Here is a 57671-nt window from a genome sequence, read left to right on the forward strand (position 1 = left end):
CGCCGCGCACCGCTTCACGAACCTCGCGACCGAGCACCTGGGCATCCCGGTGCACTTCCTCAAGGTCGACGCGGCCGGCATCCTGACCAAGGCGTACGAGAACGACGACGTGTCGTTCCCCCAGGACGCGTTGGGACACGTCGAGGGGCAGCGCGTGTGTCGCAAGTGGAGCGCACGGCAGGTGTTCGAGCGTGACGACCGCTACGGGATCTACCACCAGTACACGGACAAGCCGAATGGGACGTACTGGTGCACCTCGGCGGTGCAGTCCGACGCCGCTGCCGACTACTCGGTCTCCGTCGGCACCCGGTACGAGCACACCAAGTGGTTCCGCGGCCGCGACACGCAGACGCGCCGGTTCTCGAGCTGCCCCGACCCCACGTGCTGCCGAGCACCGGCGCCCGACCTTGCCCAGCGGTGGGACAGCACGACGTTCCCGGCGGCGCGCATCAACTCGTCGCTGCTCGCGGCGGCGCCGTCGGAGTCCGCGACGGGCATCGACCGGACGGCGGTCTACGAGTTCCTCGAGCGGCACACCAGCGCCAGCTCCTGACTGGTCGCCGGACGCCACGCGGACGGTCAGCCGCCCGCGACCACCGCCTGGTCACGGCCGCCCTGCTTCGCCTCGTAGAGCGCGGCATCTGCATCAGCGAACAGCTCGTCCAGCGTCTGGTCGGCACTGGGCACGGCGATGCCGAAGCTCACGGTCGGCAACGGGAAGTCTTGGCGCTCGCCGGTCGAGGCGTACGCTGCGGCGATCTCCTCCGCGCGCGCCGCCGCGGCCGCGGCGTCCGCGACGAGGATCACCGCGCCGAACTCCTCGCCCCCGAGCCGTCCGGCGAACTCCCGCCGGCCAGTGGCGTCGCGCAGCGTCCGCGCGAACTGCACGATCGCGCGGTCGCCCGCAGCGTGGCCATAGCCGTCGTTCACCGCCTTGAAGTGGTCGAGATCGGCGATGACCAGCGCCGGTGCGGGTCCGCCGCGCAGCGCGTGCCGCTCGATCGCCTCCTGCGCGCGGTGCCAGAACTCGCGGCGCCCCAACAAACCTGTGAGGTCATCGGTGATCGCACGCTGGCGTAGCCGCACCGTCTGCTGCTCCCAGCCGAGCGCCGAGGCGCTGAACGTCACCGCGACGAGGCTGAGCAGCATCACCACTGCGGTCACACCCGGCCCGCCGAGCGCGAGGAAGAGCGAGCCCTCGGGCCCGACCGCGACGTACAGGACGAAGCGGAGGACGTACTGGACCGCGAGGATGGACGCGGCGAGCGCGCTCACGAGGGTCGCGACCTGAGACTCCACCGTTCGCGGCCGGTCCTCGCCCCACCCCGAGCGCCACGCGGACCACATCTCCCGCGCCGCCAGCACGAACATCGCCCCCATGTAGGCGAACTCGACGCCGTCACCCGCCCAGACCGAGCTCGCCGGGCGCTCGAGCGCCGCCGCAGCGACGACGAAGATCGCACCCACTGGCATGAGCCACCGCGGCACCGCGAGGCCACGGACCGATCGAGCGGCGAACCACACCGCCGTCGCGCCTACAGCGGATGCGGCGCCCGACAGCGGGTTGGCGACGACCTGAGCGTCCGTGCCGTTGAGGAGCAGGAGCGAGCTGCCCGATGCGGTCGCCACGAGCGCGATCGTCCACCAGCCCGAGAACGCCGAGCGGGTGGGCCGATACACCGCGAGGTAGAACAGCACCAGCACCAGGAGCGACACGCCTCCGAGCACCACACGTAGGGTCGGGACGTCGAGCATGCCGCCACGCTAGTGGTCGAGAGCCTTCGCGCCACAGTGCAACGTGACAGGACTCACAGGTTTGCCGCGTCCCGGCGGGCGGGCGAGCCTGTCCGTAGAGTGGTCGCATGGCCAACAAGACCCGTCCGACGCCGCAGTCGGTGGAGGACTTCCTCGCCAGCGTGATGCCCGAGCGCCGTCGCGAGGAGGGCCTGCGACTGCATGCCCTCATGTCGGAGGTGACAGGCGACGAGGGCGTCATGTGGGGCCCCACCATGGTCGGCTACGGCAGCTACCACTACCGCTACGCCTCGGGCCGCGAGGGAGACATGCTCCGCGTCGGCTTCTCGCCGCGCAAGGCGCAGCTGTCTCTCTACGGGCTCAACGAGGACCCCGGCCAGAAGGCGCTCCTCGAGCGCCTTGGGCCGCACACGACCGGCGTGAGCTGCGTCTACGTGAAGCGGCTCGACGACATCGACGAGGAGGTCCTGCGCGACCTCGTGGACCTCGGTTACCAGCACGGGGACTTCGACGCGAACGCCTAGGCTGGGCGCATGATCGCGCTCCAGTGCTCCGTGGACCTGCCCCGCGACTACCCGATGCCCCGCGTCCTCGAGCGGATCGCCGCGGACGGCGTCGCCCACGACGCAGCGCCTGGGCTGCTGTGGTTCGCGCACGCCGTGCGCCAGGCGGGCGCCGACGGGGCGACGGTCCACCGCTACCTGATGCTGTCGGTCTGGTCCAACACTTCCCGCCTCGGGGCCTACCTGTGGGACTCCGGGGGCTTCGAGCGCGTGCGAGCGCAGTACGGCCACGTGGACGTCGCGCTGTGGCCCGTCGCGGGCCTCCAGGTCGACCGCGACGCGCTCGCCGACGCGGATCACCTCGAGGTGACCACGTCGCCGGCGCGCCCGGACTCGGCGCTGTCCACGATCGCCGAGGACGCCAGCGCGGCCAGCGCGAAGGCGATGCGCAGCCGAGATGTGAGCGCCTCGCTGCGCTGCGTCGACGCCGCTTCGGGCGCGACGTTCGGCGCGGATCTGCGGCGGGGCCTGCCGCGCGGGGACGGCGGCAGCGTCTACGCGCTCGCGCACCTCGCGGTGCCGCCCGCCCCGACCTCCTGAGCCGGTCCAGTCGCGGCCGGGTCGCGGCGAGACTCCGCCGTCACCCACCCTCCACGTCGTCGCAGCCTGGGCATGCGACCCCTCACCTCCGCCCGACGGCCTCGCGCTGAGGACCGGCCGATGCGCGCCGAATCTCGCGTACTCGCCACACCTTCGTGCGTGACCGCAGGCTTCTCCGCCGTCCCTGACGTACGGAACGGGCCTCCGTCCGTGGGAATCGCTCACACCGCAGGCCGCCAGCCCGCGTGAGGGCCGCGCGGCGGGTCAGCGGCGCTTGCGCTTCTCCCGCACGCGCACCGAGATCTGGATGGGCGTGCCCTCGAACCCGAAGTTCTCGCGCAGCCGGCGCTCGATGAAGCGGCGGTAGGTGGGGTCGAGGAAGCCGCTCGAGAAGATCACGAACCGCGGGGGCCGGGCCGAGGCCTGCGTCGCGAACAGGATCTTGGGCTGCTTGCCGGAGCGCACCGGGTGCGGGTGCTCGGCGACCAGCTCGCCCAGGAAGGAGTTGAGGCGGCCGGTGGAGATGCGCTGGTCCCAGCTGCCGAGCGCGAGGTCGATGGCGGGCACGAGCCGGTTGGTGTGCCACCCCGTACGCGCCGACAGGTTCACGCGCGGCGCCCACGACAGCTGCACGAGGTCCTTCTCGATCGAGCGATCGAGCAGGAACCGCTCGTCCTCGCCGACGAGGTCCCACTTGTTGAACACCAGCACGAGCGCGCGGCCCGCCTCGATGACCTGCGAGATGACGCGGGTGTCCTGGTCCGTGAGCGGTCCCGAGGCGTCGAGGAGCACGAGGGCCACCTCGGCGCGCTCGATCGCGGCTCCTGTGCGCAGCGACGCGTAGAAGTCGGCGCCCTTGGTCATGTGGACCCGGCGCCGGATGCCCGCGGTGTCCACGAGCGTCCACGACCGTCCGGCGATCTCGACCTTCTCATCCACGGGATCCCGCGTGGTTCCCGCCGTCTCGTCGACGACGACGCGGCGCTCGCCCGCGAGCTGGTTGAGCAGCGAGCTCTTGCCGACGTTCGGACGGCCGACGAGCGCGATGCGGCGCGGGGCATCCGGGTCGACCTCCACCTCGGGAAGCTCGGTGGGCAGGATCGCGATGGCAGCGTCGAGCAGGTCTCCCGTGCCGCGTCCGTGCAGGGCGCTCACCGGGTAGGGCTCCCCCAGTCCGAGGTTCCACAGCGCCGCGGCCTCGAGCTCGCCCTGCGGTCCGTCGACCTTGTTGGCGGCGAGCACGACCGGCTTGCCCGACCGACGCAGGAGCTTGACGACCTTCTCGTCAGACGCGGTGGCGCCGACCGTGGCGTCGACCACGAAGAGGATCGCGTCGGCCATGTCGATCGCTACCTCGGCCTGCTGGGCGACCGAGAGGTCAAGGCCCTGGACCTTGGCCTCCCAGCCTCCGGTGTCCATCAGCATGAAGTCCACGCCCGCCCATTCGGCGGGGTACGACACGCGGTCACGGGTCACGCCGGGCGTGTCCTCGACGACCGCGAGGCGCTTGCCGATGATGCGGTTGACGAGCGTCGATTTGCCGACGTTGGGGCGGCCGACGACCGCGAGGGTCGGCAGCGCGCTCTCGGTCTCGACGGGCACCTCACCGGCGAGCGCGGCGAGGTCCTCGGCGGTGAGGTCGTACTCCTCGAGCCCAGCGCGCAGCGCGGCCTCGCGCACCTCGTCGAGGCTCTCCTCGGGGTCCGACGGAACCGCCACCGGTGCCGGGACGTCGTCCACGCCGCGGTACTCCTGGTCGTCGCTCATGCGGTTGCCTCCTCTGGGGTCGCTCGCCCGCCGTCGTCGACGGGGAGCTCAAGATCTGTCGTGGCCAGTGTGGCGTCGACCTGGCTGCGCAGCGCGGCCGCCACCGCCTCAGCCGCCCACTCCTGGCGTGCGCGGCCCCGGAGGTCCGCGGGCGGCTCCAACGTCACGGGTTCGCCGAAGTCGACGAGGATCCTGCGGCGCGGCGCGGGCCACACTCCCACCGGCTCACCGCTGTGGCGCGTCCCGACCATCGTGGTCGGCACGATGGGCGCGCCCGTCTGGAGCGCGAGCCAGGCGGCGCCCCCGTGGACCGCGTCGGCGCGACCGGCTCCCCTGGTGCCTTCGGGGAACATGCCCACGACGTCACCGCGCTTGAGGACGGCGCGGCCCTGCTGCAGTGCCACGCGTCCCGAACCGTCGACCTCAATCTGGCCCGCAGCGCGCAGGATGGGACCGAGCACGCCGCGGAACATGTGGTCGCCGATGAGGAAGTGCGAGCCACGCGGGATGATGCCGTGGAGCACAGGACCATCGATGAAGCCGACGTGGTTCGCGACCACCAGCGCCGCACCGTGGCGCGGGAGCCGGTCGCGGCCGCGCACCTCGGTCGCCCACAGCACGCGGGCGAGGAAGCGGCCCACCCATCGGGACCATCGCGGCCCCCATCGGCTGGGCGCGTCGGGAGGGGTCACAGCTGGGCCTCGTGCGCGAGGGAGATCACGGCCCGCACCGCCTCGTCGATCGTCAGGTCGGTGGTGTCGAGGGTGTGGACGCCGTCCGCCGCCTCGTGGAAGCTCACCACGGTCGCGTCCTTGCGGTCGCGCCCGAGCACGGCCTCGCGCACGGTCGCGACGTCCGCGCCCTCGCCGGCGCGGCGCGCCACCCGCACCTCGTCGTCGGCCGTCATGAGGACCCTCACGTCGGCCTCGGGCGCGATCACCGTGGTGATGTCGCGGCCCTCGGCGACGATGCCGCGGCCCTCGGACAGACCGCCAGAGACCTCGCGTCGGATCACCTCACGCTGCATCTCCTGGAGGATCGGGCGCGCCTCGAGGTTGGTCGCGACCTTCGACACGGTGAGCGCCACGGTGTCGGTGCGGATCTGCGCGGACACGTCCTCGCCGTCGAGCAGCACGCGGGGCGCGCGCGCGTCGAGGATCAGCTCCACGTTCATGGTCGCGACCATCGCCGCGACGTCGGAGGTGCTGGTGAGGTCCACGCCGTCGCGCAGGCACGCGAGCGTCGCCACCCGGTAGGTCGCTCCCGTGTCGAAGTAGGCGAGGCCGAGCCGCGTGGCGACCTCACGGGACACGGTGGACTTGCCCGTTCCAGCCGGCCCGTCGATGGCGATGACGATTCCGCTCATGGTGCTGCGATCTCCCAGTCGTTGTCGGCGAGCGCTCGCGCGAGCTCCTGCGCGCGTGCTGGCAGCACGTGCAGCGTCGTGAGTCCCACCAGTTGGCGGGGCGAGTGCTCGATGGTGATGTCCTCGACGTTGACGCCAACGGTCGCGGCATCCGTGAGCAGACGCAGCAGCTGTCCTGGCGTGTCGGGCACGATGACGGTCACGGGCGTCCACTCGCGCTGCGCGCCGCCGTGCTTGCCCGGGATCCTGCCGACCTCGACCCGGCCGCGCTCGATGAGGTCGGTCACGGCCTCACCCACGTCGTCGGCGTCCCTGATGTCTTCGAGGTCGGCGATGATGTGGTCGATCGTCGCGATGAGGGCGGGCCGGTTGAGGCGGGCGATGTCCGCCCACATGCGCGGGTCGGATCCGGCGATGCGCGTGACGTCGCGCAGGCCCTGGCCCGCGAGGGCCACGTCATCGGCGTGCAGGGGCCCGAGCGCGGCGGCGACCGCGGAGGCCGCCACCTGGGGCGCGTGCGACACGCGTGCCACGGCGGCGTCGTGGGCCGGTGCCTCCATCTCGACCACGTCGCACTGGAGGGCGTGGGCGAGCGCGCGCACGCGCTCGACGGCGTCTCGGCCGGCGCCGTTGGCGCAGATCACCCACGGCCGGGCCTTGAACAGGTCGCCCTGCGCGGCGAGCCCGCCGGACATCTCCCTGCCGGCCATCGGGTGCGAGCCGACGTAGCGGTCGCCGTGGCCGGTCGCGTCCGCGGCGGCGGCGATGGGCGCCTTGACGCTCGCGACGTCCGTCACGACGGCGGAGGGCCAGCGGTCGAGCGCCTGTGCGACCACGGCCGCCGTCGCCGAGGGTGGCACGGCGACGATCACGAGCTCGGGGTCGAGCGCATCGGCACTCGGAGAGAGCGCACCGCCGCCGCCGATGGCGTGCGCGAGGGCCTCTGCCTCGGCGTCCGCGTCCTCGATGGTGACGTCCCAGCCCTCGGTCGACAGGCCGATGCCGATGCTCGCTCCGATCAGCCCCGCGCCGATGACGTGAGTGCGGGAGGACGGCGCGGTCATTGCGCGAGGTCGCGCCGCAGCGCGACGGCGTCGTGAAGGTACACGTGGGTGACGTCGGCGCGCTCGCGCGCGGTCTCGACGTGGGCGAGCACCCGCACCACGAGCGGCAGCGCGCCGGGCACGGCCATCTCCTGGGCGCACATGAGGGGCACCGCGCCAAAGCCCAGCTCGCGGGCGGCCGCGGCAGGGAAGTCGCTGACGATGTCGGGCGTGCAGGTGAAGATCACCGAGATGACGTCGTCGGGCTCGAGAGCGTTGGCGCTCATCAGCGACTCGACGAGCTCCTGGGTCCGGCCGTGCAGGTGGTCCCTGTCGTCGACGTCGAGCGTGGTGGCACCGCGGATGGCTCGGACTGGCATGCCCACCATCGTATCGGTGGCATGGCCGGCCTAGAGTCCCGCGACCTCCATGAGCGCCCCGACCTCTTCACGGTTGAGGCGGCGCACCTCCCCGGGCTGCAGCGTGCCCAGCCCGATGGGGCCAAAGTCGGTGCGGACCAGGTCGACCACGGGGTGACCCACCTTGTCGAGCATGCGGCGCACGATGCGGTTGCGGCCCTCGTGGAGCTCGACGCGCACGAGCGAGTGCCCCTTCGACACGTCGAGGATCGCGCAGTCGCTCACGCGCACCGGCCCGTCCTCGAGCTCGACGCCCGCGCGCAGCCGCGTGCACAGCGACTTCGCGACCTGGCCCTCGACCTTGGCCACGTACACCTTGGGCACCCCGTGCGTGGGGTGCGCCAGCCTGTTGGCGAGCTCGCCGTCGTTGGTGAGCAGCAGCACCCCGGTGGTCTCGGCGTCGAGCCTGCCGACGTGGAAGAGCCTCTCGGAGTACTCCGTGACGAACTGGTCGAGCGCCGGTCGGCCCTGCGGATCTGACATCGTCGACACGACGCCGCGCGGCTTGTTGAGGACGACCGTCACCGTACGGTCGTCGACGACGATGCGCTTGCCGCCCACCTCGATGCGGACCTCGTCGGGGTTGACGCGCACGCCGAGCTGGGTGACGACCTCACCGTCGACCTTCACCAGGCCGCGCTCGATCAGCACCTCGCACTTGCGGCGCGACCCGACCCCGGCGGCTGCGAGCACCTTCTGCAGGCGCACGCCTTCCGGGCGGTGGACCTCGAGCTCACCCATCAGCGTCCCTCCCCGTCGACGTCGGCGAGGTCCGGCAGGTACGGCGCGAGCTCGGGCAGGTCGTCGAGCGTCGCGAGCCCCATCCGCTCGAGGAACTCGGTGGTCGTGCCGTACTGGAGCGCGCCGCCGATCTCGCCCACCTCCGTGACGAGGCCACGCGCGCTCAGGGTCTTCATCACCGAGTCGACGTTGACGCCGCGCACCTGCGAGACCTGGCCACGCGTCACGGGCTGCCGGTAGGCCACGACCGCGAGGGTCTCGAGCGCCGCCTGGGACAGGCGCGCGGACTGACCCTCGACCACGAAGGCCCCCACCGCATCGGCGTACAGGCGCGACGAGTACACGCGCCACCTGCCGTCGACCTCGCGCAGCTCGAATCCGCGCGGCGCGTCCGGGTCGGCGTACTCGTCGCGCAGGGCGACGAGCGCCGCGGTCACCGTGTCGATCGTGGCGTCGATCGCGGCAGCGATGTCCGCCGCCGCAACGGGCTCGTCGACCACCATGAGGATCGCCTCGGTGGCTCCCCTGGTGTGCACGTCAGTCATTCTCACCGCTCTCCTGTGGCACGCTCGGCTGCGACTGCTCCGGAGGTGCGGCCGCCTCGTCGAACTCTGCCGAGACCTCGATCTCCGCGTCGTCGCCGCCCGTCCACCGGATGGTCAGCTCGCCGAGCGAGCGCATCTGGTCGAAGGCGATCACGGCCTCCTTGAACAATTCAAGCAGGGCCAGGAAGCGCGCGACCACCACGTTGACATGATCGGCGTCCGCGATGAGGGACCTGAAGGTCACCACCTTGTCGCGTTGCAGGCGCGACGACACCACCACGGCCTGCTCGCGCACGCTCACCGCCGGCGCGTGGAGGTGGGCGATGCTGACGCCCGTGTCGGTGGCCTTCGGCTGCAGGGCGTGCGCCGCGAGCCGCGCGAGCTGGTCCGGCGTCACCGACCACACGAGCTCCGGCAGCAGCATCGCGAAGTGGGACTCGAGCGGCACGTCGCGCGGAACCCTCCGCGGCGCCTCGAGCAACTGCTCGAACGTGCCCGCCACCTGCTTGAAGGCCCGGTACTGCAGCAGTCGCGCGAACAGCAGGTCGCGCGCCTCCAGGAGCTCGAGGTCCTCGGCGTCCTCGACCTGCCCCTGCGGCAACAGCCGCGCGGTCTTGAGGTCGAGCAGCGTCGCTGCGACCACGAGGAACTCGCTCGCCTGGGAGAGGTCCCAGTCCGTCTCGTGCGCGGCGATGGTCGCCAGGAACTCGTCGGTCACACGGGCGATCGCCACCTCCGTGATCTCCAGCTCGTGCTTGGAGATGAGCGACAGCAGCAGGTCGAAGGGGCCCTCGAAGTTGTCGAGGTGGACCTCGAAGCCGCGCCGCTCGGCGGGAGCGGTCTCGGGGACGGCGGCCACCGCGCTCAGGCCGCGACGCCGCGCGCGACCAGCTCGCGCGCGAGCGAGCGGTACTGCTCGGCGCCGGCGTGGCGCGGGGCGAAGGTCGTGATCGGCTCCGCCGCGACGGTCGCGTCGGGGAACTTCACGGTGCGATGGATCATCGACTCGGTCACCCGGTCGCCGAACTTCTGCTGGACGCGCTCGACGACCTCCTGCGCGTGCAGGGTGCGCCCGTCGTACATGGTGGGGATGATCGCGTCGATCGTCAGGCGGGGGTTGAGCCGGTCCTGGACCTTGTCGATGGTCTCGACCAGGAGCGCCACGCCGCGCATCGCGAAGTACTCGCACGCGAGCGGGATGATGACGCCGTGCGCCGCCACCAGCGCGTTCACCGTGAGCAGGCCGAGCGACGGCTGGCAGTCGATGAGGATGACGTCGTAGTCGTCCGCGACGGACCGCAGGCCGCGCGCGAGGGTCGACTCGCGGGCGACCTCGCCCACGAGCTGGACCTCGGCGGCGGACAGGTCGATGTTCGCGGGGATGAGGTCGAGGCCGTCGATCCCCGTCGAGTGGATGACGTCGGAGGCCTTCACACCCGAGCGCATCAGCAGGTCGTAGATGGTCGTGTCGAGCTCGTTGGCGTTGACGCCGAGGCCGGCCGATGCCGCTCCCTGCGGGTCGAAGTCGACCACCAGCACGCGGCGCCCGTACTCCGCCAGCGCGGCCGCGAGGTTCACCGTCGTGGTGGTCTTGCCGACCCCACCCTTCTGGTTGCACAGCGCGATCACGCGCGCCGGGCCGTGACCGCTGAGGGGTGACGGGACGGGGAACTCACTCACGCGCCCACAGTACCGTGAGCCAGGGGCGATGCTCAGCGGGCACGCGGGTGCGCCGCGACGTACACCTCGCGCAGCGCGTCCTGGGTCACGGCGGTGTAGATCTGCGTCGTGGTGACCGAGGCGTGGCCCAGCAGCTCCTGCACCACACGCACGTCCGCACCGCCCGCGAGCAGGTGGGTCGCGAACGAGTGACGGAGCGTGTGCGGCGACACATCCGGGACCTGTGCGCGGTCTGCCGCCGACTTGAGGATCGCCCACGCGCTCTGGCGCGACAGGCGCCCTCCCCTGGTGTTGAGGAACAGCGCGGGTGTCCCCCGCCCGCCCTGGGCCAACGCGGACCGAGCGCGCACGAGGTAGGCGTCGAGCGCATCGGCCGCATACCCGCCGATGGGCACCACCCGCTCCTTGCGCCCCTTGCCGCGCAGCAGCACGGCGGCCTCACCCGGCACCAGCGTGACGTCGTCGACGTCGAGGCCAGTCGCCTCGGAGATGCGCGCACCGGAGGCGTACACCAGCTCGAGGAGGGCGCGGTCGCGCAGGCCCGCCTCGCCCTCGCGGGACGCCTCGGCAAGGATGCGGGCGACGTCGTCGGTCGAGATCGCCTTGGGCAGTCGCTTGGGTATCGCGCGCGGCTTGACCTCGAGCGACACGTCGTCGCCCGTCCAGCCCTCCGCCACGGCGAAGCGGTGCCAGCCGCGCACGGCCACGACGGTCCGTGAAGCCGATGCGGGCGCGAGCGGCCGCCCGCCGTCGGCCCCCGTGCCGATCGCTTGGGAGAAGTCGGCGACGTCCGCGCGCGTCACCTCCGCGAGCCCCGCACGTCCGCGGGAGTCGAGGAACGCGCTGTAGCGGCTCAGGTCCCGTCGGTACGCGGCGACGGTGTGGACGCTGAGGCCCTTCTCGACGGTCACGTGCGCGAGGTACGCGTCCCGCTCGTGCGCGAGCATGTCAGCCGGCGAACACCGTGAGCGCGTCGGGGAGGAACGGGTCGACGAGGATCGCCGCGAACACGATCGTCAGGTAGGTGATCGAGTCCCTGAACAGCCGCATCTCGCGCAGCTTGTCCTCGCCGCGCTCGGAGCGCCGGTACAGCCGCACGCACCCGGCGGTGAACCATGCGCCGGCGCCCGCGGCCACCGCCGCGTACACCCACGTCATCCCGGCGACGGGCACGAGGATCAGCGTGACCGCGACCATCGCGACGGCGTAGGCGATCATCTCGAGCGCCACCTTGTGGGTCGAGGCGACCACCGGCAGCATCGGGACCTCGGCGTGCGCGTAGTCGCGCTTGAAGCGCATCGACAGCGGCCAGTAGTGCGGCGGGGTCCAGAAGAAGATGATGAGGAACAGCAGGACCGGGGTCCACGACAGGGACTGCGTCACCGCCGCCCAGCCGATCAGCACCGGCATGCAGCCGGCTGCCCCGCCCCACACGATGTTCTGCGACGTGCGGCGCTTGAGGATGAGCGTGTAGCCCACGACGTAGCCCAGGATCGCGGCCACCGACAGCACGGCGGCCAGCGGCGAGCCGACGACCCACACGAACCACGCGGTCGACACCACGCCGAGCGTCCACGCGAAGATCAGCGCCCCGCGCTCGCTCACCGCGCCCGTGACGAGCGGCCGGTTGCGCGTGCGCTTCATCACCGCGTCGATGTCGCGGTCGATGTACATGTTGAAGGCGTTCGCGGAGCCAGCGGACAGGGCGCCACCCACGAGCGTCGTGAGCAGCAACGTCCACGAGGGCCACCCGTCGGCCGCGAGGACCATGGTGGGGATCGTCGTCACCAGCAGCAGCTCGATGATCCGAGGCTTGGTGAGCGCGACGTACGCCTTGACCGACCGGGTCGCCTCGAGCCACCTGGGGACCGCCGGAGCGGTCACCTCCTGAGGCGCAGGGAGGGTCTGGGACATGGGCCCATCCTACCTGGGGGTGCGACCCGCCCGATGCGCGACCACGCGGGTCTCGCCGTGCCCAGATGAACGCCCGATGTCGCCGCTCTCACGCCTGGCGCGAGGACCCCGTGAGTTCCCGGCACCGGTGCCCGAGCCGCGCTCGTCCCCGGTAGGCTGACGAGGAATCACCACACGACACATGGGGAGAAATCTGTGACCGTCAACTGGACTGACGCGGATCGCCGCGCCATCGACACCCTCCGCGTCCTCGCCGCCGACGCCGTCGAGAAGGTGGGCAACGGGCACCCGGGAACGGCGATCTCGCTCGCCCCCGCCGCGTACCTGCTGTTCCAGAACGTGATGCGCCACGACCCCTCGGACTCCCACTGGCTCGGGCGTGACCGGTTCGTGCTGTCGGCCGGGCACTCGTCGCTGACGCTGTACCTGCAGCTGTTCGCGTCGGGCTACCAGCTGGGCCTCGACGACCTCAAGGCGCTGCGCACCGAGGGCTCCCTCACCCCCGGCCACCCCGAGTACGGGCACACCGACGGCGTCGAGATCACCACGGGGCCCCTCGGCACCGGCGTGGCCTCCGCCGTGGGCATGGCGATGGCGGCCCGCAAGGAGCGCGGCCTGCTCGACCCCGACGCCGCTGCCGGCGAGTCGCCGTTCGACCACCACGTCTACGTCATCGCCGGCGACGGTTGCCTCCAGGAGGGCGTGTCCTCCGAGGCCTCGAGCCTCGCGGGCACCCAGGAGCTCGGCAACCTCATCCTCATCTGGGACGACAACCGCATCTCCATCGAGCACGAGACCGACATCTCGTTCACCGAGGACGTCGAGGCCCGATACGCGGCCTATGGCTGGCACACCCAGCACGTGTCGTGGATCACCGAGGGCGGCTACGAGGAGAACCCCGACGCGCTGCTCGAGGCGATCGAGGCCGCCAAGGCAGAGACCGGCAGGCCGTCGCTGATCCGCCTGTCGACCATCATCGGCTGGCCGTCGCCCACCAAGCAGAACACGGGCGGCGTGCACGGCTCGGCGCTCGGCGCCGACGAGGTCGCCGGCCTCAAGTCGGTGCTCGGCTTCGACCCGGCCGAGTCGTTCGTCGTGGAGCCCGAGATCCTCGCGCACATGCAGCAGGTGAAGGACCGCGGCCAGGCGGCCCACTCCGAGTGGAACGCGCAGTTCTCGCGCTGGGAGGCGGAGAACCCCGAGCGCGCCGAGCTGCTGTCGCGCCTCGTGGGCCGCGAGCTCCCCGAGGGCTGGGACGAGGCCCTGCCCTCGTTCGAGGTCGGCACCAAGGTCGCGACCCGCGCGGCATCGGGCAAGGTCCTCGGAGCTCTCGCGCCGGTCCTGCCCGAGCTGTGGGGCGGCTCGGCCGACCTCGCCGGCTCGAACAACACCACCATGGCCGGCGAGCCGTCCTTCATCCCGCCGCGTCGGTCCACCCACTCGTGGCCCGACGCCCAGTGGTACGGCCGCACGCTGCACTTCGGCATCCGCGAGTTCGGCATGGGCGCGATCATGAACGGCATCACGCTGCACGGCCTGACCCGCGTCTACGGCGGCACGTTCCTCGTGTTCTCGGACTACATGCGCGCCTCCGTGCGCCTCGCCGCGCTCATGCAGATCCCCACCACCTTCGTGTGGACCCACGACTCGGTGGGCCTGGGCGAGGACGGACCCACGCACCAGCCGATCGAGCACCTCGCGACGCTGCGCGCGATCCCGGGCCTCGACGTGGTGCGCCCCGCGGACGCGAACGAGACCGCGGCGGCATGGAAGGCGATCCTCGAGACGACGGACCGCCCGTCCGCGCTGATCCTCTCCCGCCAGGGCCTGCCCGTGCTCGAGGGCACGTCGGCCGAGGGCGTCCTGCGCGGCGCCTACGTGATCGCCGGCGCTGACGAGGACGCCGACGTGCTCCTGCTCGCCACCGGCTCGGAGGTGTCCATCGCGCTCGAGGCTCGCGAGACGCTCGCCGCCGACGGCGTGAAGGCGCGCGTCGTGTCGATGCCGTCGCGCGAGCGCTTCGCTCGCCAGGACGCCGACTACCGCGAGTCGGTCATCCCGGCCGCCCTCAAGGCGCGCGTCTCGATCGAGGCCGGCTCCGCGCTCGGCTGGCGCGAGGTCGTTGGCGACGCTGGCCGCTCGGTGTCCATCGACCACTTCGGCGAGTCCGCCGACGGTGCGCTCCTGCTGCGCAAGTACGGCTTCACCGCCGAGAACGTCGCGGCCGTCGCCCGCGAGTCGATCGCCGCGGCGCAGTGACCACTCAGCCGTGACCGCCACCGCATGACTATCGACCACTGACTCCGGTGGGGGCGCGCCCCGCGTGCCCCCACCACCATCACGCCGCTACCGAACCTCGGAGGCCCCGCCCGTGAACAACCCGTTGCGCGATCCCCGGGATCGCCGGCTCCCCCGCATCGCCGGATCGTGCGGCCTGGTCATGTTCGGCGTGACCGGTGACCTCGCGCGCAAGAAGCTCATGCCGGCGGTGTACGACCTGGCCAACCGCGGCCTCCTGCCCCCGGCGTTCGCGCTCACGGGCTTCGCTCGTCGCGACTGGGACCGCGAGGACTTCGAGGGCGTCGTCTACGAGTCCGTGAAGAAGCACGCGCGCACGCCGTTCCGCGAGGAGACCTGGAAGCAGCTCGCCGAGGGCATCCGCTTCGTGCAGGGCACCTTCGACGACGCCGACGCCTTCCGTCGCCTGCGGGAGACCGTGGAGGAGCTCGACGAGCGCCGCGGCACCGGCGGCAACCATGCGTTCTACCTGTCGATCCCGCCGTCGGCGTTCCCTCAGGTGCTCACGCAGCTGCGGGACTCGGGTCTGTCGGACCAGCGCGACGGCGCGTGGCGTCGCGTCGTCATCGAGAAGCCGTTCGGGCACGACCTCGAGTCGGCGAACGCGCTCGACGAGGTGGTCTCGGACGTCTTCCCGCCCGACTCGGTGTTCCGCATCGACCACTACCTCGGCAAGGAGACGGTCCAGAACCTGCTCGCGCTGCGGTTCGCTAACCAGCTGTTTGAGCCCATCTGGAACAGCCAGTTCGTCGACCACGTGCAGATCACCATGGCCGAGGACATCGGCATCGGGTCGCGCGCGGGCTACTACGACGGCATCGGCCAGGCCCGCGACGTCATCCAGAACCACCTCCTCCAGCTCTTCGCGCTCACCGCGATGGAGGAGCCCGCGACCTTCGACGCCGACGACCTGCGCGACGAGAAGGAGAAGGTGCTGCGGGCGACCAAGCTGCCCGCCGACCTCGACGCGAACACCGCGCGTGGCCAGTACGCGGCCGGCTGGCGCGGCGGCGAGCAGGTGGGCGGCTTCCTCGACGAGGACGGCATCTCCCCAGACTCGATCACCGAGACGTACGCCGCGATCCGCCTCGACGTGCCCAACCGCCGCTGGGCGGGCACGCCGTTCTACCTGCGTGCCGGCAAGCGCCTCGGGCGACGCGTCACCGAGATCGCGCTCGTCTTCAAGAAGGCGCCGAGCCCCTACTTCCAGGAGATCGACGGCGTCGAGGTCGGCAACAACGCGCTCGTGATCCGCGTGCAGCCCGACGAGGGCGTGACGCTGAAGTTCGGCTCCAAGGTCCCCGGCACGGGCATGGAGGTGCGTGACGTCACGATGGACTTCGCGTACGGCAACGCGTTCACGGAGACCTCGCCGGAGGCGTACGAGCGCCTGATCCTCGACGTCCTGCTCGGCGACCCGCCGCTGTTCCCGCGTCACGAGGAGGTCGCGCTGTCGTGGAAGCTCCTCGACCCGATCACCTCGCATTGGGAGAGCAACGGCCAGCCCGAGCCGTACCGCTCGGGCACGTGGGGCCCGCCCTCGGCTGACGCCATGCTCGCGAAGGACGGCCGCGTCTGGAGGCGCCCATGATCATCACCCTGCCCAAGACCACCGTCTCGGAGATCAACAAGGCTCTCGTCAACGCGCGCAAGGAGGGCGGCGTGGTCTCCCTCAGCCGCGTGATGACCCTCGTCATCGACGCGACGGACGCCGATCCCGAGGACGCCATCGAGACCGCCAACGTGGCCTCCCGCGAGCACCCGTGCCGCATCATCGTCGTCGCGCCGGCCGAGCAGGGCGACGACTGCCTGGACGCCGAGCTGCGCGTGGGCGGCGACGCCGGCGCGTCCGAGGTCGTCGTGCTGCGCCCCTCCGGCGAGCAGACCGCGCACTCCGACACGCTCGTCACTCCCCTCCTGCTGCCCGACGCGCCCATCGTGGCGTGGTGGCCCGCAGGGGTCCCTGTGAACGCCGCCGGCACCGGCATCGGCACCATGGCCGTGCGCCGCATCGTCGACTCGAAGGGCGACCCCGAGCCCGGCGCCGTGCTCGCGCGCATGGCGGCGGACTACGCCCCGGGCGACACCGACCTCGCGTGGACCCGCGTGACCCGCTGGCGCGCGCTGCTCGCCGCGGCTCTCGAGCAGGTCGAGGACCGCCGCGTCACCCGTGCGCGCCTCCACGGCGACACCGGCAGCCCGTCGATCCTGCTGCTGGGCGCCTGGCTGCAGAACACGCTCGGATGCGAGATCGAGGACTCGTACGACGACTCGGTGCGCGGCCTGCAGTCGATCACGCTCGAGACCCCGTCCGGCGAGATCGGCATCTTCCGCCCCGACGGCCACAACGCGACGCTCACGCAGCCCGGCCAGCCCGACCACACGATCGCGCTCCCGGCGCGATCGCTGGGCGACTGCCTGGCCGAGGAGCTGCGCCGCCTCGACGACGACCCCGTCTATGGCGAGGCGCTCGAGCGCTACGCCGCCTCCCGCGACTGAACGGAGCAGCCATGCCTGAGGTCATCGTCTACGCCGACGCGGACGCCGTCGCCCAGTCCACCGCCGCGCGCCTGCTGGTGCGCATCGGCGACGTGCTCGCGCACCGCGACCGCGCGGACGTCATGGTCACCGGCGGCACCGTCGGCATCGCGACGCTCGCGACCGCGGCGGCCTCGCCGCTCGCGCAGACCATCGACTGGACGTCGGTGCACGTGTGGTGGGGCGACGAGCGCTTCGTCGAGGCCGGGCACGCCGACCGCAACGAGGGCCAGGCGCAGGCCGCGTTGCTGGGCGGGCTGCCTCTGCCCGAGGGCAACATCCACCGTATGGGCTCGTCCTCCGCGTTCGCGACAGCCGAGGACGCGGCCGCCGCGTATGCAGCCGACATCGCCGAGGCCGGCGACCCGGCTTGGGACATCCTCATGCTCGGGCTCGGCCCCGACGGCCACGTCGCGAGCCTCTTCCCCGGTCACCCGGTGTACGTCGAGTCCGACCCGGCGAGCGCATCGGCGCTGCCCGTGCACGACTCACCCAAGCCGCCGCCCACGCGCGTGACCCTGTCCCTCGCGACGATCAACCGGGCCCGCGAGGTGTGGGTGGTCGCGGCGGGTGCCGCCAAGGCGGATGTCGTGGCCCGCTGCGTCCACGGGGACGCTCAGCTGCCGGGCGCAGCCGTCCGCGGCTCGGAGCGCACCTTGTGGCTCGTCGACGCGGCGGCGGCGACCCGCATCTGACGCGTCAGAGACGCGCCTTGACCGTCTCCACGATGGTCGTGATGTCGTACTCGTCGGGCTTCGAGTAGATGACCTCGTCGTCGGCGCGGAACGTGAACACGCCCTTGTCGCCGGGCTTGAGGGTCACGCCTCCCAGTCCCTGGCCGAACGTGCTCAGCAGCGTCCGCTGCGCGTCGAGCGCACGGTCCAGGTAGCCGCAGGGGACGCAGTACTCGATCTCGATCTGCATGACTCTCCTCATCCGGGCGGGCTCGTTCCCGCCCCTCATGACGACACTATCGCCCGCGCGGCCATTCCCTCGGCCGCCCTGAACGCTCCGCCGTTAGTCCACTCGTGTCGGCGCGCCCGGCTTCTCCGTCCCGCTTCACCGTCCCGCTTCACCGTCCCGCCTCACCGACAGTTCCGAACATCTGCGTCGCAACACGCCGAGCGACACGCCACCCGCGGCTGCGACACGACGGCGTGTCGGGCGCGCGACGTTCGTGACTGTCGGGTGCGGGAGTTGGCGCAGCCGGAGCGCCGGCCTCCGCATAGCCGATGCGCGGGCCGGGTGGGTGCCAGCGCGGCTCTAGCAGTGGCGCCGATGCGCGGGCCCGGCTCGTCCTGGTACGGCACCGGCAGGCGCGCCGATGCGCGAGTCGACGTGGCGGCGCGGCGCTGGGTCGCGTCCTGGTCAGGATGGCCGAGACGCGCCGAGGCCGCCCTCCCCTTGCGGGTCGGGCGGCCTCGGGGTGCGAGCCGTCAGTCGGCGACGGCGACGGACTCGCGGCGCGCGCGCAGCTCCGTGAGAGCCTCGTCGAGCAGGGCCTTGCCCTCCTCGTCGGTGCGACGCTCCTTCACGTAGGCGAGGTGCGTCTTGTACGGCTCGTTGCGGATGGGCTCAGGAGGGTTCTCCTGGTCCAGGCCCGCGGGGAAGCCGCACTTGGGGCAGTCCCACTCGAGCGGGATCTCCGGCGCGTCCGTCTCATCGCCCAGCGCGAAGCTCGGCGACGTGACGTGGCCACGCGCGCAGTAGTAGTTGACGGTCTGGCGAGGCGCGGACTCGCCGCGTTCGTCCTCGCCCATCGGGCCCGCGCCTACGCGCGAGCCCCTGATGGCGTTTCCAGCAGCCATGGTTCCCCTCGTCGTCCCTCTACAAAGCGAAGCGGCTGATGAGACCGAGAAGCACGATCACCATCACCCACACGATCGCCGTGATCCAGGTGATGCGCGTGAGGTTGCGCTCACCGACTGCGGAGGACTGCACACCCGAGGCGAAGCCACCGCCGAACATGTCGGTGATGCCGCCGCCACGGCCGCGGTGAATCAGCACGAGGCCGATGAGGATGAGGCTGGTGAGCACCAGCAGCACCCACAGAGTGGTCTCGAGAATCGCCACAGTTCTCCTTAGGTCGCGGTCGAACGGCTACAAGGATACGCGACGCAGCGCGCCGAGTGGGACTAGATCCCCACCTGGTGCGCGCGGAACCGGACGATCTTCGCGAACTCCTCGGGATCGAGGCTCGCTCCGCCGACCAGGCCGCCGTCCACGTCGGGCTGCGCCATGAGCTGAGCGATCGAGCTCGACTTCACCGAGCCGCCGTACAGGACGCGCACGCCGTCGGCGAGCTCAGCGTCGTACAGCTCGGCGAGGCGACCGCGGATCGCCGCGCACACCTCCTGCGCGTCCTCGGGCGTCGCGACCTCTCCGGTGCCGATGGCCCAGACGGGCTCGTAGGCGATGACGACGTCCTTGGCCTGCTCGGCCGGCAGGTCCTTCAGCGCGCCGTCCACCTGCGCGAGCGTGTACTCGACGTGGGTGCCCTCCTTGCGGATGTCGAGCCCCTCGCCCACGCACACGATCGGGACGATCCCGCTGCCGAACGCCGCAGCGGTCTTCGCGGCCACGACCTCGTCCGACTCGCCGTGGTACTCGCGGCGCTCGGAGTGGCCGACGGCCACGTAGGAGACGCCGAGCTTCGACAGCTGCGAGCCGGCGACCTCGCCGGTGTACGCGCCGGACGCGTGCTGCGAGATGTCCTGGGCGCCGTACTTGATCTCGAGCTGGTCCGCGTCCACCAGGGTCTGCACCGAGCGGATCGAGGTGAACGAGGCGAGCACGGCGACCTCGACATCCTCGAAGTCGTGCTTGCCGTCGCGCAGCAGCCACGCGAGCTTCTGCACGGTGTGGGTGGCCTCGAGGTGGTCGAGGTTGAGCTTCCAGTTGCCAGCGATGAGCGGCGTACGTGCCATGAGTCAGTCCTCCAGAACGGCAAGGCCCGGCAGGACCTTGCCCTCGAGCAGTTCGAGCGACGCGCCGCCGCCCGTGGAAATGTGCGAGAAGCCGGCCTCGTCGAAGCCCAGGCGGCGGACCGCGGCGGCGGAGTCGCCGCCGCCGACCACGGAGAAGCCGTCGGCGTCGATCATGGCCTGCGCGACGGCCGCCGTGCCGGGAGCGAAGGCCTCGAACTCGAACACGCCCATGGGGCCGTTCCAGACGATGGTCTTCGCGTCCGCGATCTTCGCGGCGAACGCCTTGCCAGCCTCGGGGCCGATGTCGAGGCCCATCCAGCCGTCGGGGATCTCGCTGGCCGGCACGGTGCGGTGCTCGGCGTCAGCGGCGAACGCCGCGGCGACCTCGATGTCCTCGGGCAGCACGATCTCGACGCCATTGGCCTCCGCGGTGGCGAGGTAGCCCTTGACCTTGTCGATCTGGTCCTCCTCGAGCAGCGACGAGCCCACGGAGTGGCCCTTCGCGGCGAGGAACGTGAACACCATGCCGCCGCCGATGAGCAGGCGGTCGGCCTTGCTCAGCAGGTTCTCGATGACGAGCAGCTTGTCCGACACCTTCGAGCCGCCGAGCACGACCGCGTACGGGCGCTCAGGGTCGGTCGTGGCGCGCGAGAGCGACTCGACCTCCTTTTGCACCAGGAGACCCGCCGCGGCAGGAAGCTTCTGCGCGACGTCGTAGACCGACGCCTGCTTGCGGTGCACGACGCCGAAGCCGTCGGAGACGAACGCGTCGGCGAACGCGGCGAGCTGCGCGGCGAGCGCCTCGCGCTCCTCGTCGACCTTCGAGGTCTCGCGGGCGTCGTAGCGCACGTTCTCGAGCATCGCGACCTGGCCGGGCTCGAGCGCGGCGACGGTGGCCTCGGCGGACGGGCCCACGAGGTCCTCCGCGAGGGTCACCGGGCGGCCGAGCAGCTCGGCGAGGCGTGCGGCCGCGGGCGCGAGCGAGTACTCGGGCTTGGGCTCGCCGCCGGGACGGCCGAGGTGCGCGGTGACGATGACCGCGGCGCCGGCGTCGAGGAGGCGCTGGATCGTGGGCACCGAGGCGCGGACGCGGCCGTCGTCGGTGATGGTGGTGCCGTCCAGCGGCACGTTGAGGTCGGAGCGGACCAGCACCTTCTTGCCGGTGAGGTCGCCCAGGGAGTCGATGGTCTTCATTGGTTCAGTCCTCGTTTCCGTGACATGACGACGCCCGCACACGCAGCGCGTGCGCGGGCGTCGTCACGATGACACCTGTGAAGGTCAGAGCTTGTCGCCCACGAAGACCGTGAGGTCGACGAGGCGGTTCGAGTAGCCCCACTCGTTGTCGTACCACGACACGACCTTGACCTGGTCGCCGATCACCTTGGTGAGGCCCGAGTCGAAGATCGACGACGCGGGGTCGGTCTCGATGTCCTTCGACACGATGGGGTCCTCGGTGTAGGTGAGGAAGCCCTTCATCGCGCCCTCGGCCGCAGCCTTGACGATGCCGTTGATCTCCTCGACGGAGGTCTCACGCGACGCGGTGAAGGTGAGGTCGGTCGCCGAGCCGGTGGGCGTCGGCACGCGCAGCGCGTAGCCGTCCAGCTTGCCCTTGAGCTCCGGCAGCACGAGCGCGACGGCCTTGGCGGCGCCGGTCGAGGTGGGAACGATGTTGAGGGCGGCGGCGCGGGCGCGGCGCAGGTCCTTGTGCGGCGCGTCCTGCAGGTTCTGGTCCGCGGTGTACGCGTGGATCGTCGTCATCAGGCCCTTCTCGATGCCGATGCCGTCGTTGAGCGCCTTCGCGAGCGGGGCGAGGCAGTTCGTCGTGCACGAGGCGTTCGAGATGATGTGGTGAGCCGCGGGGTCGTAGTCCTCGTGGTTGACGCCCATGACGAAGGTCGCGTCCTCGTTCTTCGCGGGCGCGGAGATGATGACCTTCTTGGCGCCGGCGTCGATGTGCGCCTGTGCCTTGGTGGCGTCGGTGAAGAAGCCGGTCGACTCGATGACGATGTCAGCGCCGAGGTCGGCCCACTTGAGGTTGGCCGGGTCGCGCTCGGCGGAGGCCGCGAAGGTCTTGCCACCCACGGTGATCGAGTCCTCGGTGTGCGAGACCTCCTGGCCCAGGCGGCCGAGGATGGAGTCGTACTTGAGGAGGTGCGCGAGCGTCGCGTTGTCCGTGAGGTCGTTGATGCCAACGATCTCGATGTCAGCGCCCGATGCGATCGCAGCGCGGAAGAAGTTGCGTCCGATACGGCCGAAGCCGTTGATACCGACCTTGATGGTCACAGTGGATCTCCTCGACTTGCGCCGGAAGGTCCCGGCGCGGTTGTGGATGGATGCTTGCGCGCACCTCGACGTGCGCAGTGGGGCCACGTCGATGACGGGCCACTTCTGTCAGCCTACTACTAACGCCCGCGCCCTCGCGCAGTACGAAAGTCCTGCTCCGAGTCAGTCGAGCTCGAGCATCTCGGGGGTGATGCCCGCCTCGGTGTCGGGGATCCCCAGCTCCTCGGCGCGCTTGTCCGCGGTGGCCAGCAGGCGGCGGATGCGTCCCGCCACCGCGTCCTTGGTCAGCTGCGGGTCGGCCAGCTTGCCGAGCTCCTCGAGCGACGCGTCCTTGTTCTGGAGGCGCAGCCGCCCCGCCTCGACCAGGTGCTCGGGCACGTCGTCGCCGAGGATCTCGAACGCGCGCTGGACGCGCGCGCCCGCGGCGACGGCGGCCTGCGCGCTGCGGCGGAGGTTCGCGTCGTCGAAGTTCGCCAGGCGATTGGCCGTGCCGCGCACCTCGCGGCGGGTGCGCTTGTCTTCCCACTCGAGCACGGAGTCGTGGGCGCCCAGGCGCGTCAGCAGCTGAGCGATCGCGTCGCCGTCGCGGATGACGACGCGGTCGACGCCCCTGACCTCGCGCGACTTCGCGCTGATGCCGAGCCTGCGCGCCGCGCCGACGAGCGCGAGAGCCGCCTCCGGTCCGGGGGACGTCACCTCGAGCGACGACGACCGTCCGGGCTCGGTGAGCGAGCCGTGCGCGAGGAACGCGCCACGCCAGGCGGCGACGGTGTCCTCGATCGAGCCCGCGACCACCTGGGGCGGCAGGCCGCGCACGGGCCGTCCGCGGTGGTCGAGCAGACCCGTCTGCCGCGCGAGGGACTCGCCCTCCTTCACGACCCGGACCACGTAGCGGTTGCCCTTCTTGAGGGCACCGCCCGACACGACGATGATCTCGCTCATGAGGCCGAAGACCTCGTGGATGAAGGCGCGCAGGCGACGGGCGCCCGCGGCCGTGTCCAGCTCGGCCTCGATCACGATCCGGCCCGACACGATGTGCAGGCCACCCGCGAACCTCAGCGTCGTCGCGACCTCGGCCTTGCGCGCGGACGTCTTCTCGACGGCCACGCGTGCCAGTTCATCCTTCACCTGTGCCGTCAGAGCCATGCGCCTTATCCTGCCACTGACCGGGGGCCGGCGGTGACGCTGAGCGCACGTTCGACGGCGATCTCGGCGAGGGCCGCGCGCAGGGCGAGCGGATCGTGCGCCGCCGCACCCGTGCCGTCCCGTAGGTCGCTCACGCGCAGGCGGGCTCCCCACGCCTCGACGGCCTCGGCAAGGCCGGGCTCGTCCGCGTGCTCGCGATCCACCAGCACGTCGCCTGGCGCGAAGCCCGGCGCGGCCCGGCACAGCGCCTGCACGTCGTCCGCGCGGGACGTCCCCGCTGTCTCCTCGTCGTCGTGGCCGACGTTGAGCACGAGCACCGCGCGCGAGGCGGCCCGCGTGAGGGCATCCCCGACGGGCGCCACCATGAAATGCGTCAGCACCGAGGTGAACCAGCTACCCGGCCCCAGGACCACCAGGTCGGCGTCGTCGATCGCGGCCACCGTGGCCTCGGGCACGCGCGGCTCCGTCGGGCTCAGGCGCAAGTCCTCGATCACGCCATCGGCGGTGGCGACGGCCACCTGGCCGACGACCTCGGTGAGCTCGTCGCCGCGTCGCACGCTCGCGGACACCTCCAGCGGGTCCGTCGACAGCGGCAGCACCCGGCCCTGCGCCTGCAGCAGACGGCTCACCCAGTCGAGGCCGTCGACGAGGTCGTCCGAGCGATCCCACAGCGCGGCGATGAGCAGGTTGCCGAGCGCGTGCCCGTCGAGCGGGCCGTCGGTGGCGAAGCGCCACTGGAGCACGTCGCGCCACGTGCGTCCCCACTCGTTGTCGGCGCACAGGGCGCTCAGGGCCATGCGCAGGTCGCCCGGGGGGACGATGCCCATCTCGGCACGCAGTCGGCCCGACGAGCCGCCGTCGTCCGCGACGGTCACCACCGCGGTCAGCTCGGGCGTGAGGCCCCTGAGCGCGGACAGGGTCGCGTACAGCCCGTGCCCGCCGCCGAGCGCGACGATGCGCGCCGGGTCGCTCACGACGCCCCGCGGTCCCGGTGGGTCGTGCGCACCGCATAGCCGCGGTCCCGCAGCGCGGTGCCGAGCGCCTCCGCGATCGCGACGGACCGGTGCTTGCCTCCCGTGCAGCCGACGCCGATGGTGACCGCATGCTTGTCGTGCGCGCGGTAGAGCTTCAGCGCGCCGTCGATCACGGAGGCGTAGCCGTCCAGGAAGGCCTGCGCGCCCTCGGAGCCGAGCACGTGGTCGCGCACGGGAGCCTCGAGGCCCGTGAGAGGTCGCAGCTCGGGGACCCAGTGCGGGTTGTCGAGGAAGCGCACATCGGCGACGAAGTCCGCATCGGCGGGGATCCCGTTCTTGAATCCGAACGACTGCACGTTGACCTGCAGCGCGGGCGTCTCGTCGGCGACCTCGGCGGTCATCACGTCCCTCAGCTGGTGCACGTTGAGGTGGGAGGTGTCGATGACGAGGTCGGCGCGGTCGCGCGCATCGGCCACGATCGCGCGCTCGCGCGCGATGCCTTCGAGGAGCGTGCCGTCCTGCTGCAGCGGGTGCGGGCGGCGCGCCTCCTCGAAGCGCTTCACCAGCGCGGCGTCCGAGGCGTCGAGGAAGATCATCCGGACGGGCACCCCGCGGTGCTCCAGGTCGTCGACCACGGGGTCGAGGTCGTGGAAGAAGCGGCCGCCGCGCACGTCCACGACAGCGGCCAGGTCGCGCTGCGCCTCGCCCGCGATGTGGGCGGTGACGAGGCCGCCGAGGAGGTGGGGCGGAAGGTTGTCGACGACGTACCAGCCGAGGTCCGACAGCACCGCCGCGGCCTTGGTGCGGCCGGCGCCCGACATGCCGGTCAGGATGAGCAGCTCGGGCGTCTGGGGCGCGGCATCGAACTGAGGCCGCGGAATGCCGGAGGGATACGTGACGGCGGGTGGCTCCTCGGTCATGAGTCCAGCATGCCACCGTCGCCGCGCAGCGCCTGGAGGATCGTGCGCGCCGTGGCGGAACCGATGCCCGGGACGAGCGCGAGCTGGTCCTCCGAGGCCTCCTTAACCTTCGCGAGCGAGCCGAAGTGACGGATCAGAGCCTTGGCGCGCTCGGGCCCGATGCCGGGGACGTCGTCGAGCGCCGAGGCCTTCATCGCCTTGCCACGCTTGCCCCGGTGCCGGGTGATCGCGAACCGGTGCGCCTCGTCGCGCACGCGCTGCAGCAGGAACAGCGCCTCGGATCCTCGCGGCAGGATCATCGGGAAGTCGTCGCCCGGCACCCACACCTCCTCGAGGCGCTTGGCGAGTCCCACGACCATGATCTGCTCGAGCCCGAGAGCGTCGAGCGCGGCGCGGGCGACGCCGGCCTGCGGGAGCCCGCCGTCCACGACCACGAGCTGCGGCGGGTAAGCGAACCGGGCGCTCTCGCGCTCCTCTGGCGGCAGCTGCGACTCCTCGAGGTAGCGCTTGAAGCGTCGGGTCAGGACCTCGCGCATCGCCGCGGTGTCGTCGGTCCCGTCCGCGATCGAGAACTGTCGGTACTCGGCCTTGCGCGGCAGCGCGTCCTCGAAGACGACCATCGACCCGACCTGGTTGGTGCCGCCCGTGTGGGAGATGTCGTAGCACTCGATGCGCAGCGGGGCGTCGGCCATGCCGATCGACTCCTGCAGCTCCTGCAGCGCGGCGGAGCGCGTGGTGAGGTCCGACGCACGCTTGAGCCGGTGCTGCTCGAGCACCTGTCGGGCGTTCTGGTGGCCGGTGCCCGCGAGCTCCGCCTTCTTGCCGCGTGCCGGGACCTTGATGGCGACCGCCGCTCCCCTGAGCCCGCGCAACCAGCTCCTGAGCGCATCGGCCCCCTCCGGCGCGACGGGGACGAGCACCTCCGCGGGGAGCTCCTCGGCGTCGGCCTCGCCGTACGCCTCCTGGATCAGCTGGGCAACCATCGCCGGAGCCTCGAGCGGCTCGGGCTTGTCCACGACCCACCCGCGCTCGCCCGTGATGCGGCCGTCCCGCACGTGGAAGACGTGCGCCGCGGCCTCCATCTCGTCGTCGACGAGGCTGAAGATGTCCGCGTCCGTCCCGGCCGCGAGCACGATCGCGTTGCGGTCGAGCACGTCGCGCAGCGCGTGGAGGCGGTCGCGTGCCCGGGCTGCGGCCTCGAAGTCCTCCCGCTCGGCGGCGTCCGACATCGCCTGCGTGAGGTCGCGGATCATCCCCTTCGCGTCGCCGCCCAGCACCGCGCACACCCGCTCGGCGAGCGCCCGGTGATCCTCCGGCGAGATGCGTCCCACGCACGGCGCGGAGCACTTGTCGATGTAGCCGAGCAGGCAGGGCCTTCCCTGGCGCTCGGCCTTGCGGAACACTCCGGGCGCGCAGGTCCGCACCGGCAGCGCCGTGAGCAGCGTATCGACCGTGTCGCGGATCTGCCACGCCCGCGCGTAGGGACCGAAGTAGCGCACGCCCTTGCGGCGTTCTCCCCGCATCACCTGGATGCGCGGGAACTCCTCGTTCATGGTGACCGCGAGGTAGGGGTACGACTTGTCGTCCTTGAAGACGACGTTGAAGCGCGGGTCGTACTGCTTGATCCAGGTGTGCTCGAGGATGAGCGCCTCGACCTCGTTGCGCACGACCGTCCACTCGACCGATGCCGCCGTCGTCACCATCATCCGCGTGCGCGGGTGCAGCCCGTGGACGTCCTGGAAGTAGTTCGACAGGCGGGCGCGCAGGTTCTTCGCCTTGCCCACGTACACGACGCGGCCGTGCGGGTCGCGGAAGCGATACACGCCCGGCTCGGTCGGGATGGTGCCAGGCGCGGGCCGGTAGTCCGCGGGATCGCTCACGGCGCCAGCCTACGCGCGCGCGGGTGCGCCCAGGATCTCCTTGAGGAACACGCCCGTGTGGCTCGCCTCGACGTCCGCCACGTCCTCGGGACTGCCCTCGGCGACCACCATGCCACCGCCGGAGCCGCCCTCGGGACCCATGTCGATCACCCAGTCCGCGGACTTGATGACGTCGAGGTTGTGCTCGATGACGATCACCGTGTTCCCCTTCTCGACGAGGCCCTGGAGCACGCCGAGGAGCTTGCGGACGTCCTCGAAGTGCAGTCCCGTCGTCGGCTCGTCGAGCACGTAGATGGTGCGCCCGGTGGAGCGCCGCTGGAGCTCCGAAGCGAGCTTGACGCGCTGCGCCTCGCCGCCGGACAGCGTGGGCGCCGGCTGGCCGAGCCGCACGTACCCGAGCCCCACGTCGACGAGCGTGCGCAGGTGACGCGAGATGCCGGGGATCGCCTCGAAGAAGTCCGCCGCCTGCTCGATGGGCATGGCGAGCACGTCCGCGACGGTCTTGCCCTTGAAGTGCACCTCGAGGGTCTCGCGGTTGTAGCGGTCGCCCTTGCACACCTCGCACGGCACGTAGACGTCGGGCAGGAAGTTCATCTCGATCTTGAGCGTGCCGTCGCCGGAGCACGACTCGCAGCGTCCGCCCTTGACGTTGAAGGAGAACCGGCCCGGGCCGTAGCCGCGAACCTTCGCCTCGGTCGTCTCCGCGAAGAGCTTGCGAATCTTGTCCCACACGCCCGTGTAGGTCGCGGGGTTCGATCGCGGGGTGCGCCCGATGGGCCCCTGGTCGACGTGGACGATCTTGTCGAGCTGGTCGGTCCCGGTGATGCGGGTGTGGCGTCCGGCCACCTGGCGGGCGCCGTTGAGGGTGTTCGCGAGCGACGTGTAGAGGATCGAGTTCACGAGGGTCGACTTGCCCGAGCCGGACACGCCGGTCACCGCGGTGAGCACCCCGAGCGGGAAGCTCACGTCGATGTCCCGCAGGTTGTGCTCGCGCGCGCCGACCACGGTGATCTCGCGATCGGGGTCGGGGCGGCGGCGCTCCTCGGGCATCGGGATGGAGCGACGTCCGGCGACGTAGGCACCGGTGATGGACCGCTCGTTGGCGAGGAGGTCCTCGTAGGTGCCGGAGTGCACCACCTCTCCCCCGTGCTCGCCAGCGCCGGGGCCGATGTCGACCACCCAGTCCGCGGTGCGGATCGTGTCCTCGTCGTGCTCGACGACGATGAGCGTGTTGCCCAGGTCGCGCAGCCGCGTCAGGGTGTCGATGAGCCTGCGGTTGTCGCGCTGGTGCAGTCCGATGCTGGGCTCGTCGAGCACGTAGAGCACGCCCACGAGCCCCGAGCCGATCTGGGTGGCGAGGCGGATGCGCTGGGCCTCGCCGCCCGACAGGGTGCCCGCCGCGCGCGACAGCGTGAGGTAGTCGAGGCCGACGTCGAGCAGGAAGCCCAGTCGTGCGTCGATCTCCTTGAGGACCTGCACCGCGATCTGGCGCCCGCGCTCGTCGAGCTCCGCCGTGAGCAGGAAGTCGCGCGCCTGGGCGATCGACAGGTCGCACACCTCCGCGATCGAGCGGTCGCCGATGGTGACCGCGAGCACCTCAGGCTTGAGGCGAGCACCGGAGCACACGGGGCACGGCACCTCGCGCATGTAGGACTCGTACTTCTCTCGCGACCAGTCGGACTCGGTCTGCGAGTGCAGCCGCTCGATCCACGAGACGACGCCCTCGAAGCCGGTCGTGTACTGGCGCTCGCGCCCGAAGCGATTGCGGAACTTGACGTGGACCTCGTAGTCCTTGCCGACGAGGACGGCCTCCTGGATGGCGTCCGGCAGGTCCTCCCACGCGGTGTCCATGGAGAAGCCCAGGTCGTGCGCGAGGCCCGTGAGCATGCGGCTGAAGTACTCCGACGACGTCGAGGTGGTGGACCACGGGGCCACCGCGCCCTCGGCGAGGCTCAGCGCCGGGTCGGGCACCACCAGCTGTGGGTCGACCTCGAGGCGCACGCCGATGCCCGTGCACTCGGGGCAGGCGCCGTACGGCGCGTTGAAGGAGAACGTGCGAGGCTCGATCTCCTCGAGCGCGAGGACGTGGTCGTTGGGGCACGCACGCTTCTCGCTGTAGCGGCGCGCGGGCACGTCGCCGTCGACCGGGTCGATGAGCACGAGGCCATCGGCGAGGCGCAGCGCCGTCTCGACGGAGTCGGTCAGGCGCTGGCGGACGCCGTCGCGGGCCACCAGACGGTCCACGACCACCTCGATGTCGTGCTTGAGCTTCTTCTCCAGCTGCGGCGGATCCGTGAGCTGGACGGTCTCGCCGTCGACGCGGGCGCGGGCGAAGCCCTGCTGCTGGAGCTCCTCGAAGACGTCCGCGTACTCGCCCTTGCGACCGCGCACCACCGGCGCGAGAACCTGATAGCGCGTGCCCTCGGGCAGCGCGAGCACGGAGTCGACGATCTGCTGCGGGGTCTGGGCCTGGATGCGCTCGCCGCACACCGGGCAGTGCGGCGTGCCGACGCGCGCGTAGAGCAGGCGCAGGTAGTCGTAGACCTCGGTGATGGTGCCGACCGTCGAGCGCGGGTTGCGGTTGGTGGACTTCTGGTCGATCGACACGGCCGGCGACAGGCCCTCGATGAAGTCGACGTCGGGCTTGTCCATCTGCCCCAGGAACTGGCGTGCGTAGGCCGAGAGCGACTCGACGTAGCGGCGCTGCCCCTCCGCGAAGATGGTGTCGAAGGCCAGCGAGGACTTGCCCGAGCCTGACAGGCCCGAGAACACGATCAGCGCGTCGCGCGGGAGGTCGAGATCGACGCCCTTGAGGTTGTGCTCGCGGGCGCCCTGGACCAGCAGTCTGTCGTTCACACGGCAATGCTACGTGGATTCTCGTTCGAACGCATGTTCGAATGGGCGTGTCGTGCTCTCGATCGCCGTCGTCTCGCGGAGGTCGCTGGCAGGATGGCGCCATGACGACCTTCGCCATCGAGTACGCCTACGACGAGCGCTCGGCCGAGCGCGACGCCCACCGCCCCGCGCATCGGGCCTACCTCGCGGAGCAGGCCGCCGCCGGACGCATGCTCGCGTACGGCCGCTACGACGACGACGCGCCGCCGGGAGCGCTGCTGGTGTGCGAGGCGGCGACCGTCGCCGACGTCGAGGCGATCATCGCCGCTGACCCCTTCGTCACCGCCGGCCTGGTGGCGGAGCACCGCATCCGCATCTGGCCCGCCGTGTGGGGTCGTGGGCTCGAGGGTCGCCTGGCCGACTGAGGGCGCCGTGCGCCGCCGCAGGCGGAGCGCCGATGCGCTCGGGGCCGGCTCCCTGTGTCACCTGTGCGCAGGGAGCAGCGGGTCGCCCACACGCGCGCCTGGGCGGCACTCCACGGGGTGGGAACTGTGCCGCGCGGGCGCTCCGCAGTGCTCTCGCTCCGCGACCATTGATCGTCTGGACGCCCGTGCGGCCGACGCGCGCCGGGCCGTGACGTCAGTCGCGCTGGCGCTCGCCTGGTCGCGTTGTCAGTTGCGCCGGCGCTGCCCCGGTCGTGACGTCAGTCGCGCTGGCGCTCGCCCGATGACGGCGACGCGCCATCGGAGTCAGGAGCCCCGGCAGCGGTGCCTTCCGCGGCGGCGCCTTCGAGGGCCTCGCCGCGCTGCTCGGCGAGAGACTCGTCGAGGTCACCGCCGGTGCGCCGAGTGGCGACGAGGCTGGCGACGGTCGCGATCACGAGGATCACGAGGATCACCGTGAGCGACAGGCCGATCGACACCTCGGGCACGTGCAACGGCTCGCCATCGTTGATGAACGGCAGGTTGTTCTCGTGGAGCGCGTGCAGGACGAGCTTCACGCCGATGAACGCCAGGATGGCCGCGAGACCGTAGTGCAGGTACACGAGCCGCTGCAGCAGCCCCTGCACCAGGAAGTACAGCTGACGCAGTCCGAGCAGCGCGAAGGCGTTCGCGGTGAACACGATGAACGGGTCCTGCGTCAGGCCGAAGATCGCGGGGATCGAGTCGAGCGCGAACAGCACGTCCGTCGAGCCGATCGCGACCATGACGAGGAGCATCGGCGTGACCATGCGGCGGCCGGCCTCGCGGACCATGATCTTGCCTTCGCGGTAGCCGTCCGTCACCGGGTACAGGCGCCGCACGAGGCGCACGAGGCGCCCTTCCTCGTACTCCTCGGAGGCGTCGTCCTGCGACTCCTTCGCGAGGCCCCACGCGGTGTAGATCAGGAACGCGCCGAACACGTAGAACAGCGCCGAGAACGCATCGAGCGCCGCCGCGCCCGCGGCGATGAAGATCGCGCGCAGCACGAGCGCCACGGCGATGCCGACGAGCAGCACCCGTGAGCGGTACTTGGGCGGCACCGCGAAGCGCGTCATGATCACGAGGAACACGAAGAGGTTGTCGACGGACAGCGACTTCTCGGTGATGTAGCCCGCGAGGTACTCCATGGTCGGGAAGTCCTCGTGCCAGAAGTGCAGGAAGACGCCGAACAGGAGCGCGATGGCGATGTAGAAGATCGACCACCCCACCGACTCCTTGAAGGAGGGCTCGTGGGGCTTGCGGATCACCACGGCGAAGTCGAACACGAACAGCGCCACGATGAGCGCGATGGTCGAGGTCCAGACGTACGGATCAGTCACGCGGCAATCCTAGGCGCTGCCGGCATCGAGCATCTGCCGCAGCTCCTTCTTGAGCTCGCCGATCTCGTCGCGCAGGCGGGCGGCCAGCTCGAACTTCAGCTCGGCGGCCGCCTCGCGCATCTGAGCGGACAGATCCTCGATGAGCTCGCTGAGCTCCTCGGCCGGACGTCCCGCCATCGGCGAGGGCCCCGTGCGCCCACTCGAGCCGCCCTTGGTCGACCGTGCGGCGCGTTCGAGCGTGCTCGCGGTGTCCGCGTCCTCGCGGGCGAGCATCTCCGTGATGTCGCCGATGCGCTTGCGCAGCGGGGTCGGATCGATCCCGTTCTCGCGGTTGAACTCGACCTGCATGTCGCGACGACGGTTGGTCTCGTCGATCGCCGACGCCATCGAGTCCGTGATGGTGTCCGCGTACATGTGGACCTCACCGGACACGTTGCGCGCGGCGCGACCGATGGTCTGGATGAGGGACGTGCCCGAGCGGAGGAAGCCCTCTTTGTCGGCGTCGAGGATCGACACCAGCGACACCTCGGGAAGGTCGAGGCCCTCGCGCAGCAGGTTGATTCCGACGAGCACGTCGTAGCGGCCCATGCGCAGCTCTCGCAGGAGCTCCACGCGCCGCAGGGTGTCGACGTCGGAGTGGAGGTACTCCACCTGGACGTCGCGCTCCGCGAGGAACTCCGTGAGGTCCTCGGCCATCTTCTTGGTGAGGGTGGTGACGAGCACGCGCTCGTCACGCTCGACGCGCTGGCGGATCTGCTCGAGCAGGTCGTCGATCTGACCCTCGGTGGGCTTGACCACCACCTTCGGGTCGACCAGCCCGGTCGGCCGGATGATCTGCTCGACCACCCCATCGGATCGGCCGAGCTCGTACTGCCCCGGTGTCGCCGACAGGTACACCGTCTGGCCCACCCGCTCCTGGAACTCGCCCCACTTCAGGGGTCGGTTGTCCAACGCCGACGGCAGACGGAAGCCGTGCTCGACGAGGGTGCGCTTGCGGGACGTGTCGCCCTCGTACATCGCGCCGATCTGCGGCACCGTCACGTGGGACTCGTCGATGACGAGCAGGAAGTCGTCCGGGAAGTAGTCCAGCAAGGTGTGCGGCGGAGTGCCCGCCTCCCGCTGCTCGATGTGCCGGGAGTAGTTCTCGATGCCGCTGCACGTGCCGACGGATCGCATCATCTCCAGGTCGAACGTCGTGCGCATCTTGAGCCGCTGCGCCTCGAGCAGCTTGTTCTGCCGCTCGAGGTCCTGCAGCCGCTCCTCGAGCTCGAGCTCGATCGTGGAGATCGCGCGGTTCATGCGGTCCTCGGACGCCACGTAGTGCGAGGCCGGGAAGATGTGGACCTGCTCGCGCCGCTCGACCACGTCGCCCGTCAGCGGGTGCAGCGTGTAGAGCGCCTCGACCTCGTCGCCGAACATCTCGATGCGGATGGCGAGCTCCTCGTACACGGGGATGATCTCGACCGTGTCGCCGCGGACCCTGAACGTGCCGCGTGTGAAGGCGAGGTCGTTGCGCGAGTACTGCATCTGCACGAACTCGCGCAGGAGCGCATCCCGGTCGACCACGTCCCCCACGCCGAGGACGACCATGCCCTGGATGTACTCCTCGGGGGTGCCGAGGCCGTAGATGCACGACACCGAGGACACCACCACGACGTCGCGCCGGGTCAGCAGCGAGTTGGTCGCCGAGTACCGCAGCCTCTCGACCTCCTCGTTGATCGAGCTGTCCTTCTCGATGAAGGTGTCCGTCTGAGGCACGTACGCCTCAGGCTGGTAGTAGTCGTAGTAGCTGACGAAGTACTCGACCGCGTTGTGCGGAAGCAGCTCGCGGAACTCCGTCGCCAGCTGGGCCGCGAGAGTCTTGTTGTGGGCCATCACCAGGGTGGGCCGCTGCAGGCGCTCGACGAGCCACGCCGTCGTGGCCGACTTGCCCGTGCCGGTCGCGCCCAGCAGCACGACGTCCTGCTCCCCCGCCTGGATGCGCGCGGCGAGCTGGTCGATCGCCTTGGGCTGGTCGCCCGACGGCCGATACTCGGACACCACCTGGAACGGGGCGTCGCTGCGACGGAGGTCCTCGGTCATGGCTCTACGCTACGCGCCACCACCGACACCGGCTCACCCGCCGGCGGGAACGTGGAGAGCCCAGAACTCGTCCACCTGCTGCCGCAGCGCCTCGGCCTCTCCCGAGCCGTCGAGCACGACGTCGGCCATCGCCGCACGCACCTCGTCCGTCGCCTGCGAGGAGATCCTGGCGAGCGCATCGGCCCGCGTCATGCCGCGCGTCGCGACCATCCTCTCGACCCGCAGCTCGGCGTCCGCGGCGATGGTCACCACGAGGTCGTAGTCGTGGTCGCCGCCGGCCTCCGCGAGCAGCGGGATGTCGTGCACCACGACGTGCGCACCGTCGAGGCGGGCCTGGCGGTCCGCGGCCCGGGCCATCGCGAACACGTAGGGATGCACGATCGCGTCGAGCTGACGCCGTGCCGCGGGATCCCGGAACACGATCGCGGCCAGCGCGGGGCGGTCGAGGGCACCGTCCTTGACCGCGCGGTCACCGAACGCGCGCGCGATCTCGACGAGGCCGGCCGAGCCGGGCTCGACGGCGCGTCGGGCGAGCTGGTCGTGGTCGACGACCACGGCACCCAGCTCGGCGAAGCGAGCGGACGCCGTGGACTTGCCTGCGGCGATGCCGCCCGTGAGGCCGATGCGGAGCATGGGCGAAAGTCTCGCACCGGCGGCGCGCTCACGCCAAACCGCGTCAGGTGAGTCCAATCGCGCACCCGCCACGAACGTCACGCACGTCACGCACGCGACTTCGGACGATCGAGCGAGACCCGACGAGCGCATCGGCCCTCCGCGATGCCCCCGCACATGCGACAGGGCCGCGACCCCCAGAGGGGATCGCGGCCCTGTCGGTGCTGCGGTGCTTAGTTGCCCGTGAGCTTCTCGCGCAGAGCGGCGAGGCGCTCGTCCGAGGCGAGGGTGCCCGCGTCGGCCGGCTCGTCGTGCGAGGTGTACGACGCGCTCGCGTCGCCCTTGCCACGCTTGCGCGGGGCGGCGGCGCCTGCGGCCTCGGCCTCGGCGGCCTGCTCGTCCTGCTTCGAGACGAACTGCTTGTGGGCCTCCCAGCGCTCGTGCGCCTTCGCGTACTCCGCCTCCCAGGCCTCGCGCTGCTCGTCGAAGCCGTCGCGCCACTCCTGGGTCTCGGGGTCGAAGCCCTCGGGGTACTTGTAGTTGCCGGCCTCGTCGTACTCGGCGGTCATGCCGTACAGAGCGGGGTCGAAGTCCTCGCCCTCGGGGTCGACGCCCTCGTTGGCCTGCTTGATGGACAGCGAGATGCGGCGGCGCTCGAGGTCGATGTCGATGATCTTGACGAAGACCTCCTCGTCAGCCTGCACGACCTGCTCGGGCAGGTCGACGTGGCGGACGGCGAGCTCGGAGATGTGCACCAGGCCCTCGATGCCGTCGAAGACGCGCACGAACGCGCCGAACGGGACGAGCTTGGTGACCTTGCCCGGGACGATCTGGCCGATCGCGTGGGTGCGGGCGTAGACCTCCCACGGGTCCTCCTGCGTCGCCTTGAGCGACAGCGAGACGCGCTCGCGGTCCATGTCGATGTCGAGAACCTCGACCTCGACCTCCTGGCCCACGGAGACGACCTCGTTGGGGTGGTCGATGTGCTTCCACGACAGCTCGGAGACGTGCACGAGGCCGTCCACGCCGCCGAGGTCGACGAACGCACCGAAGTTGACGATCGACGACACGGTGCCCTTGCGGACCTGGCCGGGCTGCAGGGCGGTGAGGAAGCTCGAGCGCACCTCGGACTGGGTCTGCTCGAGGAAGGCACGGCGCGACAGGACCACGTTGTTGCGGTTCTTGTCGAGCTCGATGATCTTCGCCTCGATCTGCTGGCCGATGTACGGGCCGAGGTCGCGCACGCGGCGCATCTCGACGAGCGAGGCGGGGAGGAAGCCACGGAGGCCGATGTCCACGATGAGGCCACCCTTGACGACCTCGATCACGGAGCCGGTGACGACGCCGTCCTCGTCCTTGATCTTCTCGATCGAGCCCCAGGCGCGCTCGTACTGGGCACGCTTCTTCGACAGGATCAGACGACCCTCCTTGTCCTCCTTCTGGAGGACCAGGGCCTCGACGGTGTCGCCCACGGCGACGACGTCGTCGGGGTCGGCGTCGTGACGGATCGACAGCTCGCGGACGGGGATGACGCCCTCGGTCTTGTAGCCGATGTCGAGGAGGACCTCGTCACGGTCGACCTTGACGATGGTGCCCTCGACGAGGTCGCCGTCGTCGAAGTTCTTGATGGTCGCGTCAATCGCGGCGAGGAAGTCCTCACTCGAGCCGATGTCGTTGACTGCGATAGGGGTGGACTCGGGGGTGGATACGGACATTAAGGAGTGGCTCCGATGAATGGATGGATGAGAGATGTGTTGTGCTTGCTTGGACCCGCGCGCAGGCGCACGAGACCAACGATCATCCTACCTGCTGAGAGCTCTCAGCACAAAGCCGCCCTGGTGAGCGTCGGGGCGGGCCCTCAGGCGAGGTCCTCCTTGATGGACTGGATGATGTCCGTGGTGGACACCTCCGCCGTCCGCGGCAGGTACACGACCTCGCACAGCTCCTTGTAGTGGTCGAAGCGTCCCGCCCAGTCGTCACCCATCACGAGGACGTCGGCGCGGTGCTCCTTGATGTAGTCGCCCTTGAGCTCGAGAGACTCCTCGACGAACACCTCGTCGACGCATGCCAGCGAGCTCACGATCGCCATGCGGTGTTCCTCGCGGTACACCGGGTAGCGCTGCTTCTTGGAGAAGTTCAGCGCGTCCGAGGACACGCCCACGGTCAGGTGGTCGCCCAGCGACGCCGCACGCAGCAGCACGTTGACGTGGCCGATGTGGAACAGGTCGAAGGTTCCGAAGGTGAGCACTCGCGTCATGCGACAAGGGTAGCCGGGTTCATTCACCTGCTGTTCATGCGGGATAGGATTCCCGGGTGCCGAAGACCCTGACCCGCTCCTACCGCCGCACGCGAAACTTCGCTGCGCGTGCGGTTCGTGCGCTCCAGGACCGCACGATCGGACGCTGGTACTACGCACAGCTCCCTCTCGACCCCGACCTGGTGGTCTACACCTGCGTGTGGAACCGCGCTCCCCGCGGCAACCCGCTGGCGGTCTATCGCAAGCAGCTCGAGCTCGCCCCTCACCTGCGCGGCGTGTGGATCGTGCGCAAGCAGGACGTGGATCAGATCCCGGAAGGAATCGAGTACGTGACGCCGCGCACGCTCGACTACCTTCGCCTGATCTCGACCGCGACCTACTTCATCGACGACGCGAACCCGCACTGGAGCCTTCCGCCTCGTGACGGCCAGGTCTACGTCCAGACCCACCACGGCACCGCGCTCAAGTACATGGGCGCGGACCGCCACTATTCCGGCAAGCGGCCCACCGACGACACCATCGTCACGATGCACCGGCGCTGCCAGCGGTGGACCTACTCGCTCACGACGAGCCCCTACCTGACCGAGGTGTGGGAGCGCGCGTACAACAACGACTGCGTCCAGCTCGAGGTGGGCTTCCCCCGCAACGACGTGCTGTTCTCCGCAGGCGCCGATGCGCGGGCAGCGGCCCGTGCGCGCCTGGGACTGGGCGAGGACGAGCGTGCCGTCCTCTACATGCCCACGTGGCGGACCCGGCGCGGGCCCAAGGAGAAGGAGTTCGACCTCACGGCGTTCGCCGAGTCGCTCCCTGCCGGCACGCGGCTGCTGGTGCGCGACCACTACTACCACGACAAGCGTGGTCGCAAGGTGGTGCCCGAGCAGGTCATCGACGTCTCCAAGGGATGGGAGGTCGAGGACCTGTACGTCGCCTCGGACGCGCTCATCACGGACTACTCGTCCGCGATGTTCGACTATGCCCTGCTCGACAAGCCGATGGTCCTGTTCTGCTACGACTGGGACGACTACCGCTGGAGCCGGGGCGCGTACTTCGACATCACCGAGGATGCCCCGGGCCAGGTCGTCACGACCGCCGAGCAGCTCATCGTCGCGATGCGATCCGGCGCGTTCGAGTCCGCCGAGTACGCCGAGCGTCGCGCGTCGTTCCGCGACCGCTTCGCCACCTTCGAGGACGGCCGCGCCTCGGAGAAGGTCGTGCGGATCGCGCTGCTGGGCGAGGATCCCGCGCCTTTCGCCGGCCACGGCTACCCCGCCGAGCACCCCGCTGGTTGGACCACGCATCCCCGGGTCACCGTGCCCGCTGACCCGTCGCTCGAGCCACGCCTCGCGCCGCTCGGGCAGCCCTCGCCCGAGCGCTTCATCGCCGAGGCGGATCCCGCCGAGGTGGAGGGCGACTCCGACGAGTCGACGGACACCGAGCAGATCATGCTCCAGGGTGCGGCCAAGGACAGCGACGCGGCCTAGTCTCGCCGCGGCGTCGGCGGCGCGCTCACGCGCGCCCGGGACGCCCGAGGCGCCGCCGCGTCCGGGGCGTCAGAGGCCCCAGGCCGTCTCGAGCAGGTCCTCGGGCACGTACTTGGTCTTGCCAGCCATCACCGAGAAGTCGAGCATCTCGACGTGCTCGCCGCGCAACGCGGTGAAGGTGCCGTAGTTCTTCTCGAACGCCGCGTCGATCGCCGCGACGCCGAAGCGCGTGGCGAGCAGGCGGTCGGCTGCGGTCGGCACGCCGCCGCGCTGGACATAGCCGAGCGTCGTGAGGCGAGTCGGGAAACCCGTGACCCGCTCGATGGCGCGCGTGACCTGCGCGCCCACCTGGCCGGCGATGGGGTTGCCCTTCTCGTCGAGCGTGTCCGACGCGTCCCAGCCGCTGCCCTCGGCGGGCACGGCGCCTTCCGCGACGGCGACGATCGAGAAGTCCTTGTAGCGGTGACGGTGGCGGATCTTCTTGCCGATCTGCTCGATGTCGAACGGCGACTCGGGCGCGAGGATGATGTCCGCTCCGCCAGCGATGCCGGCAGTGACCGCGATCCAGCCGCAGTGGCGACCCATGAGCTCGACGACCATGACGCGGTTGTGCGACTCCGCGGTCGAGTGCAGGCGATCGATGGCCTCGGTGGCGATCGTCACGGCGGTGTCGAAGCCGATCGACGAGTCGGTGCCGACCACGTCGTTGTCGATGGTCTTGGGGATGCCGATGACCGGCACTCCGGACTTGTTGACCTTCGACGCCGCGCGCAGCGTGCCGTCCCCGCCGATGCAGATCAGCGCGTCCAGCTTCTCGTCCTCGACGGTCTGGTGGACCGCCTCGATGCCGCCGTCGACCTTGTGCGGGTGGCAGCGAGCGGTGCCGAGCATGGTGCCGCCATGAACGAGGATTCCGCTCACGTCGTCCCTGGTCAGCGGGACGGCGTCGCCGTTGATGACACCCTCCCAGCCGTTGCGGAAGCCCACGATGGACATGCCGTGCTCGGCGGTGCCGCGCTTGACGACGGCTCGGATGGCTGCATTCAGGCCGGGGCAGTCCCCGCCTCCGGTGAGGATTCCTACGCGCATGGCTCCAACTCTAGTGTCCGGCCGTGCGCCAGTTCGATCCCTCTCCGACGTGGACGTCGAGAGGCACGGACAGGTCGCCGGCAGCGTGCATCTGGTCGATCAGGATGGCCTCGACCGCCTGCGCCTCGCCGGGGGCGACCTCGACCACGAGCTCATCGTGCACCTGCAGCAGCTGCCGGGAGGCGAGACCTTGGTCCTCGAGAGCCCGATCGACGCCGAGCATGGCCTTCTTGATGAGGTCCGCCGCCGAGCCCTGGATCGGGGCGTTGAGCGCCACCCGCTCCGCGATGTCGCGGCGCTGGCGATTGGTCGACGTCAGGTCGGGGATGTAGCGGCGGCGCCCGAGGATCGTCTCGGTGTAGCCCACCTCGCGCGCCCGCTCGACCACGGTCTTGAGGTAGTCGCGAACGCCTCCGAAGCGAGCGAAGTAGTCGTCCATGAGCGCCTGCGCCTCGCCGACCGGCAGCGACAGCTGCCGCGCGAGGCCGAAGGACGACAGCCCATAGGCGAGCCCGTAGCTCATCGCCTTGACCTTCGAGCGCATCTCAGGGCTGACGTCGTCCGGCTCGACCCCGAACACGCGCGAGCCGACGAACCGGTGCAGGTCCTCCCCCGCCTTGAACGCCTCGATGAGGCCCTCGTCGCCGCTCAGGTGCGCCATGATGCGCATCTCGATCTGGCTGTAGTCGGCCGTCAGCAGAGTCTCGAAGCCCTCACCCACGACGAACGCCTCGCGGATGCGGTGACCCTCCTCGGTACGGATCGGGATGTTCTGAAGGTTGGGGTCCTTCGAGCTCAGGCGACCCGTCGACGCGACCACCTGCGAGAACGTCGTGTGGATGCGGCCGTCCTCGCGCACGGACTGGGCGAGCGTCTCGATGATCTGGCCGAGCTTGGTCGCGTCCCGGTGTGCCAGCAGCGCCTCGAGGAACGGGTGCGGGCTCTTCTCCTGCAGATCCGCGAGGGAGGCGGCGTCGGTGGAGTACCCGGTCTTGATCTTCTTGGTCTTGGGCATCCCGAGGCGGTCGAAGAGCACCTCTTGGAGCTGCTTGGGCGAGCCGAGGTTGACCTCGTCACCGCCGATGGCGTCGAACGCCTGCGACGCGGCCTGGTCGGCACGGCCGCGCGCGGCGTCCGCGAGCGATCCGAGGTGAGCGGAGTCGACGGCGATGCCGGCGTGCTCCATGCGCGCGAGCACCGCCATCAGCGGGATCTCCACGTCCCGGTACAGGTCGGTCATGCCTCGCCTGTCGACCTCGGCGTCCAGCTCTGCGGCGAGCCGCGCGACGTGCGCTGCCGTGGAGCCCGCCGCCTCCGCGGCGCTGTCGTCGAGGCCGAGGTCGAGCTGGCCGCCGCTCGAGCCGCCGGCGACCGTGATGCCCAGGTACCGCTGCAGCACAGAGTCGAGGTCGAAGCCGCGCTGATCGGCGTTCACGAGGAACGCAGCGATCTGCGTGTCGCCGATGACTCCGCGCAGGTCGATGCCCCGCGAGGCGAGGCTGTGCCACGCGTCCTTCGCCGCGTGCAACGTCTTCTCGACCCCCTCGTCCTCGAGCCAGGCGCGCAGGCTGGCGTCCTGCGCGGCGTCGAGCGCTGTGAGGTCGATCCCCCACGCCTCGTCCCCGGCGGCGACGCCGATGGCCCAGGCGTCGGCATCGGCGCCGATGCGCCCGTCGACATGGAGGGTGACGGGCCCCTCGAGGGCGGCGACGGCCTCGACCGCGCCGTCGACGACGACCGTCACCTCGGCGGGCTCCTCGGGGGCACCCTCGGTCGAGTCACCCGCGGCGAACGGCAGCAGGCGGTCGCGCAGGGTGCGGAACTGCAGCGCGTCGCAGACCTGGTGGATCGCCGCGGCGTCAGCGCCCACGTACTCGAGGTCGTCGAGGGTCTGCGGGACCTCGAGATCGGTCAGGAGGTGGTTCAGCTCACGATTCAGCCGGACCTGATCGAGGTGGTCCCGCAGGCTCTGCCCCGCCTTGCCGGGGACATCGTCCGCGGCCTCGAGGATCTCCGGGAGGCCGCCGTAGACGCCGATCCACTTCGCCGCCGTCTTCGGGCCGACCCCTGGCACGCCGGGAAGGTTGTCGCTGGTCTCGCCCACGAGCGCGGCGAGATCCGGGTACTGGCCGGGGCGAACGCCGTACTTCTCCTCGACCGACTCGGGCGTGAAGTGCACCAGGTCGGACACGCCCTTGCGGGGGTAGAGCAGCGTGACCTCGTCGGTCACGAGCTGGATGGTGTCCCTGTCCCCCGACACGACCAGCACGCGCATGCCCGCCTCGCGGCCCATCCGGGCATACGTCGCGAGGAGGTCGTCGGCCTCGTAGCGCTCCTTGTCCACGGCGGCGACGCCCATCGCGTCGAGCACCTCGCGGATCAGCGGAACCTGCGGTTCGAACTCCGGCGGCGTCTCGTCGCGAGTGCCCTTGTAGCTGGGAAGTCGCTCGGTGCGGAACGTGCCGCCGGGCAGGTCGAACGCGACCGCGACGTGCGTGGGCTGCTGCTCCCTCATGAGGGTCGCCAGCATCGTCGTGAAGCCATACACCGCGTTGGTCGGGACGCCCGTGGACGTCGCGAAGTTCTCCACCGGAAGCCCGAAGAAGGCACGGAAAGCCATCGACAATCCGTCGATCAGCAGCAGTGTTGGCTGGTCTTTGTCGCTCACTGTGCCAACCTATCTCCTATGGCCGACATCGACGATGTGTCGCTCGCGCAGCTTCAAGCGGGCACCCTGATGGAGCGCATGGGCATCACGGTGGGGGCCGTGACCGCCGAGCGCGCCGTCGGATCCATGCCCGTGGAGGGCAACACCCAGCCCTACGGGCTGCTCCACGGAGGCGCATCGGCCGTGCTCGCCGAGACCCTCGGCTCGTACGCGGCCATGGCCCACGCTCAGCCAGACGGCATCGCCGTCGGCGTGGACCTGTCCATCACGCACCACCGAGCCGTGCGCGAGGGCACGGTCCGGGGAGAGGCGACGGCGCTGCATCGTGGCCGCACCGTCGCCAGCTACGCCATCACCATCGAGGACGAATCGGGCAGACCCGTCGCAACGGCGCGACTGACCTGCGCGATTCGTCAACGCGCCGAGACATGACCGAAACATGGCGCGCGTATGGTGATGACATCCTGACCTGGAGGGGATCCTTGACGAAGAGAATCGACCGGCGTGCCATCATGCGCGCCTTGATCGTGTTCGCCGTCGCCGCGCTCGCCGTGACCCTCGTCTCGTCCGTAGGCACCAGTGCCTTCGCCGAGACGTCGGACACCGCGACCATCGCGGCATCGAGCAGCACCGTCCATGCCGACGTGGAGACGACAGACGCCGAGATCACGGTGGATGAGTCCTCCGGCCCCGGCACCAACCGCGTGGCGCAGAACGTGTTCAACGGGCTGGTGTTCGGCCTGCTGCTCGCGCTGGCGTCCGTGGGCTTGTCGCTCATCTACGGCACGACAGGGCTGAGCAACTTCGCGCATGGAGAGCAGGTCTCGCTCGGCGCGATGCTCGCGTACTTCTTCGCGACCCAGCAGCCCGTCTCCATCCCGCTCACGCCGTGGGAGTTCGTGATCGGCTGGCCGCTGTGGCTCGCGTCGATCGCGGCCATCATCGTCGCTGGCGGCACCGGCTGGCTGCAGGACCGCTTCCTGTGGTCCAAGCTGCGCAAGCGCAACGTCAAGATCGTGCAGCAGATGATCGTGTCGATCGGTCTGTCGCTGGCGATGCTGAACCTGCTGCAGTGGTGGATCGGGCCCGACCGTGTGCGCGTGTCCATCGCCATCGAGGAGCGCCACCAGTTCGGTCCCATCCAGCTGGGCAGCACGACCGCCATGTCGATCGGGATCTCGATCGCCGTCCTGCTGGGCGTGGGCTACTTCCTGCTGCGCACCCGCCTGGGTCGCGCGACGCGCGCCGTGTCGGACAACCCGTCCCTCGCGTCGGCGTCGGGCATCAAGGTGGACGGCATCATCCGCCTCGTGTGGGTCATGGCGACCAGCCTCGCGGCGCTCGGCGGCATCCTGATGGCGTTCTACGACTCGGGCACCAAGTTCGACGTCGGCGCGCGCCTGCTGCTGCTGATGTTCGCCGCGGTGACGCTCGGCGGCCTCGGCCAGCCCTTCGGCGCCCTCGTCGGCTCGCTCGTCATCGGTGTCGTGGTCGAGACCTCGACGCTGTGGCTCGGGCCCGACCTGAAGTACGCGACCGCCCTCGGCATCCTCATCATCGTGCTCCTGGTGAGACCGCAAGGAATCCTCGGACGAGCGGAAAGGGTGGGCTAGCTCATGGACCTCATCTACGACCTGCTGCGCGAGGCCATCGCGCCCACCACGGCTGCGTTCGCGCTGGCCGCCATCGGCCTGAACTTCCACTTCGGCCTCACGGGACTGCTGAACATGGGTCAGGCGGGCTTCATGCTCCTGGGCATGTACGGCTACGCCATCGTCGTCCGCGAGGGCGGGCCCATCTGGCTCGGCATCCTCGCGGCCATCGCCGCAGCGGCTGTGTTCGGACTGCTGTTGGGCTGGCCGACGCTGAAGCTCAGAGGCGACTATCTCGCCATCGTGACGATCGCCGCGGCGGAGATGATCCGCTATCTCGGCAGATCCCAGAACCTCAACGCGCTCACGGGCGCCTCGACAGGCATCCGCGGGTCCGACTTCAAGGGCTCGTTCGAGATGCTCTCGCCGTTCCCCGACGAGCAGGTCACCATCTGGGTCTGGACGTTCCACGGGACGCGTTCCACCTCGTGGTGGCTGCTGCTCGTGGGGTGGGCGCTCGTCGCCCTGTTCCTGCTCATGTTCTGGCGACTGTCGAAGTCCCCCTGGGGCCGCGTGCTCAAGGGCATCCGCGAGGACGAGGACGCCGTGCGCTCGCTCGGCAAGAACGTGTACTCGTACAAGATGCAGGCACTCGTCATCGGCGGTGTGATCGGCGCGATCGCCGGCATCGTGTGGGCGCTCGGAGCCTCCGTGCAGCCCGACTCGATGGGACGCCCGACGACGTTCTGGATCTGGACGCTCCTGCTGCTCGGTGGAGCCGCGACGGTCTTCGGACCCGTGCTCGGCTCGATCCTGTTCTGGTGCTCGCTCGTGCTCGTGAAGGGACTGGCGTCCCTGCTGATCCCCGAGTCCGTGCTCAGCACCCAGGAGCTCGAGCCGTTCTCGCTCATGCTGGTGGGCATCGCCCTGATGTGCCTGGTGATCTTCAGGCCACAGGGAGTCCTCGGCGACAAGAAGGAGTTGGCCTTCAATGACTGATGACATGTTCGCTGACGTGAAGCACGAGCCGGGCGCATCCAAGCCCGACCCGATCGTCGTCGCCGACAAGGTGCACCGCCACTTCGGCGGCCTCACGGCCGTCGACGTGGAGCACTTCGAGGTCCAGCGCGGCGCCATCACGGCGCTCATCGGGCCCAACGGCGCCGGCAAGTCGACGTTCTTCAACCTGCTGACGGGCTTCGACAAGCCTCAGACGGGCGACTGGCTGTTCAACGGCCACTCGCTCAAGGGCGTCTCCCCTGCCAAGGTGGCGCGTGCGGGCAAGGTCCGCACGTTCCAGCTCACCAAGGCGCTGAGCCGCATGACGGTGCTCGAGAACATGCGCCTGGGCGCCTCTGACCAGAAGGGTGAGAACTTCTTCTACGCGTTCGCGAAGCCCCTGTGGGCCGACCGCGAGGAGGAGATCACCGCTCGGGCGCACGTCCTGCTCAAGCGCTTCAAGCTCTACGAGAAGAAGGACGACTACGCGGGCTCGCTGTCCGGCGGACAGCGCAAGCTGCTCGAGATGGCGCGCGCGCTGATGTCGGAGCCCGAGATGGTGATGCTCGACGAGCCCATGGCGGGCGTCAACCCGGCGCTCACCGAGTCGCTGCTCGACCACATCGTCGAGCTCAAGCAGGAGGGCGTCACCGTGCTGTTCGTCGAGCACGACATGCACATGGTGCGCCGCATCTCCGACTGGGTCGTCGTCATGGCCGAGGGCAAGATCATCGCCGAGGGCCCGCCCAGCACCGTCATGCAGAACGAGCAGGTGCAGGCGGCCTACCTCGGCTCGCATCACGATGAGGATCTATCGGAGTTGCCCAGCGCGGACGAGCTCCACGAGGAGGCTTCCGAATGACCGACGCTGCACCCGTGCTCGTCGCCGACGACATCTTCGCCGGGTACCTTCCCGGGGTCGACATCCTCAACGGCTGCTCGATGACCGTTGCCGAGGGCGAGCTCATCGGCATCATCGGCCCCAACGGCGCCGGCAAGTCCACGTTCCTCAAGGCGCTGTTCGGGCTCGTCCCGATCCGCGAGGGATCCGTCACGCTCGGCGGGGAGGACATCACCAACAAGCGTGCGGACGAGCTGGTCCGCATGGGCGTGGGGTTCGTCCCGCAGACCAACAACGTGTTCCCGTCGCTGACCATCAAGGAGAACCTCGAGATGGGCGCCTACCAGGCTCCCAAGGGGTTCCAGCAGCAGTTCGACCGGGTCATGGACCTGTTCCCTGACCTGGCGAGCCGTCACCACCAGCGCGCTGGATCGCTGTCCGGTGGCGAGCGGCAGATGGTCGCGATGGCGCGAGCCCTCATGATGGATCCGAAGGTGCTGCTCCTCGACGAGCCGTCCGCCGGACTCTCGCCCGTGCGCCAGGACGAGACCTTCGTCCGCACGCGCGACATCAACAAGACGGGCGTCACGGTCATCATGGTCGAGCAGAACGCGCGCCGCTGCCTGCAGATCTGCGACCGCGGCTACGTCCTCGACCAGGGTCGTTCGGCGTACACGTCGACCGGTCAGGAGCTGCTCAAGGACCCCAAGGTCATCGAGCTGTACCTGGGAACCCTGGGCGCCTGAGCCTAGCGCTGAGCCCCCGTCGGTGCATCCGGCGGGGGCTCAGTCATGCGCCCGGACGTCCCCCGGTGCGGTTCCCACGGGCGGCTGCCGGATCGTTCCGTGAGGACCGGTCCTCACGACCAGTTCTCACGGATGGATCGCCGATGCGTCCGTGACGACGAGCACTGCGCCTGTCGCCCGGATATCAGCGCGCCTTCACGGCCCACGAACTCGTCGAGATCAGTGCGGACCGCACGCTCGTGCGCTCCCAACTGACGGTGAGCGCGAGCGTCAGTCGAGACCGCACGCCCCAGGTGGCACGCCCAGGCGGGCGAGCACCGGGGAGGCAAGAGCATCGGCCCTGCCCGGGCGCCCGTGGCGGGGTCCGGCGCGGACTCGACGGGCGCATCGGCCCACCGGAGGCAGTCGGAGCGGGTGCCGCAACCGCTGCGGGAGGCCCCGCGAACGCGGAGAGGGCCCCCGGCCGAAGCCGGGAGCCCTCTCGCTGTGTGAAGCAGTCGGTGACGATCAGACCTCGCCGAAGACCGCCTCGACCCAGACCTGGACGTTGTCCTCGCCGTACTCGTAGACGCCCACGTAGGCGCTCGAGGGGTCGTTGGCGTCGTTGAACGGACCGACACCGGACACCGAGGTGTAGATGATGTCCTCGCCGGACTCGATCAGCTCGGCGCACTCGGCGAAGCCGGTGCACTCCGTGCCGCCGTCAGCACCCGACACGGCGGCCAGGTTGTCGCGGACGGTCTGACCGTCGGTGGCGCCGCCCTTCACAGCCGCGAGGGCCGCGAGGATGGTGGCGTCGTAGGACTCGGCACCGTAGGCGAAGGAGTCGAGCTCCGAGCCGTAGACCTCGTTCATGCGAGCCTTGAAGTCGTCATCCGGGTTGGCGCCGGGGATGGTGCCCTTGGCGCCGGTCAGGGTGCCGGCCTCGAAGTCAGCCGAGTAGTCCGCCGTATTGCCGTCCGTGAGGTACAGCTTGTCGGACGGGAAGCCCGCGCCGACCAGGGCCGGGATGATGGCCTTGGTCTGGTCGAAGGCGATCACGAGGATGCCGTCGGGGTTGGTCGCGAGGACGTCCTGGACGATCGACTCGAAGTTGGCCGCGTCCGTCTGGAACTCGTCACCCGAGACGCCGTAGGTGATGGTGCCGCCGGCACCCTCCACGACACCCGTGACGACGTCGCGCAGCGAGGTGGCGTAGTCATCCGCGAAGAGCAGGATGCCCAGGTTCTCGATGCCGTCGTTCAGGATCAGGTTGCCGAGCGCGTCGCCCTGGACGGTGTCCGGCGGCGCGGTGCGGAAGTAGAAGTCCGAGTAGCCGGACAGCGCCGTCGAGGTGTTCGCGGGCGAGATCTGGACGATGCTCGCAGCAGCGATGTCGTCGACGATGTTCAGCGACACCGACGACGAGGCCGCACCGATGATCGCAGCGACGCCATCCGAGATGAGCGACGAGACCGACTGAGAGGCGATCTGCGGGTTGTCGGTGTCGGACGAGTCCTCGTGGATCACCTCGACGTCGGAGCCCAGCACGCCGCCGGCCTCGTTGATCTCCTGGATCGCAAGGTCCACGCCAGCAACCTCGGGCGGGCCGAGGAAGGCAAGGCTTCCGGTCAGCGGCAGGACCGTGCCGATCTTGAGCGCGTCGCCGGAGCCGGAGCCCTCGGATCCCTCGCTACCCGACTCTTCGCCGTCCGACGAGCAGGCGGCGAGGGCGAGCGAGGCGGCGGCGGCAAAAGCCGCGCCGCGCGCGATGGTGTTCCATCGTGCCATGGTTGTTCCCTCCACACTGGCGGATAGACCCGCCAGTCCATAGGCCCGGGGACGGTCCCCGGTGGCCATGGGTTCACCGTACCGAAACCAGATTTCAGGTGTGGGTCCCGATCATCACGATTTCGTGACCTCGAAGGGACGGGAGGGCACGATTCGGAAACCTTGGCGACGATTCGACGCCGGTTTCCTGCGGTGGCGCTACTTCTTGGCGCTGCCCATCTGGTCGATGACGGCCTCGGCGACCTCACGCATCGTGAGGCGGCGGTCCATCGAGGTCTTCTGGATCCAGCGGAAGGCCTCGGGCTCGTTGAGCCGCATGTTCTCCATGAGCAGACCCTTGGCGCGCTCGACCTTCTTGCGCGTCTCCATGCGCTCGGTGATGTCCGCGATCTCGGACTCGAGGGCGCGGATCTCCGCGAACCGGGACGCGGCGATCTCGACGGCGGGCAGCAGGTCCGCCGGGGTGAACGGCTTGACGACGTAGGCCATGGCGCCGGCGTCACGGGCACGCTCGACGAGCTCCGTCTGGCTGAACGCGGTGAGCAGCACGACGGGCGCGACACGCTCGGCGGCGATCTTCTCCGCGGCGGTGATGCCGTCCATGACGGGCATCTTGATGTCCATGACGACCACGTCCGGCTTGTGCTCGATGGCGAGCGCGACGCCCTCCTCGCCGTTGGCGCCCTCGCCGACCACGTCGTAGCCAGCCTCGGTGAGGGTCTCGACGATGTCCATGCGGATGAGGGCCTCGTCCTCCGCGACCACGGCGCGGCGCTTCTTCGCGGCGGTGGTCTCGGCGGCGGCAGCGGTGTCGTTCGTGTCAGTCACCCCCCTAGCGTACTGAACATCAGGGCACTTGACCCAACCGGCGCCTCGCCGGCGAGCACCGGCACGGCGCTGTCACGGGGACGGCGCCTCACCCGCTAGCCTTGTTCAGCCGCCCCGATAGCCCAACTGGCAGAGGCAAACGGCTCAAACCCGTTCCAGTGTGGGTTCGAATCCCACTCGGGGCACGAGAGCGCATCAGCGCCGATGCGCTCGTCACCGTGGTGACGCACCGTCACCACGCGCACAGAACGGAAGGCTCGCCATGGCTTCTCACGTCACGCGCCACATCGCGCTCGTCGCGCACGACCACAAGAAGGACGACCTGCTCGCGTGGGCCACCTTCAACCGCGGCTCCCTCTCCGAGCACTCGCTCTACGCGACGGGGACCACGGGGTCGATGCTCGCGAACGCGCTCAAGCTGCCGATCCACCGCTTCCTGTCGGGCCCGATCGGCGGCGACCAGCAGATCGGCGCCCGCATCGCGGAGGGCGGGATCGATCTGCTGATCTTCCTGTGGGACCCGCTCGAGGCCCAGCCTCACGACCCCGACGTGAAGGCGCTGCTGCGCCTCGGCACGGTGTGGAACATCCCCATGGCGACCAACCTTGCGACGGCGGACTACATCATCGCCTCTCCCCTGTTCCGCGAGGAGTACGAGCGCGCGACACCGCAGCTGCCGCCGCGCGACCCCGACCAGTTCGGCACCGCGCGCAAGGCCTGACCGCCGCCTGACACACCCCAGACGCTCCGCATACACGCGACGAGGCCCGCCCCCGAGAAGGGAGCGGGCCTCGTCGCGTGAGGGCTCGGTGGCGTCAGCCGCGCACCTGGCCCACCTTGTGCACGAAGATCGAGTTGGTCGTGCCGGGGACGCCCACCGGGGTTCCCGAGACGACGACCACGTACTCGCCGTCGACGGCCATCTCGTTGTCCTTGAGGTACGAGTCGACGAGGTTGACCATGTCGTCGGTCGAGTCGACGCGCTCCACGAGCGCCGCGCGCACGCCCCAGCTGAGCGCGAGGCGCTTCTGGGTCTTGGCGTCCGGGGTGAAGGCCAGCATCGGCACGCTCGGGCGCAGGCGCGCCATGCGCAGCGCCGAGTCACCCGACTGCGTGAAGGTGACGATGTACTTGATGTCGAGGACCTCGGCGATCTCCGCCGCCGCGTGGGTCACCGCGCCGCCACGCGTCTTGGGCGTGGTGAGGAACGGTGCGATGCGGGTGAAGCCCTTCTCCTCCGTGTTGCGGACGATGCGCGCCATGGTCTCGACCGTGATGATCGGGAAGTCGCCGACCGAGGTCTCGCCCGAGAGCATGACCGCGTCGGTGCCGTCGAGGATCGCGTTCGCGCAGTCCGAGGTCTCGGCGCGCGTCGGCACCGGGGAGTGCGTCATGGACTCGAGCACCTGGGTGGCGACGATGACCGGCTTGGCGTTCGCGCGGCACAGCTCGATGGCGCGCTTCTGGACGAGCGGCACCTCCTCGAGCGGCAGCTCGACGCCGAGGTCACCGCGGGCGACCATGATGCCGTCGAAGGCGTCCACGATCTCCTCGAGGTTGTCGACGGCCTGAGGCTTCTCGACCTTGGCGACGACGGGCAGGGTGATGCCCTCCTCCGCCATGATGCGGGCGACGTCCTCGTAGTCCTTTGCCGAGCGCACGAACGACAGCGCGATGAAGTCCGCGCCGATGTTGAGGCCCCAGCGCAGGTCCTCCTCGTCCTTGTCGGAAAGGGCGGGCACGGACACGGCGACGCCGGGCAGGTTGATGCCCTTGTTGTTCGACACCGGGCCGGGGACGACGACCTTGGTCACGACGTCGGTGCCGTCGACGATGTCGGTGACCTCGAGGCGCACCTTGCCGTCGTCGATCAGCAGCGTGTCACCGGGCGAGCAGTCGCCCGGCAGACCCTTGAAGGTGGTGCCGCAGATGTCCTTGGTGCCGACGACGTCACGGGTGGTGATGGTGAACACGTCGCCGATGGCGAGCTCGTGCGGGCCGTCGGCGAACTTCTCGAGACGGATCTTGGGGCCCTGCAGGTCGACGAGGACGGCGACGTTGCGGCCGGCCTCCTCCGCTGCCTGGCGGACGTTGTTGTAGACGCGCTCGTGCTCCTCGGTGGAGCCGTGAGAGCGGTTGATGCGCGCGACGTCCATGCCTGCGCCGACAAGGAGGCGCATGTTCTCGATGGATGCCGTGGCGGGGCCGATGGTGCAGACGATCTTGGCGTTTCGCATGTTCTCCAACTTAGTGGGTGTGGCGCGGTAGCGCCTGGGTATCTAGGCCCGGATCGCCTGCGTGTGAGCGGTGACCGGGGCGGGAAGCTCGGTGCTGCCGAGGAGGTACTCGTCGATGGCCGCCGCTGCGGCGCGGCCCTCGGCGATCGCCCACACGACGAGCGAGGCGCCGCGGCCGGCGTCTCCTGCGACGAACACGCCGTCGACGTTGGTCGAGTAGTCCGCGGCACGCTGGAACTGGCCGCGGTCCGTGATGGCGACGCGGCCCTGCGCGGCGATCTCGCCGGTGTCGGGACCGGTGAAGCCCATCGCGATGAGCACGAGGTCCGCGGGGACCTCCCGCTCGGTGCCGGCGGTCGGGGTGCGGGAGCCGTCCGGGTTGTACTGCGTGGTCGCGACCTTGAGGGTCCGCACGTATCCGGCGTCGTCCCCGATGAACTCGACGGTCGAGGCGAGGAACTCGCGGGTGCCGCCCTCCTCGTGGCTCGACGAGATGTCGTGCACGCGCGGGTCGACGGGCCACGGCTGGCCGTCCGGACGCTCCATCGGCAGCTGCTTGCCGATCGCGAGGGTGGTGACCGACGCCGCGCCCTGGCGCAGCGCGGTGCCGATGCAGTCGGAGCCGGTGTCGCCGCCGCCGATGACGATGACGTGCTTGCCCTCGGCAGTGACCTGCTCCTCGAGCTCGTAGCCGGCAGCGGCCTCGTTGCCCTGGTGGAGGTAGGGCATCGCGTAGTGGATGCCGTCGAGGTCACGTCCCGGGACGGGCAGGTCGCGCGGGATCGGCGCGCCGGTCGCGACGAGCACGGCGTCGTAGCGCGCGCGCAGCTCGTCCCACGTGATGTCCTTGCCGATCTCGACGCTGGTGCGGAAGCGGGTGCCCTCCGCGTCCATCTGCTCGATGCGGCGGTCGATGTGGATCTTCTCGAGCTTGAAGTCCGGCACGCCGTAGCGCAGCAGGCCGCCCAGGCGGTCGTCCTTCTCGTAGACGCGCACGGTGTGGCCGGCGCGCGTGAGCTGCTGAGCAGCCGCGAGTCCCGCGGGGCCGGAGCCGACCACCGCGATGGTCTTGCCGGTCTGTCGCTGCGGGATGTGCGGGATGACCGCGCCGTCCTCGAACGCGTGGTCGATGATCTCGACCTCGATCGACTTGATCGTCACGGCGGGCTGGTTGATGCCAAGCACGCACGAGGTCTCGCACGGCGCCGGGCAGATGCGACCGGTGAACTCCGGGAAGTTGTTGGTCGCGTGGAGGCGCTCGATCGCGTCCTCCCACTGCCCCTCGCGCACGAGGTCGTTCCACTCGGGGATGAGGTTGCCCAGCGGGCAGCCCTGGTGGCAGAACGGGATGCCGCAGTCCATGCAACGACTCGCCTGGCGACGCAGGGTGGGCTCATCGCGCGTGAGCTCGTCACGCACGTCCTTCCAGTCCAGCAGGCGGACGGGAACGGGGCGGTACGCGGGCGTCTCGCGCTCGCGGTGCTTGAGGAATCCGCGCGGGTCAGCCACGGGTCACCTCCAGGAACTCGGCCCACGCGCCGGGGGCGCGCAGGTCTCCGCCGCTCGCCTCCAGCTCGGCGAGGGCGTCACGGACACGGGCATACTGCGCGGGCAGGACGCGGGTGAAGCGCACGCGCGCCTCGTCCCAGTGCGTCAGGAGGTCCTTCGCGCGCGGCGAGTCGGTGTAGGCGACGTGGCGCTCGAGCAGCGTGCGGACGATGGTCTCGTCCTCGGCGTCGAGCCCGCCGAGGGTCAGCTCCCCCGCCGCCAGCGCCGCGGCGTTGACGCGCTCGCTGCGCAGGTCGAGGACATACGCGGTGCCGCCGGACATGCCGGCGCCGAGGTTGCGACCGGTGCGGCCGAGGATCACGGCGGTGCCGCCGGTCATGTACTCGAGCGCGTGGTCTCCGACGCCGGCGACGACGGCCGCCGCGCCGGAGTTGCGGACCAGGAAGCGCTCGCCCACCTGGCCGCGCAGGAAGATCTCTCCCCCGGTCGCGCCGTAGCCGATGACGTTGCCGGCGATGACGTCCTTGGAGTCGTCCATCATCGACTCGCGGTGCGGGCGCACGATGACGCGGCCGCCCGACAGGCCCTTCGCGACGTAGTCGTTGCCGTCGCCCACGAGGCGCATGGTGATGCCCTTCGGCACGAACGCGCCGAACGACTGTCCGGCGGAGCCGGTGAAGGTGATGTCGATGGTGCCGTCGGGCAGCCCAGCGCCGCGGTAGCGCTTGGTCACCTCGTGGCCGAGCATGGTGCCGACCGTGCGGTTGACGTTGCGGATCGGCACCTCGAAGGCGACCTTCTCGCCGCGCTCGAGGGCGCCCTCGCTGCGCTGGATGAGCTCCTGGTCGAGCGCGACGTCGAGGCCGTGGTCCTGGGTCGTGGCGCTGATGAGCGCGCGGCCCGGCTCGGGGCGCGCGAGGATCGGCGCGAGGTCGAGGCCTGCGGCCTTCCAGTGGTCGATGGCCTTGCGGGAGTCGAGGAGCTCGACGTGGCCGACGGCCTCCGCGATCGAGCGGAAGCCCAGCGCGGCGAGGTGCTCGCGCACCTGCTCGGCGATGAACTCGAAGAACGTCACGACGAACTCGACCTTGCCGGAGAAGCGCGAGCGGAGCTCGGGGTTCTGCGTCGCGACGCCCACGGGGCACGTGTCGAGGTGGCACACGCGCATCATGATGCAGCCCTCGACCACGAGCGGAGCGGTGGCGAAGCCGAACTCCTCGGCGCCCAGCAGCGCCGCGACCATGACGTCGCGGCCGGTCTTCATCTGGCCGTCGACCTGCACGACGATGCGGTCGCGCAGGTCGTTGAGCACGAGGGTCTGCTGGGTGTCGGCGAGGCCGATCTCCCAGGGCGCACCCGCGTGCTTGAGCGAGTTGAGCGGGCTCGCGCCCGTGCCGCCGTCCTGACCCGAGATGAGCACGACGTCCGACTTGCACTTCGCGACGCCTGCCGCGATGGTGCCGACGCCCACCTCCGACACCAGCTTGGTGTGGATGCGCGCCTGCGGGTTGGCGTTCTTGAGATCGTGGATGAGCTGCTTGAGGTCCTCGATCGAGTAGATGTCGTGGTGCGGCGGCGGCGAGATGAGGCCGACGCCCGGGGTCGAGTGACGGGTCTCGGCGACCCACGGGTACACCTTGTTGCCGGGCAGCTGACCGCCCTCGCCGGGCTTGGCGCCCTGAGCGAGCTTGATCTGGATGTCGTCGGCGTTCACGAGGTACTCGCTGGTGACGCCGAAGCGGCCCGACGCGACCTGCTTGATCGAGCTGCGACGCTCGGGGTCGTACAGGCGATCGGGAGACTCGCCGCCCTCGCCGGTGTTGGACCGTCCGCCGAGGCGGTTCATCGCGATCGCGAGGGTCTCGTGCGCCTCGGCCGAGATGGAGCCGTAGGACATCGCACCCGTGTTGAAGCGCTTGACGATCTCGCTGACGGGCTCGACCTCGTCCACCGGCACCGGCTCACGGTCCGTCGCGAACTCGAGCAGCCCGCGCAGGGTCATGAGGCGCTTGGCCTGTCCGTCGACGCGGTCGGTGTACTCGCGGAACACGTCGTACTGGCGGGTGCGCGTCGCGTGCTGGAGCTTGAAGACCGTGTGCGGGTCGAACAGGTGCTCCTCGCCGTCGCGGCGCCACTGGTACTCGCCGCCGGACTTGAGGCGCTGGTGCGGGGGCAGCTCACCGGACGCCGGGTAGGCGTCCGCGTGACGCAGCGCCACCTCCTGCGCGATGACGTCGATCCCGACGCCGTCGATCTGGCTGGGCGTGCCCACGAAGTGGCGCCCCACGAGCTCGCGCGACAGGCCGATCGCCTCGAACACCTGCGCGCCGCGGTAGGACGCGATGGTGGAGATGCCCATCTTGGACATGATCTTCAGGACGCCCTTGCCAAGCGCCTTGATGAGGTTGCGCACGGCCTTCTCGGCAGTGATGTCCCCCAGGTAGCCGCGCTGGACCATGTCCTCGACGGTCTCCATCGCGAGGTACGGGTTCACCGCGGCGCAGCCGTAGCCGATGAGCAGCGCGACGTGGTGGACCTCTCGCACGTCGCCGGCCTCGACGATGAGCGACGCCCGCGTGCGGGTGTGGTTGCGCACCAGGTGATGGTGCACGGCGGACGTCAGCAGCAGCGACGGGATGGGCGCGAAGTCCTGGTTCGAGTCGCGGTCCGACAGGACGATGAAGGACACGCCCTCCTTGATGGCCTGGTCGACCTCGTCGAAGATGTCCGACAGTCGGCGCTCGAGGCCCTCGTGCCCGTCGCGCACGCGGTACAGGCCGCGAATCTTGCGCGACGAGAACACGTCCCTGAGGCGCGGGTCCGCGTCGATGTGCAGGATCTTCGCGAGCTCGTCGTTGTCGATCACCGGGAACTCGAGCAGGACCTTGCGGGCGTGCTCGGGGGTCGCCTCGAGGAGGTTGGGCTCCGGGCCGATCGCGCCGCCGATGGCGGTGACGATCTCCTCGCGGATCGAGTCCAGCGGCGGGTTGGTGACCTGCGCGAACATCTGGGTGAAGTAGTCGAACAGCAGGCGCGGCCGGCTCGACAGCACGGCGATGGGGGTGTCCGAGCCCATGGCGCCGAGCGGCTCCACGCCCTCGCGTGCCATGGGTGCGAGCAGCTTCTTGAGCTCCTCCTCGGTGTAGCCGAAGGCGCGCTGGCGGCGCTTGACCGAGGCACGGGAGTGGACCACGTGCTCGCGGTCGGGCACGTCGGCCAGGCGGACGGCGTTGTCGCGCACCCACTCCTCGTAGGGGTGCTCGGCGGCGAGCTGGGACTTGATCTCCTCGTCCTCGACGATGCGGCCGGCCTTGGTGTCGACCAGGAGCATGCGTCCGGGCTGGAGGCGGCCCTTGCGGACCACCTTGGCGGGGTCGATGTCGAGCAGGCCCGCCTCGGAGCCCGCGATGACCAGGCCGTCGTCGGTGAGCCAGAAGCGACCCGGGCGCAGCCCGTTGCGGTCCAGAGTCGCGCCGATGAGCGTGCCGTCGGTGAAGTGCAGCGCGGCGGGGCCGTCCCACGCCTCCATGAGCGTCGAGTGGTACTCGTAGAACGCGCGCCGGGCGGGGTCCATCTCGTCGTTGTTCTGCCATGCCTCGGGCATCATCATCAGCACCGCGTGCGGCAGCGAGCGGCCCGCGAGGTGCATGAGCTCGAGCACCTCGTCGAACGACGCAGTGTCGGAGGCCGACGGGGTGCAGATGGGCATGAGGTCGCTCATGTCGCCCAGCAGCTCCGAGGACATGGTGCCCTCGCGCGCGATGATCCAGTTGCGGTTGCCCTGCACGGTGTTGATCTCGCCGTTGTGGGCGATGCCGCGCAACGGCTGCGCGAGCGGCCACGACGGGAACGTGTTGGTCGAGAACCGCGAGTGGACGAGCGCGAGCTCCGACTCGAACAGCTCGTGCGTGACGTCGGGGAAGACCTGCTCGAGCTGATAGGTGGTGAGCATGCCCTTGTAGGTGAGGGTGCGGCTCGACAGCGACGCGAAGAACGGGCCGCCGGCCTTCTCAGCACGCTTGCGCACGCGGTAGATGCGGCGGTCCAGCTCGATGCCGCTGAGGTTGTCGGCGACGACGAACACCTGGCGGAACACGGGCATCGCCGCGCGGGCGGACGGGCCCAGCGGCTCGGGGTTCACGGGGACGTCGCGCCAGCCGAGGACCCAGGCGCTCTCCGCGGCGGCAGCCTCCTCGAAGGCGCGCACCTCCTCGGCCTCGGAACCGGGCGTGAGGAACGCGATGCCGACGGCGTAGGTGCCCGCCTCGGGAAGCTCGAAGTCGACGACGGACCGCAGGAACTTGTCCGGCACCTGGGTGAGGATGCCGGCGCCGTCACCGGTCTCGGTCTCGGCACCCACGGCGCCGCGGTGCTCGAGGTTCTTCAAGGCGGTGAGGCCGTTGTCCACGATGTCCCGCCCGGGCGTGCCACGCAGGGTCGCCACGAAGGCGACTCCACACGCGTCGTGCTCGTACGCGGGGTTGTACAGCCCTGTCTGGGGCTGGTGAGCGCGGAACTGCGCGGCCATCACACCGTCCTTAGCCGTCCTCGGCGCAGGCCGAAGACTCGTTGGTTTCGGGGCGCCGTCGGCCCGGGTACACACGGGAGTTCAGCGTACCGCGAACAGGCGCCGGGTAAAGAATCGGCTATGACTTCCCCTGGCTTGTGGCCGGGTCCTCGTCGTCCGGCGCCGCGGCCGGTTCGGCCGATGCGCGTGCTGGTTCGGCGGAGCCCTCGGCCCCGTCTCGGTCCAGGATAGCCGCGGTCTCGGGGGCGTCCGTCCCGTCCAGGGCGGGCGCCGACTCGTCCGAGGGCTCCCCCGCATCGGCGCTCCCCGGTGCGACCGCATCGGCGTCCTGACCGCTCGCCCGGCGGGCGGCGAGCTGGTTCCTCGGCACCGGATCGACGATGCCGCGCTGACGCCTGCCGAGCACCACGAACATCGCGATCGCGAGGGCGAGCACCGCGATCGACACCCACACGTTGATGCGCAGGCGGCCGACGGTCACGGCGGTGTCGATGCGC

51 protein-coding genes and 1 tRNA gene (2 of these 52 cut by a window edge) are annotated in these 57671 nt (G+C 70.3%); 16 read left to right on the plus strand and 36 right to left on the minus strand.

Translation table 11 applies throughout. The features are described from left to right. On the plus strand, positions 1-553 hold the final stretch of the coding sequence (locus B7K25_RS02370) for an XRE family transcriptional regulator (RefSeq protein WP_084103852.1). It extends 902 nt beyond the left edge of the window; 553 of the gene's 1455 nt are visible here — the last part of the coding sequence; its start codon lies beyond the left edge, outside the window; the stop codon is at positions 551-553. A gap of 26 nt (positions 554-579) precedes the next feature. Here B7K25_RS02370 and B7K25_RS02375 read toward each other — a convergent pair whose 3' ends face one another. After that, positions 580-1755: a diguanylate cyclase gene (locus B7K25_RS02375; protein ID WP_084103854.1), complete on the minus strand. Its 1176-nt coding sequence runs from the start codon at positions 1753-1755 to the stop codon at positions 580-582. A 107-nt stretch (positions 1756-1862) separates the two neighbouring features. Here B7K25_RS02375 and B7K25_RS02380 point away from each other — a divergent pair, with 107 nt between their 5' ends. Both B7K25_RS02380 and B7K25_RS02385 read left to right on the plus strand, forming a co-directional pair. Then, positions 1863-2279, plus strand: a complete 417-nt coding sequence (locus B7K25_RS02380) for a DUF1801 domain-containing protein (protein ID WP_084103856.1) — start codon at positions 1863-1865, stop codon at positions 2277-2279. 9 nt (positions 2280-2288) lie between these two features. Continuing rightward, positions 2289-2858, plus strand: a complete 570-nt coding sequence (locus B7K25_RS02385; RefSeq protein ID WP_084103858.1) for a DUF4865 family protein — start codon at positions 2289-2291, stop codon at positions 2856-2858. 264 nt (positions 2859-3122) lie between these two features. Here the strand turns inward: B7K25_RS02385 and der are convergent, their stop codons facing one another. From der to B7K25_RS02440, 11 genes are read right to left on the minus strand one after another with little or no spacing between them, the layout of a single operon-like run. Further along, positions 3123-4625, minus strand: a complete 1503-nt coding sequence (gene der, locus B7K25_RS02390) for a ribosome biogenesis GTPase Der (RefSeq protein WP_084103860.1) — start codon at positions 4623-4625, stop codon at positions 3123-3125. After that, a complete protein-coding gene (locus B7K25_RS02395; protein ID WP_084103862.1) occupies positions 4622-5317 on the minus strand; it encodes a 1-acyl-sn-glycerol-3-phosphate acyltransferase in 696 nt (231 codons plus the stop codon). The genes der and B7K25_RS02395 overlap by 4 nt, the downstream gene beginning before the upstream one ends. Next, positions 5314-5991, minus strand: coding sequence for a (d)CMP kinase (gene cmk / locus B7K25_RS02400; protein WP_084103864.1), 678 nt, complete (start codon positions 5989-5991; stop codon positions 5314-5316). The genes B7K25_RS02395 and cmk overlap by 4 nt, the downstream gene beginning before the upstream one ends. Next, positions 5988-7055 (minus strand): prephenate dehydrogenase, encoded by a 1068-nt coding sequence (locus B7K25_RS02405; protein ID WP_084103866.1) that lies wholly within the window; start codon positions 7053-7055, stop codon positions 5988-5990. The genes cmk and B7K25_RS02405 overlap by 4 nt, the downstream gene beginning before the upstream one ends. Continuing rightward, the gene (gene aroH / locus B7K25_RS02410; protein WP_084104505.1) at positions 7052-7414 is read right to left on the minus strand and encodes a chorismate mutase; all 363 of its coding nucleotides are present in this window, start codon (positions 7412-7414) and stop codon (positions 7052-7054) included. Before aroH ends, B7K25_RS02405 begins: the two co-directional genes overlap by 4 nt. Before the next feature lie 30 nt (positions 7415-7444). Continuing rightward, complete coding sequence (locus tag B7K25_RS02415) at positions 7445-8194, minus strand: pseudouridine synthase (RefSeq protein WP_084103868.1); 750 nt, start codon at positions 8192-8194, stop codon at positions 7445-7447. Further along, the gene (gene scpB, locus B7K25_RS02420; RefSeq protein WP_084103870.1) at positions 8194-8739 is read right to left on the minus strand and encodes an SMC-Scp complex subunit ScpB; all 546 of its coding nucleotides are present in this window, start codon (positions 8737-8739) and stop codon (positions 8194-8196) included. Before scpB ends, B7K25_RS02415 begins: the two co-directional genes overlap by 1 nt. Further along, a complete protein-coding gene (locus B7K25_RS02425; RefSeq protein WP_084103872.1) occupies positions 8732-9598 on the minus strand; it encodes a ScpA family protein in 867 nt (288 codons plus the stop codon). The genes scpB and B7K25_RS02425 overlap by 8 nt, the downstream gene beginning before the upstream one ends. A 5-nt stretch (positions 9599-9603) precedes the next feature. Beyond that, entirely contained in the window at positions 9604-10455 is an 852-nt protein-coding gene (locus B7K25_RS02430; RefSeq protein ID WP_084104506.1) for a ParA family protein, read from the minus strand. Beyond that, complete coding sequence (locus B7K25_RS02435) at positions 10452-11366, minus strand: site-specific tyrosine recombinase XerD (protein ID WP_084103874.1); 915 nt, start codon at positions 11364-11366, stop codon at positions 10452-10454. The genes B7K25_RS02430 and B7K25_RS02435 overlap by 4 nt, the downstream gene beginning before the upstream one ends. A gap of 1 nt (position 11367) precedes the next feature. Next, on the minus strand, positions 11368-12333 hold the full coding sequence (locus B7K25_RS02440; protein WP_084103876.1) for a heme o synthase: 966 nt from the start codon (positions 12331-12333) through the stop codon (positions 11368-11370). A gap of 195 nt (positions 12334-12528) precedes the next feature. Between B7K25_RS02440 and tkt the strand changes: the two genes are divergently transcribed. The 4 genes from tkt to pgl all read left to right on the plus strand — a co-directional run bounded on the left by tkt (position 12529) and on the right by pgl (position 17864). Then, a complete protein-coding gene (gene tkt, locus B7K25_RS02445; RefSeq protein ID WP_200807823.1) occupies positions 12529-14592 on the plus strand; it encodes a transketolase in 2064 nt (687 codons plus the stop codon). Between the two features lie 112 nt (positions 14593-14704). Beyond that, entirely contained in the window at positions 14705-16222 is a 1518-nt protein-coding gene (zwf, locus tag B7K25_RS02450; protein WP_084103880.1) for a glucose-6-phosphate dehydrogenase, read from the plus strand. Next, entirely contained in the window at positions 16219-17130 is a 912-nt protein-coding gene (locus tag B7K25_RS02455; protein WP_084103882.1) for a glucose-6-phosphate dehydrogenase assembly protein OpcA, read from the plus strand. The genes zwf and B7K25_RS02455 overlap by 4 nt, the downstream gene beginning before the upstream one ends. An 11-nt stretch (positions 17131-17141) precedes the next feature. Continuing rightward, entirely contained in the window at positions 17142-17864 is a 723-nt protein-coding gene (gene pgl, locus B7K25_RS02460) for a 6-phosphogluconolactonase (protein WP_084103884.1), read from the plus strand. A gap of 4 nt (positions 17865-17868) precedes the next feature. On the opposite strand, the gene B7K25_RS02465 is transcribed toward pgl, so the two are convergent. The 11 genes from B7K25_RS02465 to uvrA all read right to left on the minus strand — a co-directional run bounded on the left by B7K25_RS02465 (position 17869) and on the right by uvrA (position 30155). After that, positions 17869-18093, minus strand: coding sequence for a SelT/SelW/SelH family protein (locus B7K25_RS02465; protein WP_200807824.1), 225 nt, complete (start codon positions 18091-18093; stop codon positions 17869-17871). 512 nt (positions 18094-18605) lie between these two features. Beyond that, entirely contained in the window at positions 18606-18977 is a 372-nt protein-coding gene (locus B7K25_RS02470; RefSeq protein WP_084103888.1) for an RNA polymerase-binding protein RbpA, read from the minus strand. Between the two features lie 19 nt (positions 18978-18996). Beyond that, positions 18997-19242 (minus strand): preprotein translocase subunit SecG, encoded by a 246-nt coding sequence (secG, locus tag B7K25_RS02475; protein ID WP_084103890.1) that lies wholly within the window; start codon positions 19240-19242, stop codon positions 18997-18999. A 62-nt stretch (positions 19243-19304) separates the two neighbouring features. Next, entirely contained in the window at positions 19305-20096 is a 792-nt protein-coding gene (gene tpiA / locus B7K25_RS13910) for a triose-phosphate isomerase (protein ID WP_084103892.1), read from the minus strand. Positions 20097-20099: 3 nt separating this feature from the next. Then, a complete protein-coding gene (gene pgk, locus B7K25_RS13915) occupies positions 20100-21290 on the minus strand; it encodes a phosphoglycerate kinase (protein ID WP_084103894.1) in 1191 nt (396 codons plus the stop codon). Between the two features lie 84 nt (positions 21291-21374). Continuing rightward, entirely contained in the window at positions 21375-22379 is a 1005-nt protein-coding gene (gene gap / locus B7K25_RS02490; protein ID WP_084103896.1) for a type I glyceraldehyde-3-phosphate dehydrogenase, read from the minus strand. Between the two features lie 162 nt (positions 22380-22541). Beyond that, positions 22542-23525, minus strand: coding sequence for a DNA-binding protein WhiA (gene whiA, locus B7K25_RS02495; RefSeq protein ID WP_084103898.1), 984 nt, complete (start codon positions 23523-23525; stop codon positions 22542-22544). Positions 23526-23530: 5 nt separating this feature from the next. Next, positions 23531-24499: a uridine diphosphate-N-acetylglucosamine-binding protein YvcK gene (yvcK, locus tag B7K25_RS02500; RefSeq protein WP_084103900.1), complete on the minus strand. Its 969-nt coding sequence runs from the start codon at positions 24497-24499 to the stop codon at positions 23531-23533. Next, positions 24496-25419, minus strand: coding sequence for an RNase adapter RapZ (gene rapZ, locus B7K25_RS02505; RefSeq protein WP_084103902.1), 924 nt, complete (start codon positions 25417-25419; stop codon positions 24496-24498). The genes yvcK and rapZ overlap by 4 nt, the downstream gene beginning before the upstream one ends. Continuing rightward, positions 25416-27299 carry an excinuclease ABC subunit UvrC gene (gene uvrC, locus B7K25_RS02510; protein WP_084103904.1) on the minus strand — a complete coding sequence of 628 codons (1884 nt, stop codon included), beginning with the start codon at positions 27297-27299 and terminating at the stop codon, positions 25416-25418. The genes rapZ and uvrC overlap by 4 nt, the downstream gene beginning before the upstream one ends. A 9-nt stretch (positions 27300-27308) precedes the next feature. Beyond that, the gene (gene uvrA / locus B7K25_RS02515; RefSeq protein ID WP_084103906.1) at positions 27309-30155 is read right to left on the minus strand and encodes an excinuclease ABC subunit UvrA; all 2847 of its coding nucleotides are present in this window, start codon (positions 30153-30155) and stop codon (positions 27309-27311) included. Between the two features lie 101 nt (positions 30156-30256). On the opposite strand from uvrA, the gene B7K25_RS02520 reads away from it, so the two are divergent. Next, a complete protein-coding gene (locus B7K25_RS02520) occupies positions 30257-30559 on the plus strand; it encodes a YciI family protein (protein ID WP_084103908.1) in 303 nt (100 codons plus the stop codon). 278 nt (positions 30560-30837) lie between these two features. Here B7K25_RS02520 and B7K25_RS02525 read toward each other — a convergent pair whose 3' ends face one another. The 5 genes from B7K25_RS02525 to B7K25_RS02545 form a co-directional block, all read right to left on the minus strand. Beyond that, positions 30838-31935, minus strand: coding sequence for a TerC family protein (locus B7K25_RS02525; RefSeq protein ID WP_084103910.1), 1098 nt, complete (start codon positions 31933-31935; stop codon positions 30838-30840). A 9-nt stretch (positions 31936-31944) separates the two neighbouring features. Continuing rightward, positions 31945-34017: an excinuclease ABC subunit UvrB gene (uvrB, locus tag B7K25_RS02530; protein WP_084103912.1), complete on the minus strand. Its 2073-nt coding sequence runs from the start codon at positions 34015-34017 to the stop codon at positions 31945-31947. Between the two features lie 33 nt (positions 34018-34050). Continuing rightward, the gene (coaE, locus tag B7K25_RS02535; protein ID WP_084103914.1) at positions 34051-34650 is read right to left on the minus strand and encodes a dephospho-CoA kinase; all 600 of its coding nucleotides are present in this window, start codon (positions 34648-34650) and stop codon (positions 34051-34053) included. A 212-nt stretch (positions 34651-34862) separates the two neighbouring features. Further along, positions 34863-36344, minus strand: coding sequence for a 30S ribosomal protein S1 (rpsA, locus tag B7K25_RS02540; protein WP_084103916.1), 1482 nt, complete (start codon positions 36342-36344; stop codon positions 34863-34865). 143 nt (positions 36345-36487) lie between these two features. Next, positions 36488-36886 (minus strand): adenylyltransferase/cytidyltransferase family protein, encoded by a 399-nt coding sequence (locus tag B7K25_RS02545; protein WP_084103918.1) that lies wholly within the window; start codon positions 36884-36886, stop codon positions 36488-36490. A 56-nt stretch (positions 36887-36942) separates the two neighbouring features. Between B7K25_RS02545 and B7K25_RS02550 the strand changes: the two genes are divergently transcribed. Further along, positions 36943-38367, plus strand: a complete 1425-nt coding sequence (locus B7K25_RS02550) for a CDP-glycerol glycerophosphotransferase family protein (protein ID WP_084103919.1) — start codon at positions 36943-36945, stop codon at positions 38365-38367. A 69-nt stretch (positions 38368-38436) separates the two neighbouring features. On the opposite strand, the gene B7K25_RS02555 is transcribed toward B7K25_RS02550, so the two are convergent. Next, positions 38437-39456, minus strand: coding sequence for a 6-phosphofructokinase (locus tag B7K25_RS02555; RefSeq protein ID WP_084103920.1), 1020 nt, complete (start codon positions 39454-39456; stop codon positions 38437-38439). Positions 39457-39466: 10 nt separating this feature from the next. Further along, on the minus strand, positions 39467-42124 hold the full coding sequence (gene polA, locus B7K25_RS02560; protein ID WP_255376117.1) for a DNA polymerase I: 2658 nt from the start codon (positions 42122-42124) through the stop codon (positions 39467-39469). A gap of 18 nt (positions 42125-42142) precedes the next feature. Between polA and B7K25_RS02565 the strand changes: the two genes are divergently transcribed. The 5 genes from B7K25_RS02565 to B7K25_RS02585 are packed head-to-tail and all read left to right on the plus strand — an operon-like array spanning position 42143 to position 46302. Continuing rightward, positions 42143-42556, plus strand: a complete 414-nt coding sequence (locus B7K25_RS02565) for a PaaI family thioesterase (RefSeq protein ID WP_084103922.1) — start codon at positions 42143-42145, stop codon at positions 42554-42556. A 50-nt stretch (positions 42557-42606) separates the two neighbouring features. Further along, positions 42607-43737, plus strand: coding sequence for a branched-chain amino acid ABC transporter permease (locus B7K25_RS02570; protein WP_234988043.1), 1131 nt, complete (start codon positions 42607-42609; stop codon positions 43735-43737). Positions 43738-43740: 3 nt separating this feature from the next. Beyond that, a complete protein-coding gene (locus tag B7K25_RS02575; protein WP_084103924.1) occupies positions 43741-44715 on the plus strand; it encodes a branched-chain amino acid ABC transporter permease in 975 nt (324 codons plus the stop codon). Then, the gene (locus B7K25_RS02580; protein ID WP_084103925.1) at positions 44708-45577 is read left to right on the plus strand and encodes an ABC transporter ATP-binding protein; all 870 of its coding nucleotides are present in this window, start codon (positions 44708-44710) and stop codon (positions 45575-45577) included. The genes B7K25_RS02575 and B7K25_RS02580 overlap by 8 nt, the downstream gene beginning before the upstream one ends. Then, positions 45574-46302: an ABC transporter ATP-binding protein gene (locus tag B7K25_RS02585; protein WP_084103926.1), complete on the plus strand. Its 729-nt coding sequence runs from the start codon at positions 45574-45576 to the stop codon at positions 46300-46302. The genes B7K25_RS02580 and B7K25_RS02585 overlap by 4 nt, the downstream gene beginning before the upstream one ends. A gap of 507 nt (positions 46303-46809) precedes the next feature. On the opposite strand, the gene B7K25_RS02590 is transcribed toward B7K25_RS02585, so the two are convergent. Both B7K25_RS02590 and B7K25_RS02595 read right to left on the minus strand, forming a co-directional pair. Continuing rightward, complete coding sequence (locus tag B7K25_RS02590) at positions 46810-48072, minus strand: ABC transporter substrate-binding protein (RefSeq protein WP_084103927.1); 1263 nt, start codon at positions 48070-48072, stop codon at positions 46810-46812. 198 nt (positions 48073-48270) lie between these two features. Beyond that, on the minus strand, positions 48271-48900 hold the full coding sequence (locus tag B7K25_RS02595; protein ID WP_084103928.1) for an ANTAR domain-containing response regulator: 630 nt from the start codon (positions 48898-48900) through the stop codon (positions 48271-48273). A 111-nt stretch (positions 48901-49011) separates the two neighbouring features. Between B7K25_RS02595 and B7K25_RS02600 the strand changes: the two genes are divergently transcribed. Continuing rightward, a tRNA-Leu gene (locus tag B7K25_RS02600) sits at positions 49012-49085 on the plus strand. Positions 49086-49162: 77 nt separating this feature from the next. Beyond that, complete coding sequence (locus tag B7K25_RS02605; RefSeq protein WP_084103929.1) at positions 49163-49621, plus strand: methylglyoxal synthase; 459 nt, start codon at positions 49163-49165, stop codon at positions 49619-49621. A 94-nt stretch (positions 49622-49715) separates the two neighbouring features. Here the strand turns inward: B7K25_RS02605 and pyk are convergent, their stop codons facing one another. The 4 genes from pyk to lgt form a co-directional block, all read right to left on the minus strand. Further along, complete coding sequence (gene pyk / locus B7K25_RS02610; protein WP_084103930.1) at positions 49716-51137, minus strand: pyruvate kinase; 1422 nt, start codon at positions 51135-51137, stop codon at positions 49716-49718. Between the two features lie 42 nt (positions 51138-51179). Further along, complete coding sequence (locus B7K25_RS02615) at positions 51180-52646, minus strand: glutamate synthase subunit beta (protein WP_084103932.1); 1467 nt, start codon at positions 52644-52646, stop codon at positions 51180-51182. Then, entirely contained in the window at positions 52639-57174 is a 4536-nt protein-coding gene (gene gltB, locus B7K25_RS02620; RefSeq protein ID WP_084103934.1) for a glutamate synthase large subunit, read from the minus strand. The genes B7K25_RS02615 and gltB overlap by 8 nt, the downstream gene beginning before the upstream one ends. Before the next feature lie 118 nt (positions 57175-57292). Continuing rightward, positions 57293-57671, minus strand: partial view of a prolipoprotein diacylglyceryl transferase gene (lgt, locus tag B7K25_RS02625; RefSeq protein WP_084103936.1) — the 3' portion only. It continues 686 nt past the right edge of the window; the window shows 379 of its 1065 coding nt (coding positions 687-1065); the start codon falls outside the window, past its right edge; it ends in the stop codon at positions 57293-57295.

This window comes from Demequina sp. NBRC 110056 (assembly GCF_002090155.1).
In the GTDB taxonomy this organism is placed as follows: domain Bacteria; phylum Actinomycetota; class Actinomycetes; order Actinomycetales; family Demequinaceae; genus Demequina.

What these genes read in the sequence shown, in the direction of transcription:
- B7K25_RS02585 (WP_084103926.1), top strand. Translation starts at nt 45,574, where the DNA reads ATGACCGACGCTGCACCCGTGCTCGTCGCCGACGACATCTTCGCCGGG.
- B7K25_RS02545 (WP_084103918.1), bottom strand. Translation starts at nt 36,886, where the DNA reads ATGACGCGAGTGCTCACCTTCGGAACCTTCGACCTGTTCCACATCGGC.
- gltB (WP_084103934.1), bottom strand. Translation starts at nt 57,174, where the DNA reads ATGGCCGCGCAGTTCCGCGCTCACCAGCCCCAGACAGGGCTGTACAAC.
- B7K25_RS02565 (WP_084103922.1), top strand. Translation starts at nt 42,143, where the DNA reads ATGGCCGACATCGACGATGTGTCGCTCGCGCAGCTTCAAGCGGGCACC.
- scpB (WP_084103870.1), bottom strand. Translation starts at nt 8,739, where the DNA reads ATGACTGACGTGCACACCAGGGGAGCCACCGAGGCGATCCTCATGGTG.
- whiA (WP_084103898.1), bottom strand. Translation starts at nt 23,525, where the DNA reads ATGGCTCTGACGGCACAGGTGAAGGATGAACTGGCACGCGTGGCCGTC.
- der (WP_084103860.1), bottom strand. Translation starts at nt 4,625, where the DNA reads ATGAGCGACGACCAGGAGTACCGCGGCGTGGACGACGTCCCGGCACCG.
- coaE (WP_084103914.1), bottom strand. Translation starts at nt 34,650, where the DNA reads ATGCTCCGCATCGGCCTCACGGGCGGCATCGCCGCAGGCAAGTCCACG.
- B7K25_RS02375 (WP_084103854.1), bottom strand. Translation starts at nt 1,755, where the DNA reads ATGCTCGACGTCCCGACCCTACGTGTGGTGCTCGGAGGCGTGTCGCTC.
- pgk (WP_084103894.1), bottom strand. Translation starts at nt 21,290, where the DNA reads ATGAAGACCATCGACTCCCTGGGCGACCTCACCGGCAAGAAGGTGCTG.
- B7K25_RS02405 (WP_084103866.1), bottom strand. Translation starts at nt 7,055, where the DNA reads ATGACCGCGCCGTCCTCCCGCACTCACGTCATCGGCGCGGGGCTGATC.
- B7K25_RS02470 (WP_084103888.1), bottom strand. Translation starts at nt 18,977, where the DNA reads ATGGCTGCTGGAAACGCCATCAGGGGCTCGCGCGTAGGCGCGGGCCCG.
- B7K25_RS02435 (WP_084103874.1), bottom strand. Translation starts at nt 11,366, where the DNA reads ATGCTCGCGCACGAGCGGGACGCGTACCTCGCGCACGTGACCGTCGAG.
- B7K25_RS02465 (WP_200807824.1), bottom strand. Translation starts at nt 18,093, where the DNA reads ATGCAGATCGAGATCGAGTACTGCGTCCCCTGCGGCTACCTGGACCGT.
- B7K25_RS02415 (WP_084103868.1), bottom strand. Translation starts at nt 8,194, where the DNA reads ATGGGTGAGCTCGAGGTCCACCGCCCGGAAGGCGTGCGCCTGCAGAAG.
- tpiA (WP_084103892.1), bottom strand. Translation starts at nt 20,096, where the DNA reads ATGGCACGTACGCCGCTCATCGCTGGCAACTGGAAGCTCAACCTCGAC.
- B7K25_RS02580 (WP_084103925.1), top strand. Translation starts at nt 44,708, where the DNA reads ATGACTGATGACATGTTCGCTGACGTGAAGCACGAGCCGGGCGCATCC.
- rapZ (WP_084103902.1), bottom strand. Translation starts at nt 25,419, where the DNA reads ATGACCGAGGAGCCACCCGCCGTCACGTATCCCTCCGGCATTCCGCGG.
- B7K25_RS02385 (WP_084103858.1), top strand. Translation starts at nt 2,289, where the DNA reads ATGATCGCGCTCCAGTGCTCCGTGGACCTGCCCCGCGACTACCCGATG.
- uvrB (WP_084103912.1), bottom strand. Translation starts at nt 34,017, where the DNA reads ATGACCGAGGACCTCCGTCGCAGCGACGCCCCGTTCCAGGTGGTGTCC.
- pgl (WP_084103884.1), top strand. Translation starts at nt 17,142, where the DNA reads ATGCCTGAGGTCATCGTCTACGCCGACGCGGACGCCGTCGCCCAGTCC.
- B7K25_RS02605 (WP_084103929.1), top strand. Translation starts at nt 49,163, where the DNA reads ATGGCTTCTCACGTCACGCGCCACATCGCGCTCGTCGCGCACGACCAC.
- B7K25_RS02575 (WP_084103924.1), top strand. Translation starts at nt 43,741, where the DNA reads ATGGACCTCATCTACGACCTGCTGCGCGAGGCCATCGCGCCCACCACG.
- pyk (WP_084103930.1), bottom strand. Translation starts at nt 51,137, where the DNA reads ATGCGAAACGCCAAGATCGTCTGCACCATCGGCCCCGCCACGGCATCC.
- aroH (WP_084104505.1), bottom strand. Translation starts at nt 7,414, where the DNA reads ATGCCAGTCCGAGCCATCCGCGGTGCCACCACGCTCGACGTCGACGAC.
- B7K25_RS02440 (WP_084103876.1), bottom strand. Translation starts at nt 12,333, where the DNA reads ATGTCCCAGACCCTCCCTGCGCCTCAGGAGGTGACCGCTCCGGCGGTC.
- B7K25_RS02520 (WP_084103908.1), top strand. Translation starts at nt 30,257, where the DNA reads ATGACGACCTTCGCCATCGAGTACGCCTACGACGAGCGCTCGGCCGAG.
- cmk (WP_084103864.1), bottom strand. Translation starts at nt 5,991, where the DNA reads ATGAGCGGAATCGTCATCGCCATCGACGGGCCGGCTGGAACGGGCAAG.
- B7K25_RS02590 (WP_084103927.1), bottom strand. Translation starts at nt 48,072, where the DNA reads ATGGCACGATGGAACACCATCGCGCGCGGCGCGGCTTTTGCCGCCGCC.
- B7K25_RS02380 (WP_084103856.1), top strand. Translation starts at nt 1,863, where the DNA reads ATGGCCAACAAGACCCGTCCGACGCCGCAGTCGGTGGAGGACTTCCTC.
- B7K25_RS02555 (WP_084103920.1), bottom strand. Translation starts at nt 39,456, where the DNA reads ATGCGCGTAGGAATCCTCACCGGAGGCGGGGACTGCCCCGGCCTGAAT.
- rpsA (WP_084103916.1), bottom strand. Translation starts at nt 36,344, where the DNA reads ATGTCCGTATCCACCCCCGAGTCCACCCCTATCGCAGTCAACGACATC.
- B7K25_RS02455 (WP_084103882.1), top strand. Translation starts at nt 16,219, where the DNA reads ATGATCATCACCCTGCCCAAGACCACCGTCTCGGAGATCAACAAGGCT.